The following is a 56,742-nucleotide window of genomic DNA, read 5'->3' on the forward strand; positions in this document are numbered from 1 at the left end:
GTGGAGAAGGCCTTCGGGCCGCTCGGTCTGCCGATGGGCCCCTTCCAGCTCATCGACCTCGTCGGCTGGAAGGTCGCCGCCCACGTGCAGGACACGATGGTGAGCGCCTTCCCCGAGCGGTTCTACGCGAACGAGAACTTCCATGCTCTGGCGGAGCTCGACCAGGTCGTGGAGAAGGACAAGGGCGGCCGTGTCACCGGGTGGACGAAGGCGGCCGAGAAGGCGCTCAAGGGCGCCGTCGGCAAGAGCCCGGCATCCGCCGAGACGATCCTGCGCCGTGTCCAGGACGGCCTCGCCCAGGAGATCCGGATCATGCTCGACGAGCATGTCGTCCCCGAAGTCGAGGACATCGACCTCTGCCTGATCCTCGGCGCCGGCTGGCCTTTCATCGACGGCGGGGCATCCCCGTACCTCGACCGCGAGGGGGCGAGCGAGCGCGTCTTCCAGGGCACGTTCCACACCCCGCCGATCCGCGGCATCGCGCACAGCTGAACGCACGGATGCGGGCCCGGTCGTCTGACCGGGCCCGCATCCGTGCGATCCGGGGAACGCAGGGCGAAATCACGGTGAACTCCTCGTACAGAAGACCCTTCGCGCACAGGTGAACGCCCGGTATCGGCCAGAGTGGGACGCATGGACACGTTCCTCTCGTTCTTCAGCGTTCCTGGTATGTCCGGCCTCCTGAAGACCGGCACGGCGATCCTCACCGTGCTGCTGGTCGTCCCTGCACTGCTGAAGCTCTTCCTCGTCACGATCGACGAGGGCTGGGCGGCGATCCGCACCCGCAACGGCAAGCCGATCATCCGGCGCCCACGGGGCGTGCCGGGCGCCGCAGGCGAGGTCGTCGTGCTCTCGCCAGGCACCCACGGCGCCTTCCCGATGTTCTACTGGTACAAGCTCATCGACGTCCGATGCCGTGCGACGGACCTGCCGGCCAGGCAGCTCACGGGCTCGGCGGGGCACCAGCACCTCGTGCACGCCTCGTTCGAATGGCGCCCCGTACCGACGGGGCGCGCCTTGCGCGTCTTCGAACTGGACGTCGTGAACGTGACCGAACGCGCCGCGAACATCGTCGGCTCCGCCATGCGCGATGTCGTCCGCGGCATCCCCGGCGAAACGCTTCCGGCCAACGCCGAGCTCGGCGTCCAGGTTCTCACCGCCTGCGCGGAGACGGCGCTGCGGGACTGCGGCGTCGAGATCGTGCGCGTGATGATCACCGGCGACGCGTTGACCGACGGCTATCTGCTCTCCGAGGCGCTGCGCGCGACCGACCGCGACCCCGCCGAGGCGGTCGCCGCCCTGCACGCGCTCAACTGACGCTCAGGCGTCTGCTCCTACCATGTCGGCATGAGCATGGAGCCTGCACCGTTCGCTTCCAGGGAGGACCGGCCCTCGCCCTCGCCGCGCACCGCGGCGGAGCCGATGGCGTTCACGCGCGATGAGCTCCTCAGCGGCGCGGTGCGCGCATGGGGGCTGTTCGTCGGGCTGTTCACCCTCGGCCTGCTCCTGCGGCTCCTGACGATCGGCGGATCGGACTTGGCCTCGGGGATGTGGTTCGTGGCGATCGTGAGCGGCTACGCCCTCATGATCGCCGCGGGCGTGTCCGCGTTCGCCACGGCGGCGATGGTGCCCCTTGTCTGGGTTCTCGGCCGTGCGCTGCGGAGCGTGCACCGTCTGGTCGTCCATCTCGTCGTGTACATGGCTCTCGGTGTGCTCATGGCGGTGGCGGCCTACGCGCTGGCGCAGGTCATCACCGACGGAATGCTCGACCTGGCCACGAGCACCGCCCTCGCCGCTGCGATCGCGATACCGCTCGGCTGGTGGCTCACCGCCAGGGCGGCGCTGCGCGAGGATCATGGTGGGGCTCGGAGGGCACGGGCAGCGCAGCACCCGGACGAAGCCTTCGAGGACTCCGCCGTGCAGTGAGGCAGCTCAGCGGTTCTCGTGCAGCGGAAGCTCGATGGCGCCGGTCTCGCCCGCGTTGCGGGCGATCGGGATCCGGGTGCCGAGGACCTGTGCGACGACGTCCTGGGCGATCTTGGATGCCGTGAGACCGGCATCAGCGAGGATCTGATCGCGAGAAGCGTGATCGATGAACTCATCGGGAAGCCCGAGCTCGTCGACAGCCGTGTCGATTCCCGCTTCCCGCAGCACCTGGCGTACACGCGTGCCGATCCCTCCGACGCGTATCCCGTCTTCGAGGGTGATGACGAGACGATGCCGTCCGGCCAGCTCGATGACGGACGGCTGCACGGGGATCGCCCACCGAGGATCGATGACCGTGGCGCCGATCCCCTGCGCGCGAAGCCGCTCGGCGACGTCGACCGCGAGGGCGGCGAACGGACCGATGCCGATGAGGAGCACGTCCTCCCCCTCACCGCGCGAGAGCACATCGACGCCGTCCGCCAAGCGCTCGACGGCAGGGAGATCTGCTGCCACCTCGCCCTTCGGGAACCGGATCACCGTCGGCGCATCATCCACCCGAACGGCCTCGTCCAGCGCTTCCTGCAGCCGCGTGCCGTCCCTGGGCGCGGCGATCCGGATGCTCGGGACGATCTGCAGCATCGCGAGGTCCCACATGCCGTGGTGACTCGGCCCATCAGGACCTGTGACACCGGAGCGGTCAAGCACGAAGGTCACGCCTGCCTTGTGCAGGGCGACGTCCATGAGCACCTGATCGAAGGCGCGGTTCATGAAGGTGGCGTACAGGGCCACAACCGGATGAAGACCGCCGTAGGCGAGCCCGGCCGCCGAGGCGACAGCGTGCTGCTCCGCGATCCCGACGTCGTAGACGCGCTCGGGGAAGCGCTCGGCGAACGGGGCGAGCCCGGTGGGACGCAGCATCGCGGCCGTGATCGCGATGATCTTCGGGTCCGCCTCGCCCGCGGACACCAGGGCGTCGGAGAACACGTCCGTCCATCCACGTCCGCTGCTGGACAGCGGCTCTCCTGTGGTCGGATCGATGCGGTTCACCGCATGGAACTGATCGGCCTCGTCGTCCCTGGCCGGCTGATAGCCTCGCCCCTTCTCCGTGATCGCGTGCACGATCACCGGCGCGCCGTACGACTTGGCGAGCTCGAGCGTCTCGATCAGTGCGTCGAGGTCGTGTCCGTCGACGGGGCCCAGATACTTGATGTCGAGATTGGAATACAGCGCCTCATTGTTCGTGAAACGCGAGAGGAACCCGTGCGTGCCGCCACGGACACCGCGGAACAGCGCACGACCCATCGGGCCGAACAGACGGAAGAAGCGATCCGAGCGGTGGTGCAGATCCTTGTACGCCGCGGCGGTGCGCACTCGGTTGAGGTAGCGGGACATGCCGCCGATCGTCGGAGCGTAGGAGCGTCCGTTGTCGTTGACGACGATGACGAGGTTGCGGTCGTTGTCGTCGGTGATGTTGTTGAGCGCCTCCCAGGTCATCCCGCCCGTGAGCGCGCCATCACCGACGACGGCGACGACGTGTCGGTCGCTGCGCCCCGTCGCAGAGAGCGCACGCGAGATCCCATCGGCCCAGCTCAGAGAGCTCGAGGCATGAGAGGACTCGACGACGTCGTGCGGGCTCTCCGAGCGCTGCGGATAACCGGCCAGCCCGCCGCGCACGCGCAGCGCCGAGAAGTCCTGACGCCCCGTGAGCAGCTTGTGCACGTACGACTGGTGCCCCGTGTCGAAGATGATCGGGTCATCGGGAGAGGAGAACACTCGGTGCAGAGCGATGGTGAGCTCGACCACGCCCAGGTTGGGGCCGAGATGCCCGCCGGTGCGCGAGACGTTCTCGACGAGGAACGCGCGGATCTCCGTGGCGAGCTCCGCCAACTGGTCCGAGCTGAGACCGTCGAGATCCCGCGGCCCTGCAATGCCGGGAAGAATAGGCATCCGCACCTCCTGAAGTCATCTTCGATCCTACTGTTCGAGACTGCGAAGGGCCCGGATGCCGAAGCATCCGGGCCCTCACGCGCGCGACCCGATCAGACGAGCGAGCGCAGCACGTACTGCAGGATCCCGCCGTTGCGGTAGTAGTCCGCCTCACCGGGGGTGTCGATACGGACGACCGCGTCGAACTCGATCGTCTGCTTGCCCTCTGCCGAGTGCTCGCTGGGGGCGGCAGTGACGCGCACGGTCTTGGGAGTCGTCCCGTTGTTGAGCTCTTCGAGGCCCGTGATCGAGACGATCTCGGTGCCGTCCAGGCCCAGCGACTCCCAGCTCTCACCGGCCGGGAACTGCAGAGGAACGACGCCCATCCCGATGAGGTTGGAGCGGTGGATGCGCTCGAAGCTCTCGGTGATGACGGCCTTCACGCCCAGCAGGCTCGTGCCCTTGGCCGCCCAGTCGCGGGACGATCCGGAGCCGTACTCCTTGCCGCCGAAGATCACCAGCGGGGTTCCCGCCGCCTGGTAGTTCTGGCTGGCGTCGTAGATGTACGACTGCGGCCCCTCGGGCTTCGTGAAGTCGCGGGTGTAGCCGCCCTCGACGACTGCGCCGTCGTTGACCGCGGAGACCAGGGCGTTCTTCAGGCGGATGTTCGCGAACGTGCCGCGGATCATGACCTCGTGGTTTCCGCGACGCGATCCGTACGAGTTGAAGTCGCGCTGTGCGACGCCGTGCTCGGTCAGGTACTGCGCGGCGGGCGTGCCGGCCTTGATGTTTCCGGCCGGGCTGATGTGGTCGGTGGTCACCGAGTCGCCCAGCGTCGCCATGACGCGCGCACCGGTGATGTCGGTGACCGGAGTCAGCTCCATCGTCATGCCGTCGAAGTACGGCGCCTTGCGGACGTAGGTGGAGTCCTCATTCCACTCGAAGACCGGGCCCGTCGGGGTGGGCAGGCTCGTCCAGCGCTCGTCGCCGTCGAAGACGGTGGCGTACTGCTTGATGAACTGCTCACGGGAGATCGACGAGTCGACGATCTCCTGGACCTCGTCCGGCGTGGGCCAGATGTCCTTCAGGAAGACGTCGTTGCCCTCGGTGTCGGTGCCCAGCGCATCGTTCTCGAAGTCGAAGTGCATCGAGCCTGCCAGCGCGTACGCGATCACGAGCGGCGGGGACGCCAGGTAGTTCATCTTCACGTCGGGGCTGATGCGGCCCTCGAAGTTGCGGTTGCCGGACAGCACTGCGGTGACGGCGAGGTCGTGGTCGTTGATCGCGGTGGAGACCTCCTCGATCAGCGGACCGGAGTTGCCGATGCAGATCGTGCAGCCGTAGCCGACGGTGTAGAAGCCGAGACCCTCGAGATCCTTGTCGAGACCGGACTTCTCGTAGTAGTCGGTGACGACCTTGGAGCCGGGCCCGAGGGTCGTCTTGACCCACGGCTTCTGCTTCAGACCCTTGGCCAGCGCCTTGCGGGCGACGAGACCGGCGGCGATCATCACCGAGGGGTTCGAGGTGTTCGTGCAGGACGTGATCGCGGCCAGCGTCACCGCGCCGTTGTCGATCACGTACGGCTCGCCCGCGGCCGGCTTGACCTTGACCGGCTTCGAGGCGCCCTTGACACCGCTGGAGATGTGCACCGGACGCGTGTTCGTGTCCTCTTCGCCAGGGACGATGCCGGGGTCGGATGCCGGGAAGGAGTGCTTCGACTCGAGATCCACGATGTCCTCGGAGGTCGAGGGCGTCGCATAGTTGAGGATGTCCTGCTCGAACTGGTTCTTCGCCTCGGAGAGGAGGATGCGGTCCTGCGGACGTTTCGGACCGGCGATCGAGGGGACGACCGTTCCGAGGTCGAGCTCCATGTACTCGCTGAAGACCGGCTCGTTGGCGGCGTCGTGCCACAGGTGCTGCTGCTTCGCGTACGCCTCGACGAGCGCGATGGTCTGCTCGTCGCGACCGGTCAGGCGCAGGTAGTCGGTCGTGACCTCGTCGATGGGGAACATCGCCGCCGTCGAGCCGAACTCGGGCGACATGTTGCCGATCGTGGCGCGGTTGGCCAGCGGGACGGATGCGACGCCCGCGCCGTAGAATTCCACGAACTTGCCGACGACACCGTGCTGGCGAAGCATGTCGGTGATCGTGAGGACGACGTCGGTGGCGGTGACGCCGGCGGGGATCTCACCGGTCAGCTTGAAGCCGACGACGCGCGGGATGAGCATCGAGACCGGCTGGCCGAGCATGGCCGCCTCCGCCTCGATGCCGCCGACGCCCCAGCCGAGCACGCCCAGACCGTTGACCATCGTGGTGTGCGAGTCGGTGCCGACACAGGTGTCGGGGTAGGCCTGCAGCACGCCGCCGTTGGTGCGGTCGTAGATGACCTTGGCGAGGTGCTCGATGTTCACCTGGTGAACGATGCCCGTTCCGGGCGGGACGACCTTGAAGTCCTGGAAGGCGGTCTGGCCCCAGCGCAGGAACTGGTAGCGCTCGCCGTTGCGCTCGTACTCGATCTCGACGTTGCGCTCGAGCGCGTTCTCCGAGCCGAACAGGTCGGCGATGACGGAGTGGTCGATGACCATCTCGGCCGGCGAGAGCGGGTTGATGCGGTTCGCGTCGCCGCCGAGGGCCGTGACGGCCTCGCGCATCGTGGCGAGGTCGACGATGCAGGGCACACCGGTGAAGTCCTGCATGACCACGCGCGCGGGCGTGAACTGGATCTCGGTGTTCGGCTCGGCCGCGGCATCCCACGATCCGAGCGCCTCGATCTGCGCCTTCGTGACGTTCGCGCCATCCTCGGTGCGGAGCAGGTTCTCCAGGAGCACCTTGAGGCTGAACGGGAGCTTCTCGTAACCGGGGACGGTGTCGATGCGGAAGATCTCGTAGTCGGTGCTGCCGACCGTCAGGGTGCTCTTGGCACCGAAGCTGTTCACCGTGGACACGATTCCGTCTCCTTCTACTCGGATGGAGGCAACAGTCGCCTCCATCTTGCTCGCCATCGAGCCCGGTCGGCTAGCAAGGCGGACCTAACCAGTCTGCTCCGTGCCGGCCGTGGGCGAAAGCCTGCAATTTATCTTGATGTCAAGATAAATCTACCATGCTCACGCGTCAGATTCGGACGGCGACTCGCGCGGGTAGAGGGCGCGCACGACGAGCCAGGTGACGGCGATCATCGGAGCGAAGAGAGGAAGACCCATGACGAGTTTCAGCGTGCCGAGAGCGGTCACATCCCCGGCGAAGTAGAGCGGGAGTTGAACGGCGAGACGCGCATAGAAGAGCGCGCCCCAGGCGATGCCGAGCCAGAGGAAGGCGCGACGCTTGCGGCGATCCTCGCGCCAGCGGGTTCCCTCGCCCATCAGGAATCCGGCGGCGAGGCCGATGAGGGACCAGCCGATGAGCGCCGCGACGATCATGGCGGTGCCGTAGACGGCGTTGGTGATGAATCCCGGGACGAAATTGTCCTCCCCCCGCCCCGTCCACAGCGCGAGCGCCGCAGCGGCGCCCGCTGCGACGAGCCCGCCGATCGCGGCGGCGGGCGGCGACTTCTGCGCGAGCCGCACGATCGTGAAGACGGCGGCAAGGCCGACCGACACGCCCAGAGCGAGGATGAGCGGCTCCGGCGACACCGTGAAGAGGATGACGAACGCAAGGCTCGGCAGCACCGATTCGAGGATGCCTCGCCACCCGCCCATGGCCGTCCAGACGACCTTCTGGGTGCTGGACGACTCGGCAGGGTCCAGGCCTGCTTTGCGCGCGGCGGAGCCGAGCGCGGCGCCGAGCACCTCAGACGCCGTCGGCTGCGGCGCCTCGTCAGGAACGGATGCCCCGTCCGCACCCTCGCCCTGGGCGTCGCCGCTCACGCCGAACCCGGCGTGGCCGGCATCTTCAGCGGGATGAGATCCCGCGGGGGCATCGGGGCGCCGCCGCGGACCACGACCAGCGAACGGAAGAGATCCTCCACCTTCGCCGCGGCATCCACGTCGCTCGTCGCCGCGCCGCCGATGACGCCGCGGAGGAACCATCGAGGCCCGTCGACGCCGACGAAGCGAGCGAGCCGGAGACCGGAGCCCTCCGCAGCCGTGGCGGGCACCTCGGCCAGGAGCTCCTTGCCCAGGGGACCATCGCGCTCCTCCACGCGTCCGCCCTGCGACCGCACCTGATCCTTCAGCTGCACGCGCGTCTCATCCCACAGACCGCCGGAACGCGGTGCCGCGAACGGCTGCACTTGCAAGGATGATTCGGCGTAGTCCAGGCCGACGGCGACGATGCGCTTGGTCTGCTCCTCGACCTCGAGTCGGAGGTTCAGCCCCTCGCGCGGCAGGATCTTGATCCCGCCGAGATCGATGTACGGACGGACCGGATTGACCTCGCTCTCATCGAACGGGCCGTCCTCGGCGCGTCCGACGGGTGCCGACTTCGTCGGCTGTTCGTTCTGCTCTGACATGACTACTCCCCTTCGGCGATGATTCCGCCGCCCGCCGACTGATAGCCGGTGGATCCGAAGCCGCCCTCTCCCCTGGCGCTCTCAGGGAGCTCGTCCACGGGGAGGAACACGGCGCGGGTCACCGGCATGATGATCAGCTGGGCGATGCGATCGCCGACGGCGACATCGTACGCGCTCTTGGTGTCGGTGTTGATCAGGCTGACCTTGATCTCCCCCCGATATCCGGCGTCGACAGTGCCGGGGGCGTTGACGATGGAGATGCCGTGCTTGGCGGCGAGGCCGCTGCGGGGGACGACGAAGGCGGCGTACCCCTCGGGGAGAGCGATGCGCACGCCCGTCGCGACGAGGGCGCGCTCGCCGGGCTCGAGATGCACGGCCTCCGCCGATACGAGATCCGCTCCCGCATCTCCGGGGTGGGCGTAGTGCGGCACCACAGGGGCGATAATGGGTAGGTCGATCGAATCGCTCACCCCACGAGGCTAATGCAGAACACCGTTCCCCCCGCACGCCCGCGCTATCGCGAGCGTCTCACGCCGAGCCTGTGGGTGCTCGCGTCCGCGGCCGTGATCGCGCCGATGATCTCGCTCACCCTCACCCCGGTCGGCTCCGCCTTCGCCCTGGCCATCGGGATCGCCGCGGCGGTCGCGGTGATCGCCCTGCTCGTCTTCGCCTGCCCGGTGGTCTCGCTCGAGGGCGACGTGCTGCGGGCCGGGCGCGCACACATCGATGCGCGCTGGCTGGGCGAGCCGGTCGCGCTCACAGGTGAGGATGCTCGGCAGGCACGAGGACCGGGACTCGCGGCGAGCGGCTGGCATCTCATCCGCGGCGGCATCGACGGGCTCGTCATCGTGCCCAACACCGACCCGGATGATCCGATCTCCTCGTGGACGATCTCCACACGGACGCCGGACCGGCTGGCCGCGGCGATCAGGGCAGCCAAGGCCTGAAGACCGCCCGTCAGCGGAGCGTGACGCGCTCCGGATCGGCGGAGCAGCAGCCGAAGACGACGACGCGCCCCGGACCTCTCGGGTCGGGGCGCGTGACGTACGCGAAGGCGCTCAGGCGGCGCACTCCTTGCAGATCGGGCCTTCCGGCCCCTCGTGGTCGAGCTGCGAACGGTGCTTCACGAGGAAGCAGCTCATGCAGGTGAATTCATCCTGCTGAGCCGGCAGCACGACGACGTCCAGTTCGAGATCGGAGAGGTCGGCACCAGGGAGGTCGAAGCTCGACGGGTTGTCGGAGTCCTCGTCCCCCGTGGAACCGGAGAGCTTGTCCGGCACACGCTCCTTCAGGGCTTCGATCGACTCGGAGTCGTCTTCGCTCTTTCGAGGTGCGTCGTAATCGGTTGCCATGCGGTGAATCTCCACTTTCATGGTGCTAGTGGGTGGTGGGCCGTCGGGTAAGCGGCGGCCATAGTTTGCACGACTCGACGGCATTTCGCAAATGCCGTTCGCCGCACCCCATCAAACTCACGGCACGCCAGTACTATTCCCGGCTTCCGCGCCCCTCGCGTGACACCATGGCAGAAACCCACCAGAGGGGCTTTCGCATGGAAAACGTCACGATCGTCGGCACCGAATCCGGTGTCCTCGTGCTCGCCACCGAATCCGGTGAGCGCTTCGCGCTGCCCATTGACGACCTGCTGCGCGCGGAGATCCGCCGGGCGGGGGCGCACAAGACCGAGTCCGCACCTCGGCTCGCAGCGAGCCCCAAGGAGATCCAGGCGCACATCAGATCCGGTCTCACCGCTGCAGAGGTCGCCGAACTGCTCGGCGTGGATCTCGCCGTCGTCACCCGGTTCGAGGGCCCCGTCCTCGCCGAACGGGAGCATGTCGTCGGGCAGGCTCTCGCCGTGCCCGTGCTGATCGGCAGCGAGGTCGAGCCGGATGCGCAGCCCACCTTCGGCACCGCCATCAGGGCGAAACTCGCGGAGGTCGCGGCCGTCGGCGAGCGTTGGGCCAGTTGGAAGGACGACTCCGGCTGGGTGGTCAAGCTCGAGTTCACCGCCAACGAGATCGACCACGACGCACGGTGGACGTTCGACCCGAGGCGCAGCACTCTCGCGCCGCTGAACTCCGATGCGACGCAGCTCTCCCGCCAGGGCTCGCTGCCCGACGGGCTCATCCCCCGCCTGCGCGCCGTCGAGGCGGACCGCCCGGCATCGCCGTACAAGGACGAGACGCGTTTCGACTCCGGCGCGTTCGGCCTGAGGCCCCTCGCCGACCCAGAAGCGGATCTCGAGGAGCCGCCGGTCGCGGATCGCGCACCGACGGCCGCCCAGCACGCGGCGATCAAGCGCGCACCCGAGGAGAGCACGACGAGCGCCGAGACCGCCGACCTCCTGGAGGCGCTCCGGAGGCGCCGCGGCCAGCGCGAAGCCGCTCCGCTCGACGAGGAAGAGCCGGAGCAGACCACCGCGAACAGTCCGATCGCGCTCTTCGACGCCCTCGAGCCCGGGTATGCCGAGAAGGACGAGGCCCCGGAGCCGGATCCGTCTTCGCCTGCCCCCTCGGAGCCGTCCGGACGCAAGCGTCGCCGCAACGCGATGCCCTCTTGGGATGAGATCGTCTTCGGAGCACGCTCGGACGAGTGAGCGGATCTCGTCCGCGAGGCTGTCCCCGCGCTCCGGGCCTCGTCAGCGCGCCAGCGCGCCGCGCATGATCAGCGGGACCAGCCTCTCCTCCGGCGTGAGCGAGCCGTGCTGGCCGATCATGCCCCTGCCGCGCTGATCCGCCGCTGTGCCGTCGTAGAGGGCTCTGTTGCCGCGCGCCGCCACGACCAGGTCCCCGACCCGTTCAGAGGCGGCGGATGTCGTTCGCGGACCGAACAGTCCGGAGGCCAGCGCCTCACTCCGCGTTGCCACATCGGCGATGCCCTCTGTGGCGCGCCGCCAGGAGGCGGCGGCGTGATCGGCGTCCACTCCGGGGTGCAGATACAGGTGCAGCATCCGCGGTTCTCCCCCGAAATGCCGCACCATCTCCCGCACGCCGTCCGTCTCGTCGAACACGATCTGACGGTGCGCCGGGACGTCCAGCATCCCGTGGTCGGCGGTGATCACGACACCGACGCCGTCCGGCACCGCGATCGAAAGTGCTGCGTCGATCTCCTCGAGCGCGGCGACCCACTCGCCGGAATCGATGCCGTAGCGGTGTCCTGCTTTGTCGACCTCGGGGAGATAGCAGTAGACGAAAGCGCCGTCGTTCTCGGCGGCCAGCGTGTAGGCGGCCCGCACCCGATCTGCGGCGGTCTGCTCTGCGACGAACGCGGCACCGCGCAGGGTCGCACGGGTGAACCCGCTCTGCGCGTAGGCGGCGACGCCGAGCGCGAACGCCGGATGTCCGTCCGCTGACGCGCGTTCGAAGACGGTCGGCCTCGGCTGCCACGTGAGCGGATCGATGCCCGCGCTCTCCCAGTCGGTGAGCTGGTTCACGAGGACGTCGCGGTCGCGGTCGAGAACCCGGTAGCCGACGAGGCCGTGCTCACCCGGCCAGGCGCCGGTGAGGATGCTTGTGAGCGCCGCCGCCGTCGTCGAAGGGAACACGGACACGGCGACATCGCGTCTGGACATCCCGGCGGTGAGCGATCGGGCGTGACCGGCGTGCGCGCGGAGCGGGATCGCCCCGAGACCGTCGACGAGCACGAGCACCCCGGAACGCAGCCGGCTGGGCCCCGCCCCGCGCACGGCGCCGAGCAGTTCGTCCGCCACCCCGACGATGCTCCGGGCCGTGGCGGACTCGGTCGGTAACATGAGAGGCATATCCGAGCCAGTCTTTCACAGGCTCCCGCACGCCCCCAGGAAGTCCATGCCGAAGACCCCGCCCCCGGAAGCCGTCGACGAACGCATCCAGGACATCGACCTGTCCAGCGAGATGCAGGGCTCCTACCTCGAGTACGCGTACTCCGTGATCTACTCGCGCGCGATCCCCGACGCGAGGGACGGCCTCAAGCCGGTGCAGCGCCGGATCCTGTTCCAGATGGCGGAGATGGGCCTGCGCCCCGACCGAGGGCACGTCAAGAGCGCCCGCGTGGTCGGCGAGGTCATGGGCAAGCTCCATCCGCACGGCGATTCAGCGATCTACGACGCCCTGGTCAGGCTCGCCCAGGAGTGGGCGCTGCGCCTTCCGCTCGTCGACGGGCACGGGAACTTCGGCTCCCTGGACGACGGTCCCGCTGCAGCCAGGTACACCGAAGCGCGCCTCGCCGGGGCGGCACTCGCCCTCACCGAGAGCCTCGACGAGGACGTCGTCGACTTCGTCCCGAACTACGACGGCCAGTTCCAGCAGCCGGCCGTCCTTCCCGCGGCCTTCCCCAATCTGCTGGTCAACGGCGCGACCGGCATCGCCGTGGGCATGGCGACGAACATGGCGCCGCACAACCTCATCGAGGTCATCGCGGCGGCGGGGCATCTCCTGGAGAACCCGACCGCCACGGTCGAGGAGCTCATGGAGTTCGTGCCGGGACCGGACTTCCCCTCGGGTGGCATCGTCATGGGACTCGACGGGATCAAGGACGCGTACGCGACAGGCCGGGGCGCGCTCAAGGTGCGCGGCAAGGTATCCGTCGAATCCCTCGGGCCACGACGTACGGGTCTCGTGATCACCGAGCTCCCCTACATGGTCGGCCCTGAGCGCCTGATCGAGAAGATCAGGGATGCCGTCCAGGCGAAGAAGCTGCAGGGCATCAGCGACGTGACGGACCTCACGGACCGCCATCACGGCCTGCGCGTCACGATCGGCATCAAGACCGGCTTCGACCCGAACGCTGTGCTGGAGCAGCTCTACCGCCTCACGCCGCTGGAAGACTCGTTCAGCATCAACAACGTGACGCTCGTGAACGGCCAGCCCCGTACGCTCGGCCTGAAGGAGCTGCTCGAGGTCTACATCGGGCATCGACTCGACGTCGTCACGCGGCGCAGCCGTTATCGTCTCGCGCGCCGCGAGGAGCGCTTGCACCTCGTCGAGGGTCTGCTCATCGCGATCCTCGACATCGACGAGGTCATCCAGGTCATCCGCTCCTCGGACGACAGCGAGCAGGCGCGCTCCAAGCTCCGGCAGGTGTTCGATCTGTCCGAGCCGCAGGCCGAGTACATCCTGGAGCTCCGGCTGCGCAGGCTCACCAAGTTCTCCCGCATCGAGTTGGAGACCGAGCGCGACGCGCTGCAGGCGGAGATCGCCTCCCTGCAGGAGCTGCTCGCCAGCCCCGTGCTGCTGCGCGGACAGGTCGCGAAGGAGCTCGATGCGGCAGCGGAGGCCTACGGCACGCCTCGACGCACACTGCTGATGAACGCGAAGCCGGCGGTCGCGCGCAAGGCCAAGGCGGGCGAGGTCGACCTCCAGATCGCGGATGCTCCGACGCTCATCGCGCTCTCGACGACCGGACGGGCGATCAGGGTCGATCTGCAGGACGGCCAGTCCATCACCCGCCCTGCCCGACGCAGCAAGCACGACGCGATCCTCTCCACGGTCGAGGCCACGGTGCGCGGTGAGGTCGGTGCGCTCACCTCGACGGGACGACTGCTGCGCTTCTCGCCCGTCGATCTCCCCTCGGTGCCGGCCACATCTGTCCAGCTGGCCGCCGGTACGCCGCTGCGCGACTATCTCGGCATCACGTCACGCACCGAGCGGGTCGTCGCCCTGATCGCCCTGGGCACGGACACCCCCTCCGCGATCGGCACCGCACAGGGGACGGTGAAGAGGATCGTGCCCTCGACGCTGCCGGTGCGCCCCGATCTCGAGGTGATCGCGCTCAAGCAGGGCGATGCCGTGGTCGGAGCGGCACCAGCCCCCGACGACGTCGAGCTCGTCTTCGTGACCTCGGATGCCCAGCTGCTGCACTTCCCCGCCTCCGCCGTGCGCCCCCAGGGTGCGCCGGCCGGCGGTATGGCAGGCATCAAGCTCTCCTCCGGCGCCACCGTCCTGCACTTCGGCGTCGTGACGGCGGATGAGGAGGCGGTCGTCGCGACGGTCTCGGGAGCCGAGGGCATGATCCCCGGTACCGACGCCGGAAGGGCGAAGGTGTCGTTCTTCTCCGAGTACCCCGGAAAGGGACGTGCGACCGGCGGCGTCAGAGCTCATGCCTTCTTGAAGGGCGAGGACCGGCTCACCGTCGCCTGGGTCGGAGACGAGCCCGCCTACGCCGTCGGATCCGATGGTGCGGTGCGCGCTCTGCCGAGCCCCGGCGCGAAGCGGGATGCCTCCGGCCAGCCCGTCGACGGGGTGATCGGCTCGATCGGCCGCCCCGTCGTCTGAGACCCCGGAGGCGGCAGTCGGCCGTCAACGGCTCGAACCGGGTCAGGCGTCGATGGACTCGCGGGAGAGCTGGTCGGCGGAGTCGATGATGAACTCGCGGCGCGGAGCGACCTCGTTGCCCATGAGCAGCTCGAAGACACGACCGGCCGCTTCGGCATCCTCCATGCGGACGCGACGCAGCAGTCGTCCCGACTTGTCCATCGTCGTGGAGGCGAGCTGTTCGGCATCCATCTCGCCGAGTCCCTTGTAGCGCTGGATGGGCTCGTGCCAGCGCTTGTTCTGCTTGCGCAGCTTCGCGAGCAGAGCGTGCAGCTCCTGTTCGCTGTACGTGTAGATCGTCTCGTTCGGCTTGGAGCCGGGGTTCATGACGATCACCCGATGCAGCGGTGGAACAGCGGCGAAGACCCTGCCCGCCTCGATGAGCGGCCGCATGTACCGGAAGAAGAGGGTCAGCAGGAGAGTGCGGATGTGCGCGCCGTCCACATCGGCGTCGCTCATCAGGATCACCTTGCCGTAGCGGGCGGCATCGATGTCGAAGGTGCGGCCGGAGCCCGCCCCGATGACCTGGATGATGGAGGCGCACTCGGCATTCGAGAGCATGTCCCCGATGGAGGCCTTCTGCACGTTGAGGATCTTCCCGCGGATCGGGAGCAGCGCCTGGAACTCGCTGTTGCGCGCGTTCTTCGCCGTGCCGAGCGCGGAGTCGCCCTCGACGATGAACAGCTCGCTGCGGTCGACCTCCTTCGTCCGGCAGTCGACGAGCTTGGCCGGCAGGGTCGACGACTCGAGCGCGTTCTTTCGGCGCTGCGTCTCCTTGTGGGCGCGCGCGGAGACCCGGGCCTTCATCTCCGCCACGATCTTGTCGAGCAGCTGCGAGGCCTGGTTCTTGTCGTCGCGCTTGGTGGAGGTGAAACGGGCGCCGAGTTCCCTGCGGACGACCTGGGCCACGATCTGCCGCACGGCCGGGGTGCCGAGCACCTCCTTGGTCTGACCCTCGAACTGAGGCTCTGGGACCTCCACGGTCAGCACGGCCGTGAGCCCGGCCAGGACGTCGTCCTTCTCGAGCTTGTCGTTGCCGACCTTCAGCCGGCGGGCGTTCTGCTCGACCTGAGAGCGCAACACCTTCAGGAGCTCCTGCTCGAAGCCCTGCTGATGCGTGCCGCCCTTGGGCGTGGCGATGATGTTCACGAAGGAGCGGCTGATCGTCTCATAGCCCGTGCCCCATCGCAGCGCGATGTCCACACGGCAGTCGCGCTGAACGTCCTGCGAGGCCATAGTTCCGTTGGCCTGGAGCACGGGGACGGTCTCGGTGAACGTCCCCTCCCCCTGGATGCGCCAGACGTCGGTGATCGGCGCATCGGTTGCGAGGAACTCGACGAACTCCGAGATCCCGCCCTCGTAGTGGTAGCGGGTCTCGTTGCGGCCGCCTTCGCGCTCGTCGCTGACCACGATCTCGAGCCCCGGCACGAGGAACGCGGTCTGCCGCGCCCTCGTCTCGAGGTCGTTGAGCTGGAAGGCGGCATCCTTGGTGAAGATCTGACGATCCGCCCAGTACCGGACCCTGGTGCCGGTGACGCCCTTGGCGACCTTGCCGACGACCCGCAGCTCGCTCTTGTCGGAGAACGGCGTGAACGGCGCATCGGGACGCGGAGCTCCGGAGTCCTGGAAGACGCCCGGCTCGCCGCGGTGGAAGCTCATCGCGTAGGTCTTGCCGTTGCGGTCGACCTCGACGTCCAGGCGCTCGGAGAGCGCGTTCACCACCGAGGCGCCGACGCCGTGGAGGCCTCCGGATGCCGCGTACGACCCGCCACCGAACTTCCCACCGGCGTGCAGCTTGGTGTAGACGACCTCGACACCCGTGAGGCCGGTACGAGGCTCGACGTCCACAGGGACGCCGCGACCGCGGTCGCGCACCTCGACGCTGCCGTCCTCGTACAGGACGACGTCGATGCTGCTCCCGTTGCCGGCGACGGCCTCGTCTACGGCGTTGTCGATGATCTCCCAGAGGCAGTGCATAAGGCCCGGGGATCCGTTGGACCCGATGTACATGCCCGGGCGCTTGCGAACCGCCTCGAGCCCTTCGAGCACCTGGAGATGATGGGCGGAATACTCGGCGGTCACAATCTCCGATTCTACGGCGGGCAGAGCGTGCAGCCCGGTCGACACTCCCCTGTCGGCACCGGTCGAGGTGCAGCGCGTACGCGCTGAGCGAAACACGCCGTGATCCGGGCATGCGCTCAGGCTGGGCGTGGTTGTATTGAGCACGCTCCTACAGCGAACCCGACAACCGAGGAGGCACTGAGATGAATGCAACAACCGAACGTGAGGCCTCCGCGGTCGAGTACCGGCTCACCGCCATGGACCGCTGCGACTCGTGCGGCGCTCAGGCGTACATCGCCGCCGAGGTGAACGGCTCCGAGCTGCTGTTCTGCGCACATCACGGCCGCAAGTACGAGGAGAAGCTGCGCAGCGTGGCCACCAGCTGGCACGACGAGACCGCTCGACTCATCGAGGCCTGACGACCTGTCCCGCCACCGGGTCGTGAAGCGACTCGGGCCGGTCAGTCGACGTACACGCGCGCGATCCGAGGAGACAGGCGGGTGAGGATCTCCTCCCCGACCGTGTCGATGCGTTCGGCGAGATCGGTCGCGCTCGGCTCTCCGCGCAATCCGGGCCCGAACAGCGTCACGGTATCCCCGATGGCCGCGCCATCCCAGCCGTCGAGCGTCATGCTCGTCAGGGCGATCTCACGAACGCTCGTCGCTCCCGCGGGGCTGCCCGCCGGCGCACCGACGAGCGATGACGGATAGCCGTCCAACGATCCGATCCCGATCCGCACCAGGTCGGCGGCGACCTCGGTCACCGGCGCCCGAAGGGAGGCGATCGGCGCGATCCCGTCCAGTTCAGGCCCGTCGGCTGAGCGGATGCCGTAGCAGAAGGCGCCGATACGCGAGAGGTTGCCGCGCAGCTCCGGACGCCACCATGCCGCGGCCGACGCCGTGAGATGGAGGTGCTCCGGCGTCGCGCCCGCCGCGCGCACCTCGTCGGCAGCACTCACGAACACGTCCTTGGAGGCGTCATCGTCCTCATCGCTGGCCTCGGAGATATGACTCCACACGCCGACGATGCGGATCAGCCCTGCCGTCTCCGCGGCCCGCGCGTCGGAGACCGCGTCGTTCCAGTCCTCCGGTCGGATGCCGTTGCGGTGCAGACCGGTGTCGATCTTCAGGTGCACGCGTGCGGGAGCGCCTGCACGCTCAGCTCCGGCGATGACCCGGGCGAGATACTCCCTCGTCCCGACCCCGAGGTCCACATCCGCCGCAATCGCCTGAGCGATCTCTTCATCCTCGGACGTCACCCAGGCGAAGATGCGCGGGTGCGGGCCGACCGTACCGCGGATCCGCAGCGCGGATTCGACGTCGTAGCTGCCGAACCACTCGACCCCCACGCCGGCCGCCGTCGCCGCTGCCCATTCGAGGCCGTGGCCGTAGGCGTCGTCCTTCATCGCGAACAGGAGCGCGGAGGGGCTGATCCGCTCGCGTACGGCGTCGATGTTCGCCCGCAGCCGCGCCGCCGAGATCTCCAGCACGGGACCCATCATGCCTCCCACTCCCTGCGAGCCCTCAGACCGGCCACAGCCACCAGCTCGGCCGACTGGAGACCGGTCGCGGTGCTCCAGCAGGAGAGAGCGTCCGCGGCAGGGCCGCGGCCACCGAAGTACGTCACCTCGGCTCCCTCCCTGACCGGTGCGTCACCGACGTCGACGACGCACACATCCATCGCCACACGCCCCACGATGCGATGCATGGAGCCGTCGATCTCGACGCGTGCGCGATTGCCGAGGGCGCGCACGATGCCCTGCGCGTATCCCCCTGTCACGAGCGCGAGCGTGGTGTCGGATGCAGCGCGGAAGGTGTAGCCGTACGAGACCGCCTCGCCGGTGCGCAGCGGCTTGAGCGAGAGCACCCGACCTGCCAGACGCATCACCGCAGCCGTGCGCAACCGGCTGCCGGCGTCCGGAAGCCCGTAGAGCAGCAGCGGGTCGATGTCCGCCGTCTCGTGGACGACGCCGCGTACGCCCTCCGCCGCCAGCAGCGATGCCTCCGCCGGAGTGTCGACCAGCACGGCTTCCGCCCCCGCCGCCATGACGGCTTGCCCCACCGGCAGCAGCCCATGTCCCCAGGCGTCGCGTCGCAGATCCGCGATCGAACCGCCCGCCTCCACCGCCGCCCTCGCCGACAGCGCGAGAGCTGCGCGGGAGCGGAAGGCGCGGACGATCGCGCTCTGCGGTGACCAGTTCACCACCGGATCACCTCCGTCACACCTTGATCGTCTTGAAGCCCTTGTCCCGGGTCGGCCTCAGGAGGATCTTCGTCCGAGCAGCCTCGGCGTACTCGTCGAGCTCGCTCACGGATGCGGGCCCGATCGCGAGTCCGCGCCGTTCCGCCACGGCATCGATGAGGACATCGGTCAGAGCCGGATTCAGCGGCAGGACGGGACCCTGCACATTGCTCGCGAACGCGTTGCCTCGGCGCACGAACTCGCCGCGGGCCTCGCCGCGGACGAAGCTGCCGTGCCCCTCGAGGACCGTGCCGTACGCCACGGACGGATCGGTCAGCGTCCACTCCGATGCGTGATCCTCGAACCCGACCACGCGTCCGTCCGGGGTCTCGACGATGATGTATCCGACTCTCCGATCGCCGACCCGCGCCACCCGGTACGGGAGCACTCCGATGCCCGAGACCGTCTCGCCTGCCGCGACATCGATCCCCTCGCCGAGGAGCTCGGCGGAACCGCCGACGGCCAGCAGCGTGCCGCCTTCGGCGACGTAGGCCTCGATCTGCTCCGCGCGTGCGGTCAGATCGGCATGGACGCCGCGGAGCGCGGAGAGCGGGCCGTTGCCGAGCACGAGGAGATCGACGGCATCCGGCAGGTCCTCGCCGGGGGCGACGAGCACCGTCGCGGTCTCGATGCCCCGCGCGGCGAACCGCCGCTCGATGGCGCGGACGTTGCCCCGGTCACCGGTGATGCCGAGTTCGAGCGGGTACAGCTGAGCGATCGTGACCGTGGTCATCGGCGCGCCACCTCCTGGTCGCCGTGTCCGAGGATGCGGCGACCGATCATCATGAGCTCGTAGTTGACGAACCAGATCTGACGCCGGGATGCACTCTCCGGGAAGCCCCGCATGATCTCCACGGCACGCTCGAGATCCGGCTCCACGGCGTCGATCTGCACGCCCGCGTACGCGAGGGCGAGCGCGAGCTGGTGGGCTTTCTCCCCTGTCACGACGTCGACGCGGGGCAGGGCCGAGAAGTCGACGTCGTACAGCCAGGAGACATCCGGCGTACCGTCGTCGATCGCCATCAGCACACGCTCCGGCGCGGCATCGAGGGCGTCGAGGTTCATCTGCAGGCTCGGCGCGTTCTTGAACATGACGAACTCGACCTGCTCACCGGCAGGATCCCGACGAAGCGGGATGACTTCGCCGCGTCCGTATGCGGGGGCCATCTGCGCGAACCCTTTCGCGGCGGATTCCGCCGAGAAACGATCGCCGAGCACACGTGCGGCGACGGTCAGCGCGGCGGCCGCGTCCGCCGCATAGTGCAGACCGCGAGCGGGGAGCGTGATCCGAGCATCCGCACCGTCGATCGATACGACGACATCTCGACCCGACACCTCGCGCACTTCGGCGAAGGCATCGTTCGCGATGATCCCCTCGGTGCCGCTTCGCGTGTCCCTGGCGTTCGCGAGGCCGTGCGCCGAGGCGGCGACGACCTCTTCCGAGACGCCGAAGAACGACAGCTCGCCCTTCAGACCCGAGGCGTCGATCTTGCTGAGATACGGGTCGTCTCGGTTCACCACGACGTGAGACGAGGCGCGCGTCGAAGCATCGAGCATCATGTCGGCGACCCGCTCCGTCTCGTAGAAGCGGAACAACTGGTCCACCTGCACGTTCAAGGAGAGGATCACCGAAGGCGAGAGCAGGTCCGCCAGCTCGGCGGCGTAGCCCTCGTCCACCTCGAGAACGGCGACGTCCGCGCGCACCCGTCCCGTGAGCGTGGCATCGGCGAGCAGCGCGCTCGTCACGCCCTGCGGCAGATTCGCTCCGGTGGGATTGGTGAAGACCGTGAGCCCGTGAGCCCGCAGGACCTCACTGACCATGTGCGTCGTGGTGGTCTTGCCGTTCGAGCCGAGCACGAAGATCACGCCATCGGGGAACTGCCCCGCGAGCGTCGGAAGCAGGGTCGGCGAGAGCCGGTTCGTGAGGTATCCGGGGAAGGCCGAGCCGCCGCCGCGCAGACGCGTGGCGAAGCGGGCGAGCTTCCCCGCGAGGACGGGGAAGACGTACCGGAGACCTGCCGAACGCGCCTGGGGAGCGCCCGCCATCATTCGAGGTAGTCCCGCAGCGACTGCGAGCGGGAAGGATGACGCAGCTTCGCCATCGTCTTCGACTCGATCTGGCGGATGCGCTCGCGCGTGACGCCGAAGGTGTCGCCGATCTGGTCCAGCGTCTTGGGCTGCCCGTCGCCGAGGCCGAATCGCATGCGGATCACGCCTGCCTCTCGCTCTGAGAGCGAGTCGAGGAGCTGCTCGAGCTGACGCTGGAGCATCGTGAATCCGACCGCGTCGGCCGGCACGACCGCCTCGGTGTCCTCAATGAGGTCACCGAACTCGCTGTCGCCGTCCTCACCGAGGGGGGTGTGCAGCGAGATCGGCTCACGGCCGTACTTCTGCACTTCGACGACCTTCTCCGGGGTCATGTCGAGTTCGCGGCTGAGCTCCTCAGGTGTGGGCTCGCGGCCCAGGTCCTGGAGCATCTGGCGCTGCACGCGGGCGAGCTTGTTGATGACCTCGACCATGTGCACGGGGATGCGGATGGTGCGCGCCTGATCGGCCATCGCCCGGGTGATCGCCTGACGGATCCACCACGTCGCGTACGTCGAGAACTTGAAGCCCTTGGTGTAGTCGAACTTCTCCACCGCGCGGATGAGGCCGAGGTTGCCCTCCTGGATGAGATCCAGGAACTGCATCCCGCGTCCGGTGTACCGCTTGGCGAGCGAGACGACCAGGCGGAGGTTGGCGCCGAGCAGATGACTCTTCGCCCGCTGGCCGTCGCGCGCGACCCACTGCAGGTCGAGACCGAGCTGGCTCGTCTTCTCCGCCGCGGACATCGCGGACAGCTTCTCCTCGGCGAACAGGCCAGCCTCGATGCGCATCGCGAGCTCGACCTCTTCGGCGGCGTTGAGCAGCGCCACCTTTCCGATCTGCTTCAGGTAGTCCTTGACCGGGTCGGCGGTGGCGCCGGTGATCTGGGTCGAGTAGACCGGCACGTCCTCGTCGTCGTTCGACGAGATGACGATCGCGCCCGTGGGAAGCGGCTCGGTGAAGGCCGGCTTCTTGCCGTCCTCGTCGTCCGTCTCGTCCTCCGACGCCTCGGTCGATGCAGCGGCGTCCTCGGTGGAGACCTCGTCCTCGACGACGTCCTCGTCCTCGTCCGACTTCTTCCGACGCTTGGCAGGAGCCTTCTTCGCGGGCGCCTTGGCCGGCTTGCTCGCACCCTTGGTCGCGGGAGCAGCGGTCTCTTCCGGCTCGACGACCTCAGCGTCGGCGTCGGCCTTCTTCGTCCGGGATGTCTTGGTCGCGGCAGGAGTCACGTTTCGCCTCTCACGAGCGGGAGAACCCGCCCGGAACTTTTCGGACACTAGTAAGACCCTTGTCAAGTCGTCGGCGTGAGCGCGGCGTATTGACAACGGGTCGGACTACCAGTATCGCACACGTGAGCCGGTTCGGGGTCATCTGCGCTGAGACGGCACGATCGGACGCGCCGAGAGGTCAGGCGCGACCGCGCTTGTCGTCTTCGCCCGGAGGCCTCGTGGCCAGGTAGCGCTCGAGTTCCGCCGCCAGTTCATCCGCGCTCGGCAGATCCCGTTCGCTGAAACCGGAGTCGAAGCGGTCGGCGTCCTCGAGCGCGTGGCCGGCCATGTAGGCGTCGTAGCGGTTCTCCAGGGTCTGCAGCATCTGGCGCAGCTCGTCGCTCGCCAGCACCTGGTCGTCCACCTTGGAGAAGTAGTCCTCGCGCAAGGCCTGGACGGCGTCCATGCCCAGCACGAGACCGGTCGAGCTCATCAGACGATCCGCCGCGGCGAGGACCGCATCGGGGTTCTCCGTCTCTGCAAGATAGTGCGGCACGAGCAGGACGAATCCTGCGACGCGATCGCCTCGCTCGGCGAAGCGGTACTCGAGCAGGTGCCCCGCCGTCGCCGGAACCTGTGTCCGCGGCCGCCAGATCGACTGCGCGGCGATGAGCTCGTCACGGTTTCCGCTGACGGTCGTGCCGATCGGCCGGGTGTGCGGAACGGGCATCGCGATGGCGTGCACCCAGTTGAGACCCGACACCCGGAACTCGTCGGCGAGCTCCAGCACGACCTTCGCGAAGGCGTTCCATGCGAAGTCCGGCTCGAACCCGGCGAGCAGCAGGAACGGCTGACCGAGAGCGTCGTGCGCGAGCGAGAGCTCGAGCCGAGCCGGCTTGAACAGCGTGAGGTGATCCTGCTCAAACACGATGATGGGCCGGCGAGCACGGTAGTCCAGCAACGCGTCGTTGTCGAAGACCGCGATCGGCTGCGGGTCAGCGGTGTCGCGCAGGTGCTCGATAAGCCCGGACACGGCGTTGCCCGCGTCCGTGAAGCCGGTCAGCAGCATCACGAGAGGAAGGCCGGGCGGCACGACGGGGGCGTTGGCCACGCGCTCGAAGAGGTCACCGGAAAGAGGCATGTCTCCATGCTACGAGCCGGTACGAGGACGAGGGTCTGTGTCGCTGTCAGCGAACACGCACGCACACCGACCGGTTCACCCTCGCGCGTGCTCCCTAGGATGGAGGCATGACGCTTCCCGTGCTCTCGCACACCACAGACGCATTCCCAGGAAGTGCTGCAGACGCCGCAGTGCTCGTCATCTCGGACACCTCCGCCGAGGCCCTCGCCCCATACCCTGGGCTAACCGAGGCCCTCGATGGAATCGGGTTCACAGGTTCGGCCGGCGCCTTCGCACGCATCCACCTCCCCGATCTCTCCGCCGTTCCGCTGGCGGTCGTCGGCGCCGGCTCCTCACCATCCGCCGTCGCCGTGAGGGATGCGGCAGGCACCGCCCTGCGCACGTTCACCGGCTTCTCCACCATCTCGCTCGCCCTCGCCCCCGACGTCGCACCGTTCGCTGCTGCCGCCGCGGAGGGCGCCGTCTTCGGCGGCTACCGCTTCGCCGACTACCGCGCGGATAGCGGCAAGCAGCGTGCGGATTCCGTGATCCTGCATTCCGACACGGTCTCCGAGGAGGACGTCCTCCGCGCCCAGACGCTCGGGGATGCGCTCGCGCTCGTCAAGGATCTCGTCAACGTGCCCGCGCAGTGGCAGAGCCCTGCAGAGCTCGCCCAGAGCGCGGTGGACAGCGTCGACGGCCTCGGTATCACCGTCGACGTGCTCGACGAGAAGGCGCTGGCCGAACAGGGCTTCGGCGGCATCCTCGGCGTCGCGCAGGGCTCGGAACGACCGCCCCGCCTCGTCCGCCTCGACTACTCCCCCGCCGGAGCGGTTCGCCACATCGCCCTCGTCGGCAAGGGCATCACCTTCGACACCGGCGGCCTGTCGCTGAAGCCTGCGGCGAGCATGGTCGGCATGAAGTTCGACATGGCCGGATCCGCGACGGTGCTCGCCTCGCTGCGCGCGATCGCGCAGCTCGCTCTTCCGGTCCGCGTCACGGCATGGATGTGCATCACCGACAACATGCCCTCCGGCGGCGCGACCCGCCCCGGCGACGTCCTCCGGATGCTGGACGGCACCACGGTCGAAGTGCTGAACACGGATGCCGAGGGCAGGCTCGTGCTCGGCGACGGGCTCGTCGCCGCGAGCCGCGAGCATCCGGATCTCATCATCGACGTCGCCACCCTCACGGGTGCGATCCTCGTCGCTCTCGGCCATCGCCACACCGGCGTCATGGGTTCGGACGAAGCCGTGGCGGAGTACCTCGCCGCGGCCGACGCAGCGGATGAACTCGCGTGGGCGCTGCCGCTGCCGGACTACATGGAGGACTCCCTGAAGTCTCCTATCGCCGACCTCGTCAATGCGAACATGGGCGACCGCGCGGGCGGCTCGATGTTCGCCGGGCTGTTCCTGCAGCGCTTCATCGGTCGTGTCGGCGACGACGAGGACGCTCCGCGCATCCCGTGGATTCACCTCGACGTCGCGGGATCCGCCGAGCACAACTCCGCGCCGTACGGCTTCGTCGACAAGGGACCGACGGGGGCGACCGTCCGCACGATCGTCGCGCTGGCTGAGGCGTCGGCGCACCGGGAGGAGATCGCATGACCACGCACGCGTTCGACGTCGTCGTCCTCGGCGGCGGCAGCGGCGGCTACGCGGCCGCTCTCCGCGCCGCCGAGCTCGGCAAGACCGTCGCATTGATCGAGAAGGACAAGGTCGGCGGAACCTGCTTGCATCGGGGTTGCATCCCCACCAAGGCCCTGCTGCACTCCGCCGAGGTCGCCGACCACGTGCGCGATGCCGCATCGGTCGGCGTCTCCGCCTCGCTCGAAGGCATCGACCCTGCTGGGGTCCGCGCCTACCGCGAGGGCATCGTCGCGAAGAAGTTCAAGGGGCTCGAGGGGCTCATCAAGGCACGCGGGATCACTGTGGTCCACGGCGCCGGTCGTCTCAACGCCGACCGCGGTGTGCAGGTCGGCGACGACGTGTACACCGCCCCGGACGTCGTCCTCGCCACAGGGTCGTACAGTCGATCGATCCCGGGTCTGGAGATCGGCGGCCGGGTGCTCACCAGCGAGCATGCGCTCGCGCTGGACGTCGTCCCCGAGCGCGTCCTCATCCTCGGCGGAGGAGTGATCGGGGTCGAGTTCGCCAGCGTATGGCGGTCGTTCGGCGCGGAGGTGACGATCATCGAGGGCCTGGAGCACCTCGTTCCCAATGAGGACATCGCCCTCAGCAAGGGCTTGGAGCGCGCATTCCGCCGCCGCGGCATCGCATACTCGCTCGGCAAGCGGTTCGAGTCGGCGACGCAGGACGAATCCTCCGTGACGGTCACCCTGGAGGACGGCACCGCGTTCACCGGCGACTACCTGCTGGTCGCGGTCGGTCGTGGCCCTGCGACGGACGGGCTCGGGTTCGCCGAGGCCGGGGTGACGCTGGAGCGCGGGTTCGTGACCGTCGATGAGCAGCTGCGCACCGGGGTTCCCGGGCTGTGGGCCGTCGGAGACATCGTGCCTGGTCTCCAGCTCGCGCATCGCGGCTTCCTGCAGGGCATCGCCGTGGCCGAGCGGATCGCGGGGCTCAACCCGCCGCCGGTTCCCGAGTCGCAGATCCCGAAGATCACGTACTCGAACCCCGAGGTCGCGTCCGTCGGGCTGACCGAGGCGGCCGCCGTCTCCGCGCACGGAGCGGACGCCATCGTCAGCTACGAGTACAACCTCGCGGGCAACGGCAAGAGCGAGATCATCGGAACGAGCGGGCTCGTCAAGGTCGTCCGGCAGAAGGACGGGCCCGTCCTCGGCGTCCACCTGCTCGGCGACCGGGTCGGCGAGCTCATCACCGAGGGGCAGCTGGCCGTCGCCTGGGAGGCGCATCCGGAGGACATCGCCCCTCTCGTGCACGCGCATCCGACGCAGAGCGAGGCGCTCGGCGAAGCCTTTCTCGCTCTGGCCGGAAAACCCCTGCACGCACTCTGAGCACCAATCGACACCGAGGTCACTAAGCTGGTGGCGTCACATAATTCTTGAAGGAGACTCTGTCATGAGCACATCCGTGGTCCTCCCCGCTCTCGGAGAGAGCGTCACCGAGGGTACGGTCACCCGCTGGCTCAAGCAGGTAGGAGACACGGTCCAGGCAGACGAGGGTCTGCTGGAGATCTCGACCGACAAGGTCGACACCGAGATCCCCTCCCCCGTCACGGGCGTTATCGAGGAGATCCTGGTCGCCGAGGACGAGACCGTCGAGGTCGGCGCTCTCCTCGCGCGGATCGGCGACGGTTCCGGCGCTGCACCTGTGGCGGATGCTCCCGCGGCAGCGCCGGCCGAGCCAGAGCCCGCTCCCGCCGCAGCAGCGCCGGCCCAGGCCGCACCCGCCGCCGAGGCTGCCGCTCCGGCCGCACCGGCCGAGGCGACGGCACCCGCCGCGAGCGGTGACAGCACTCCGGTGCTGCTTCCCGAACTCGGCGAGAGCGTGACCGAGGGCACCGTCACCCGCTGGCTGAAGCAGGTCGGCGATGACGTCGCCGTCGACGAGGCGCTGCTGGAGATCTCCACCGACAAGGTCGACACTGAGATTCCCTCTCCGGTCGCCGGAGTGCTTCAGGAGATCGTCGCCGCAGAGGACGAGACCGTCGCCGTGGGCGCCGTGCTCGCCCGGATCGGTTCCGGCGCCCCTGCTCCCGCCGCAGCGCCTGCTCCGGCTCCCGCTGCCGCGCCTGCGGCTCCCGCGCCCGCGGCCCCTGCCCCGGCTGCTGCTCCGGTCGCCGCGCCTGCTCCGACCACTCCCGCCGCCGCTCCGGCTCCGGCTGCCGCGCCTGCGGCTCCGGCTGCCGCGCCTGCGGCACCGGCCCCGGCCGCCGCGGAATCCGATTCCCTCTACGTGACGCCTCTCGTGCGTCGGCTCGCCGCCCAGCAGGGCGTCGACCTGGCCTCGGTGAAGGGCACGGGGGTCGGTGGACGCATCCGCAAGGAGGACGTGCTCAAGGCCGCCGAGAGCGCTCAGCCTGCTGCTGCCGCCGCGGCCGCCGCGCCTGCACCGGCCGCGCTGGAGGTCTCTCCGCTGCGCGGCACCACGCAGAAGATGTCCCGTCTGCGCAAGGTCGTCGCCGAGCGCGCCGTCGCCTCGATGCAGCAGACGGCTCAGCTCACCACCTTCGTCGAGGTGGATGTCACCGCGCTCGCGAACTACCGTGTCAGCGTCAAGGACGAGTTCCTCGCGAAGACGGGTGACAAGCTCTCGTTCCTGCCGTTCTTCACGCTCGCTGCGGCGGAGGCCCTGCGGGCCTTCCCGATCATCAACGCCACGGTCGACGGGGAGAACATCGTCTACCCCGCGACGGAGAACATCTCCATCGCGGTCGACACCGAGCGTGGTCTGCTGACCCCCGTGGTGCGCGATGCGGCGACGAAGAACCTCGCCGAGCTCGCGCACGAGATCGCCGATCTCGCTGCCCGGACGCGTGACAACAAGCTGAAGCCCGACGAGCTGGCCGGTGGCACCTTCACGGTGACCAACACCGGATCGCGCGGTGCTCTGTTCGACACGCCGCTCGTGTTCCTGCCCCAGTCGGCGATCCTCGGCACCGGCACGGTCTTCAAGCGTCCCGGCGTCGTCACCGTCGACGGCGTCGACGCCATCGCCGTGCGTTCCTACGTGTTCCTCGCGATCTCGTACGATCACCGCATCATCGATGGCGCGGACGCCGCCCGTTTCCTCGGCGCCATCAAGAATCGTCTCGAAAGCGCCCAGTTCCAGGCGAACCTGGGGATCTGAGCCGCAGAACGATCATGGCTGGTCCGCGACGTCATACACGTCGCGGACCAGCCATTCGTCGTCTATGCGGATGAGCACCATCATCTGCGCCCGTTCGTCCTGCGCCCCGATGCGGACGACGGCGAGATCACCGTAGTCGTCGACGAGCACTGGCGCGCCGGCGTCCTCGGCGCGGAGAACCTGTTCCGGCCGAACCGAAGACCCCTCGGCGATCGCGTCAGGGCACTCCGAGCCGCTTCCTTCCGCGCACGCATCCATGCTCTCGATCAATCCGATCACCGCCGCGACAGGCTCCGGGGTCTCACGCGCGGATGTGCTCGGAGTCGGCTGCGGCTCCGCGCCGACCTCCCCCGTCTCATCCGGAGCTGTACTGGCCACCGGCGAAGGCGTCTCCGTTCCTGCGGCATCCGGTGGCGATGGCGTCTCGGCTGCCGGCTCGAGCGCGGCGGCGACGGCACCGGAGCGCGGCTCCTCCGCGCTGGGCCAGAGGACTCCGATCGCGATGACCGCTGTCGCAGCGCTCGTCCCGACGAGCAGGAGGCGACGTCTGCCCGGCCCGGAGGACGAGCGTTCGGATGCCTTCGCGGCACGTGCATCGAGTTCGCCGCGTGCCTCCGTGCGAGGCCACCGTCGAGTGGCAGCCCCTCCGATCCGCGCGCGGACGTTCGCGCCGTCCCGTGCAGAGCCGTGCCCGGTCTGCCCGGCCGAGCGGAGCATCTCGACGGTTCCGGACCAGACCCCTCTGCGCTCCCTGAGCCTGGTCTGCGGCCCGACCGCACGATGCGTACTCACGCTGCCGGGTTCGTCGTCTTCCGGTCCCATCCGAACGTGCAGCGCACGCGGCGAGGCGAACTCGAAGAGGTCGCGCTCCCAGCGCTGGGCGCGCAGCGCACCGGGCGCGTCCGTACGGAGCGCATCCGCGATCTCGCCGAGCATCCGCCGCAACGAGCGATCCGTGCTGTCGTCTGCCAGGCGCCGGATCAGTTCCCCCGCACCTGTCAGGGCGGGATGCGAACCGCCTGGGACGCAGAGCGGACGACCGTCGTACCCGAGCCACCATTCACCGGGCAGGTCGTGATCCGCGCGCTCGACGATCTCACGCACGCCCCGCAGCATGCTCGCGGCGAGGTTCGTCGTCTCCCCCGGTTCCAGCGGTGCCCCGTCGCGGCGCTGCGCGAGGAAGACGTCCATGCGTGTCCGGCACCACGGCAGCAGGGCCGCATGCCCGTCGCGCCTACGGGCGATGTCCAACGGCGCGGCGACGTGCTCGGCACCCGCGAACCGCCAGTCGATGGGCGCGCCTTGCGGCTCCAGCTCGACGAGCACCGCACGGCGTTCGCCCGAGGAGACGAGCATTCCCGCATACGGTCCTTCGCCTGCCCGAATCGTCCGGATCTGTCTGTGCGCGCTCTCCCACGCGGTCTCGAAGTCGTCGTTCGCTGCCATGGATCAAGCAGAGCATCAGAGCCGCCTCCGGCTGCGATGGAAAGAACTGATGTGTTCAAGGCTCGAACTTCTCTGCTCGATGTGCAGGACGAGTGCGCCTGGCGCGAACGCAGCGATCGACGGCGCCCCGAATCGGTAGGCTGGTGCACATGGCAAAGCGTGCTCCCGAACCCGAGAAGCGTCCTGGGTTCTTCTCCCAGCTCAAGTCCCTGTTCCGGTTCACGCGGGACGTCTACGCCTGGCTGCCGTGGGCGCAGATCGCGATCCTCGTCGGCGGCGTGCTCATCGGCCTCGTGGTGGGTTATCTCATCCCGCCGTTCCAGATCTGGACGCTCATCCTCTGGGCCATCACCGGTCTCATGGTCGGCATCCTCGGGTCGATGATCCTCATGACGCGTCTGTCGACCAAGGCGATGTACCAGAAGATCGACGGAATGCCCGGCGCATCCGGCCACGTGCTCAGCACCAGCCTCGGACGCAGCTGGCAGGCCTCCGACACCCCGGTGGGCGTCAACCCCAAGACCCAGGAGGCCGTCTACCGCGCGATCGGCCGCGGCGGCATCGTCGTGGTCGGCGAGGGCGCACGAGGCCGCCTGACCCGTCTGGTGAACGAGGAGCGCACCAAGGCTCAGCGTGTGGCGCACGGCGTCCCGGTCACGGTCCTGTACGTCGGTCACGGCGACGACGAGGTGACCATCGCCGAGCTCTCCAAGACCATCAAGAAGCTTCCCAAGGCCATCGACAAGGCCACCATGGCCGCGGTCATCCGAAGGATCGACTCCGTCTCGCAGTCGGTGACCTCGCTGCCGATCCCCAAGGGCATCGACCCGCTGAAGGCACGAGCGCAGCGCCCGCGCTGAGCATCCTCCGCCATGAGACGGCGCCCCTCCCGATGCGGGAGGGGCGCCGTCTCATTCAGTTCAGGGGCTCCTTGGGGAGGCGGCGCACCTTGGCCCTGCGCCTGCGGCGCTCGGGGATCATGGAGCGCATCTCCTCGAGCTTGCCGAAGCAGAGGAGCCGATCCTCCGCCTCGAGCACCACATGCTTGCGCGGGTTCGGGATGACGTTCACGCCTCGATGAAGGGTCAGGACGGTGATGTCCCTGTCCCACAGGCCCAGCTCGCCGAGCGGCTTGCCGACCTGTTCCGCCCCCGCGTGCATGACGAGCTCGGCGACCCCGTACCCGGTGGACACGCTCAGGCGCTGACGGACGTCGATCTCGGGGAATGCGACCTGATTGGCGATGTAGTCGATGATGGCGCCGGCGACATCGAGCTTCGTCGCCTGCTCGATGCCCTGCAGCCCCGGCGAGGAGTTCACCTCCATGACCAGCGGCCCATCGTCGCCCTCGAGCATGTCGACGCCCGCGACGCGCAGTCCCATGATCTGAGCGGATCGGACCGCGGTCTGCTCGTAGACGGGGTCGAGCTCGACCGGCTCGACCGTTCCGCCGCGGTGCACGTTGGAGCGGAACTCGTCTCCCGCCGCCACACGGCGCATCGCCGCCACCACGCGATCGCCGACGACGAGCGCTCTGATGTCACGTCCACGGCTCTCCGCCACGAACTTCTGGATGAGCACGTTCTGCTTCGTCGAATGCAGCGTCTCGATGATGGCCTCGGCGACCTTGACCTGCGGCGCGAGGATGACTCCGATGCCCTGGGTGCCCTCGAGCAGCTTGATGACGACCGGGGCGCCCCCGACGCGCTCGATCGCAGGACGTACGTCGGCGCGATTGCGCACGAACGCCGTCGCCGGCATGGCGATGTTGTGCCGCGAGAGGATCTGGTTCGCACGCAGCTTGTCGCGTGCCTGCGAGATGCCGTTGGCGGTATTCGGCGTATAGACGTCCATCTGCTCGAATTGGCGGACCACCGCGGTTCCGAAGTAGGTGATCGAGCTGCCGATGCGCGGCAGGATCGCGTCGTAGTCGCTGAGCGGTCGTCCCCGATACTGCAGGTCGGGTTCGTCGGCGGTGAGGTCGATCGCGAAACGCAGAGTGTTGAGCACCCGCACGTCGTGACCGCGCTGCTGGGCGGCCGCGCGCAGGCGCTGCGTCGAGTACGCCTGCGGCGCACGGGAGAGGACGGCGATCTTCAAAGGGTTTTCCTGCCAGGATGTAGAACGTGACTCGTGACTCCCATTCAAACACCCTTACGGGGTGGCGTGAATGGGTGAGCCTGCCTGATGCCGGCGTCGACTGGATCAAGGCGAAGATCGACACGGGAGCCCGCACGTCATCGCTGCACGCGTTCGAGATCGAGGAGTTCGAGCGCGAGGGCGAGGCCTGGGTCCGTTTCCGCGTGAAGCCATGGCAGGAGAGCCCTGAAGACGCGACGGTGGTGGAGTGCCCCGTGCACGACCGTCGCATGGTGCGCAGCTCGTCCGGCCACGCGCAGCGACGTCTGGTGGTACTCCTCGCCATCCGTCTGGTCGACCGGCTGATCGTCTCAGAAGTCACCTTGAGCAATCGCGACGAGATGGGATTCCGGATGCTCATCGGCCGCCAGGCGCTCCGGCAGGGATTCGTCGTCGACCCCGCACGGTCATTCCTCGGAGGCCGCGCCCCCAAGGAGACCCGTCGCCGCAATCGAGGCAGAGTCTGAGATCAGGCCCTGAGCAGCAAGGTACCCGCCGCCTTGTCGTGCAGGCCGCGCTGGTCGGCGTCCCAGATCACCGCGGGGATCACGATCACGAGCAGCAGCGTCCGTACGATCGGACGCCACAGCCCCACCCAGCCGCCACGGGCGCTGACGACTCTGAGGCCGACGATGCGATGACCAGGGCTTCCGCCGAGCGTCGGGATGAACACAATCTGCAGCACGGCGAACACGATCATCGGGGTGAAGAGGGTGAATCCCGCCTCGGACGGCAGGGCGAACTGGTCGTAGCCGAGGAAGCCCGTGGCGATGATCGTCGCTGCGAGGTAGTCGATCGCAAGGGCGGCGATCCGTCGGCCGACGCGTCCCACACTGCCCGTTCCGGACTCCGGCAGACCAAGTCGCTCGCCGGGGTAGGCGTTCACAGCATCCGTCACACACCGATCCTAATCGAGCGCTGTAACATGCCGGAAACATTCAGGACATGGCAGAGTAACCCTGCCGCCCTAGCCTTCTCGAAGGCCGAAGGCCCCGATCCGCGTCATCCAGGAGTGATACATGTTCACCGATTCATCCGAGGTGCTGAGCTACATCAAGGAGAACGACGTCAAGTTCCTTGACATCCGTTTCACCGATCTGCCCGGCGTGCAGCAGCACTTCAACATCCCGGCGTCCACCGTCGACGAGGACTTCTTCACCGTCGGTCAGCTGTTCGACGGTTCGTCGATCCGCGGCTTCGCCAACATCCACGAGTCGGACATGCAGCTCATCCCTGATGTCACGACGGCCTACCTCGACCCGTTCCGCGAGGCGAAGACCCTTGTCATGGTCTTCGACATCTACAACCCGCGCACCGGCGAGATCTACTCGAAGGACCCGCGTCAGGTCGCCAAGAAGGCCGAGAAGTACCTCGCCTCCACCGGCATCGCCGACACGGCCTTCTTCGCTCCCGAGGCGGAGTTCTACATCTTCGACGACGTGCGCTACTCGGTCACGGCGGGCGAGAGCTTCTACAAGGTCGACTCCGAGGAAGCCGCGTGGAACACCGGCCGCGAGGAGGAGGGCGGGAACCTCGCCAACAAGACCCCGTACAAGGGCGGCTACTTCCCCGTCTCCCCCGTCGACAAGACGGCGGATCTGCGCGACGACATCACCCTTCGCCTGATCGACGCGGGCTTCATCCTCGAACGCTCGCACCACGAGGTCGGCACGGCCGGTCAGCAGGAGATCAACTACCGCTTCGACACCATGGTGCACGCGGCCGACGACATCCTGAAGTTCAAGTACATCGTCAAGAACACCGCCGAGGAGTGGGGCAAGGTCGCGACCTTCATGCCCAAGCCGCTGTTCGGTGACAACGGCTCCGGCATGCACACGCACCAGTCGCTGTGGAACGACGGCAAGCCGCTGTTCTACGACGAGGCGGGCTACGGCCAGCTCAGTGACATCGCGCGCTGGTACATCGGCGGCATCCTGGCGCACGCGCCGGCACTGCTGGCGTTCACGAACCCCACCCTGAACAGCTACCACCGCCTGGTCAAGGGCTTCGAGGCTCCGGTCAACCTGGTGTACTCGGCTGGCAACCGCTCGGCGGCGATCCGCATCCCGATCACGGGCTCGAACCCGAAGGCCAAGCGCATCGAGTTCCGCGCCCCCGACGCATCGGGCAACCCGTACCTCGCGTTCGCCGCGCAGCTCATGGCGGGCCTGGACGGCATCAAGAACCGCATCGAGCCGCACGAGCCGGTCGACAAGGACCTCTACGAGCTTCCGCCCGAGGAGGCCAAGAACATCCCGCAGGTTCCGAACTCGCTGCTGGACTCGCTGGATGCTCTCCGCGAAGACCACCAGTTCCTCCTCGAGGGCGGCGTGTTCACCGAGGAGCTCATCGAGACCTGGATCTCCTACAAGATGGAGAACGAGATCCTGCCGATGGCTCAGCGCCCGCACCCGTTCGAGTACGAGCTGTACTTCGGGGTGTAACCAGATCCCACGGGATTCCCGGGTTCAGCCCGGAGAACCTCAGAGTGAGCCCGCCTCAGCGTCTTGCTGGGGCGGGCTTGTTCGTGCATCCGGAGCGCAGACCTCACCCCCGCTATGGTGAGCAGCATGGCTGTTCCGCAGGATGCTCCCCCGCCGCTCCGCCGCGGCGAGCGAGTCGCTACCGGCTTCGGCGTGACAAGCATCGCGCTCGCTGCCCCTTGGGTGATCTTCGACGTGGCGACCGCGTTCATCGCCCTTCTGCCGATCGAAGATCAGAGCATCGGCTATGCCCTCTTCCCGCTGTACCTGATCAGCATCCCGCTCGCCGCGCTCGGCGTCGTCTTCGGGGCGGTCGGCCTCCTCCTCGGATTCCGACGACGTTCCTCAGCCATCCTCTGCGGCATCGGACTCGTCCTCTCCGTCGCATCCGTCCTTCGGATCATCGGCTTTCTCTCGTGATCGATGCGCCCGCGGGCGATGAGACGGTCCGTGCATCCCGAGTGCTCGGGCATCAACACGCGCCGCAGAGGAAGCAGGTCTCCCGCACCGCGCCGGGTACGGGTCCGACATCGTCAAGTGGATCGGTTGTGCATCGTCGTCGCTGGCGCGTGGGCGTGTTCGGATGCTGACGCCGACGCCGCGACACCCTTGGGTTCAGCGCACGCGCACCGCGCCGGGCTGCACCCGCACCGAGAAGGAGGTGACCTCGCCGAGCTCCTCGCCGTCGATCTCGAAGCCGAGCGGCGTGCCCAGCTCCACGTCGATGCGCTGCGCCGAGAGGTGGCTCGTCGACTGGGTGCTCACCGCGCCGGTTCCGGCGGCGAACAGTCGACGGATGCCGTTGTCCCAGACCACGGAGCGCACGGTGTCGAGCCATTGCAGGGCGCCCTCGGAGCTGACGAGCAGCATGTCCAACCGCCCGTCGTCCAGCACCGCATCCGGGAGCAGTCGGATCCCGCCCTGCACCATGCCGCAGTTCCCGATCAGCATGGTGTGGCCACGGAGCTCCTCCACCTCACCACCGTCGAGTCGGAGCTTCATCTCCGTCATCTCGGTACCGGCCAGCGCCCTGCCCATCGCCTCGACGTACGCGAGCCATCCGGCTCTGTCCTTGAGATCGTCGTCCGTCTCGACGAGCATCTGCGCGTCGATCCCGAATCCGACCATGACCGCGAAGGCACGTTCGCGTCCGTCCACGGTCACCCAGCCGAGGTCGATCGGGGCGGCCTGCGCCTCCCGGATGCGCCGCAACGCGGCGGGCATGTCGTTCAGCGGGATCTCCAGGTTCCTCGCGAGGAGATTCCCCGTCCCCTGGGGAACGATGCCCATCTCCGCCTCCGAGCCAGCCAGGGCTTCTGCGACCGCTCGCACCGTCCCATCGCCGCCGACCGCGATCACCGTCGAGCAGCCCGCAGCGACCGCCTCCTCGGCCATGCCGAAACCGGGGTCGTCGACGCTCGTCTCCCACCACGCGACGTCGTCTCCGAAGCACTCGCCTACCGCCGTCCGAAGCTCCTCCTCAGAGACCTTGGAGGGATTCCAGACGACACCGATCGACTTCACGCTCATACTCCTCAGCGTGGACGAGCCATCGCGATATGACAACTACCCGTAGAACAGCTGCTCGAAGACGCGGCGCGCCCGGCGGGTGACTCCGAGGTAGTCCTCCTCGACGGCGCTCGCCGATCGATCGGGATAGCCGAGGAGCCTGCCGATGCCGTCGAGCTGCCGCCGGTCGGACGGCAGCACGTCGCTGGTCTGACCTGTCAACAGCGTGATCGCCGACCGCAGGCGGCTCGCGAGTCGCCACGCTTCGCGGAGGAGCTCGGCCGCAGCCTCGGGCACGAGCTGAGCCTCGACCGCACCGTCCAGCGCGCTCAGCGTCGACGTCGTCCTCAGCGCAGGAACGACAGCGGCATGCTGAAGCTGGATAAGCTGGACGAGCCATTCGACGTCGCTGAGCGAACCGGGGCCGAGCTTCAGATGCCGCCGTGGATCGGCCCCCTGCGGGAGCCGTTCGCCCTCCACACGCGCCTTGATGCGCTTGATCTCCCTGAGGCCCTGCGGATCGGCATCCACCGGATATCGGATGCCGTCCGCGAGCTCGGTGAACCGCGCGATGAGCTTCATGCTCCCCGCGACGCCGCGCGCCCGCAGGAGCGCCTGCGCCTCCCACGACAGCGACCAGCGCCGGTAGTACTCCGCGTAGGCGTCGAACGAACGCACCACGGGACCGTTGCGGCCCTCCGGACGCAGGTCGGCGTCCAGGTCGAGAGGAACGCGCTGGTCGGCGAGATGATCGCGCAGCCCGTTGACGAGCCTCGTGGACAACGTCTGCGCGCGCTGCGGATCGATGCCGTTGGCGTCGTAGACGTAGAGGATGTCCGCATCCGAGCCGAAGCCCAGCTCCGCGCCCCCGAAGCGGCCCATGGCGATGATGGCGAAATCGAGGGCGTCGTCCTCGACGGGCACGATCTCGCGACGGACCACGCGAAGCCCCGCCTGGATCGTCGCCGAGGTGATCTCGCTGAGCGCTGTCGCGATCTCCTCGATCGTCAGCACATCGAGCACCGCTCCCATGGCGGTGCGGAGCAGCTCACGGCGCCGAAGGCCCCGGACCGCGCGCATCGCCTCGACCGTGCCATCGTGCCGGGTGCTGATCGCCCTGGCTTCCTCGTCGAGGGCCGCGGCCCCCCTGGGCCGGAGCGAGCCCGTGCTGTCCAGCCAGGCGACGGACTCGGGGATCCACTCCATCAGCTCTCCGACGTAGCGGGAGCTGGAGAGCAGTCTGGTGAGGCTCTCGGCCGCGCCGGACGAATCGCGCAGCATTCGCAGGAACCACGGTGTATCACCCAACCGCTCGCTGATGCGACGGAAGGCGATCAGACCGTAGTCGGGATCGGTGCCGTCGGCGAACCAGCGCACCATCACCGGCATGAGATGACGTTGGATCGTCGCCTTCCGGCTGATGCCGCCGGTCAACGCCCCGATGTGCCTGAGCGCCCCTGCCGGATCACGGAAGCCGATCGCGGCGAGGCGGTCATGCGCCTGCTCCGTGGAGAGGCTGCGCTCCTCCTCCGGAAGCGACGCCACCGCTGTCAGCAGCGGGCGGTAGAAGAGGCGGGTGTGGATGTCGCGCACCTCGCGTCTGATCCGCTCCCACAGCTCCCAGATCTCGTCTCCGGAGTCGGCGAGCCCGCTCGCACGCGCCAGCACACGGAGCCCCTCCGGCGTGCGCGGCATCAGGTGGGTGCGGGCGAGGTCCTTGAGCTGCAGGCGATGCTCCAGCAGCCGCAGCGTGCGATAGTCCGCGGCGAACGCCGCCGCATCCGCGCGACCGATGTAACCGCCGCCGACGAGGGCGTCCAGGCTCTCCAGGGTTCCCCGCGTGCGGATCGTCGGATCCGTGAGGCCGTGCACCAGCTGCAGGAGCTGCACCGTGAACTCCACGTCGCGCAGGCCCCCCTGGCCGAGCTTGATCTGGTACGGCACGTCAGCGGGGTCGATGTGCTCCATGACGCGCTCACGCATCCGCTGCACGCTGTCGACGAAGTTCTCCCTGGCGGCGCTGGACCACACCTTGGGCTGCACGGCGTCGATGTATGCCGCACCGAGGGCGGGGTCCCCAGCGAGCGGTCGAGCTTTCAGCAGCGCCTGGAACTCCCAGCTCTTCGCCCAGCGGTCGTAGTACGCCAGGTGCGAGCCGAGGGAACGGACCAGCGCCCCCTGCTTCCCCTCCGGCCTGAGATTGGCGTCAACCTCCCACAGCGGCGGCTCGGTCTCGATGCCCGACAGACCCCGCATCGTCTCACGGGCGAGCCGCGTCGCGATGTCGATGGCCTTCGCCTCATCGACGACATCCTCATCGGATGACCCTCCGACGAAGATGACGTCGACGTCGCTGACGTAGTTCAGCTCGCGAGCGCCCGCCTTGCCCATGCCGATGATCGCGAGTTGCGTTGCCGCGACCGCGTCGCGGGCGACGGCTCCGGCGACGCGGGTGCGCGCCACCGCGAGCGAGGCCTCCAAGGCTGCGCCCGCTGCATCGGCGAGGGCCGCGGATACGGCGGGGATCAGCGCGGCCGGTTCAGGGTCCCCCAGATCGGCCGCCGCGATCCTGGCCAGCTCGAGCCGGTACGCGATGCGCAGCCGCACCCAGGCCGACTCGTCGCCCAGTGCGGCGAAACCGTCCTCGGCGCCCACGGCCGCGAGCATCCGCTCCCGCAGTCGTGCGGCGCTCGGCACGACCGCGTTCGACTCGGCGAGCACGGCCAGCTCCTGCGGATGCCGGTAGAAGAAGTCCGCGAGCCCCGTCGACGCACCGAAGATCAGCCACGCCGAGGCGCGTGTGCGCGGCTGCCCGAGCAGCCTCGCGACCTCGCCGGCATCCTTGCGCGCGATGCGGACGAGTGCGTTCAGTGCCGCATCCGGATCGGCAGCGGCGGCGTCATCGACGAGCACCGCGCGGTCGACACCGGTGAGCTCGGACAGCTCATCCAGCGCCGCCGACGCAGGGCTCAGCTCCGTGAAGCCCAGTCGCGCGAGTGCCGAGAGAGAGACGGAGTCGTGCGGTCTGGCCATCGAGGATCAGAGCAGTTCGAGGTTGCTCTTCAACTCGAAGGGCGTGACCTGACCGCGGTACGCCTCCCACTCCTTGCGCTTGTTGCGCAGGACGTAGTTGAAGACCTGCTCGCCGAGCGTCTCCGCGACGAGTTCGGACGCCTCCATGTACTCCAGGGCGTGGTCGAGGCTCGCCGGCAGGGCGGCGTAGCCGAGGGCGCGGCGCTCGGCGTCGCTGAGCGCCCAGACGTTGTCCTCGGCCTCGGGCGGCAGCTCGTAGCCCTCCTCGATGCCCTTGAGGCCCGCCGCCAGCATCAACGCGTACGCCAGGTAAGGGTTGGCCGCCGAGTCGAGGCCGCGGTACTCGATCCGCGAGGAGCCGCCCTTGTTGGGCTTGTACATCGGAACGCGCACGAGCGCGGAGCGGTTCGCGTGGCCCCAGGTGACGAAGCTCGGGGCCTCGTCGCCGCCCCAGAGCCGCTTGTAGGAGTTCACGAACTGGTTCGTCACCGCTGCGATCTCGTTCGCGTGGCGCAGCAGGCCAGCGATGAACTGCCGACCCGTCCGGGAGAGCTGATACTTCGCCCCCTCCTCGTAGAAGGCGTTGCGCTCCCCCTCGAACAGCGACATGTGCGTGTGCATGCCGCTGCCGGGGTGCCCGCTGAGGGGCTTCGGCATGAACGTCGCGTAGACGCCCTGCTCGATCGCCACCTCCTTGATCACCGTGCGGAAGGTCATCACGTTGTCCGCCATGGTGAGGGCGTCCGCATAGCGCAGATCGATCTCGTTCTGGCCAGGTCCGCCCTCGTGGTGGCTGAACTCCACGGAGATGCCGAGGTCCTCCAGCATCCGCACCGACCGGCGCCGGAAGTCGTGCGCCGTGCCGCCCGGCACGTTGTCGAAGTAGCCGGCCGAGTCGACGGGCACCGGGCCTTCGGGCCCGTAAGAGGAGGACTTCAGCAGGTAGAACTCGATCTCCGGATGCGTGTAGAAGGTGAAGCCCGCATCAGCCGCCTTCGCGAGGGTCCGCTTCAGGACGTGCCGGGGGTCGGCGACGGCAGGCTGACCGTCCGGAGTGGTCAGATCGCAGAACATCCGCGCCGTCGGATCGATCTCTCCGCGCCAGGGCAGGATCTGGAACGTGGTCGGATCCGGCTGCGCGAGCAGATCCGACTCCGAGGTGCGGGTGAGGCCCTCGATCGCCGATCCGTCGAAGCCGATGCCCTCCGCGAACGCACCCTCGACCTCCGCCGGGGCGATCGCCACCGACTTGAGCGTTCCGATGACATCCGTGAACCAGAGCCGGACGAACTTGACGCCGCGCTCCTCGATCGTGCGCAGCACGAAGTCTCTCTGCTTGTCCATGCCTCAGTTTCCCCAGCCGTCTTCTGCTGCTTCTTCATCCGCCCATGCCGCCGAGCGCTTCTTGAGCAGCTCGGGGGCCGCGGCGGCCTCCGCCTCGGTGTCGAAGGGTCCGACCCGGTCCGGCGAAGGAGAGATCATCCCGAACTCCACCTCACCGCTCACCGAGTTGTACCAGTACTTGCGTTCGCTGTCCGGCATCGCGGATCCCTTCGTAAGCGTCTGTCACGATCCTACTGTCGCCTCAGGCTCTCGCTAGGCTATTGCCCATGGCAAAAGCGATCGGCGTCGACATCGGCGGCACAGGAATCAAAGCGGGAATCGTCGACCTCGAGCATGGGACGATGGCATCCGACAGGGTGCGCGTCCCCACCCCTGAGGGAGCCTCCCCGCAGGACGTCCTCGTTGCCGTGCAGACGGTGCTGAAGACCCTCGATGTGCACGAGTCCACCCTGCCGCTCGGCGTCGCCTTCCCCGCCATCGTCAAGCGCGGCAAGACCCTCTCCGCGGCGAACGTATCCAAGGAATGGATCGACTTCGACGCCGAGCAGTTCTTCCGCGACGGCCTCGGCCGCAACATCGTCTTCGTCAACGACGCGGATGCGGCGGGCGTCGCCGAGGCCCGCCACGGCGCGGCGCGGGACGTCATCGGGCTCACCCTCATGACGACGCTCGGCACCGGCATCGGCTCCGCGTTCCTCTACAACGGCATCCTCGTGCCGAACACCGAGCTCGGCCACCTCAACTTCGGCGCGTTCTCGTCCGTCGAGCAGTGGGCCGCCACGTCGGCGCGCGAGCGCGAAGGCCTCAGCTGGGGCGAATGGGCGGAGCGCCTGCAGGCGTTCTACTCCCACATCGAGTTCCTCTTCAGCCCCGACCTGTTCGTCGTCGGCGGCGGCGTGTCGAAGAACGCCAGCGACTTCCTGCCGCTGCTGGATCTGAAGACCCCGATCGTGCCCGCGATCCACCGCAACAACTCCGGCATCATCGGCGCGGCCTCGCTCGCCGGCGACTGAGCCGCCTCCACCAGACGAGTAAGGCCCCGGTCCGTGGACCGGGGCCTTACTCGTCTGGTGCGAAGGGGGCGACCTGTACGCCGGGTTCTGTTCCGGGGGCCCTCTCGGGCGTCCCTTCGACGGTCATCTCTCTCGGCGACACGTTGCCGTGCCGCTCCAGCGGCCTACCCGAGGACTCGGCGAGCCGCGTCGGCATCCTCTGTCTGGCCTTGCTCCGGGCGAGGTTTACCTGGCGAGCCGTGTCACCACGGCTCCCGGTGGTCTCTTACACCACCCTTTCACCCTTACCCCGATCCCTCGACGAGCGAGGGATGCTGCGGGGCGGTCTGCTCTCTGTGGCACTTTCTCGCGGATCACTCCGGGTGGGTGTTACCCACCGCCCTGCCCTGTGGAGCCCGGACGTTCCTCGGTGCGGTCTCCCGCCACGCGACCGTCCGGTCGGCCCGTTCGCCTGTCCAGTCTACTTCTCCGCGGTGCGGGCGATCTTCAGGTCCAAGGGCACATCGATCGCGAATCCTCCGAACATACGGCGCGTCGCGACGATCGCCGCCTCGCGCACCGCGTCAGCCGCTCGGTCGGCCAGCTCCTCCGGTACGTGCAGGATCACCTCGTCGTGCAGGAAGAAGGCGAGGTGTGCCTGCCGCGCGAAGACTCCGGATGCCGGTGCAGGACGATCCGCTTCGGGAAGGGCCCGAAGACGATGCCTGATCTCCGCGAGCCAGATCAGCGACCACTCCGCCGCCGTGCCCTGAACGATGAAGTTCCGTGTGAACCGGCCGCGTTCCCGCGCCCTGCGCTGCGATTCCTTGACCTGAGCGGCCGTGGCGTCAGCCCCGCTCGCTGCGGCTTGCTGCGTGCGCCAGCCGGCATCCGGCGGAGGGGAGCTGCGTCCGAGCCATGTCGAGACCACTCCGCCGTCCTCCCCCGTGCGCGCCGCTTCGTCGACGCGCTTCATCGCTCGCGGGTAGACCTTGCGCAGGCGGGGGACCAGCCGACCGCTGTCGCCCGTCGTCGCCCCGTACATCGCGCCGAGCACGGCGTACTTCGCCTCTTCTCTCGTGGAGACGGCACCGGAGGCGACCACTCCCTCGTAGAGGTCACGCCCTCTGGCGGCCTCGGCCATCGCCGTGTCGGATGCCATCGCGGCCAGCATCCGCGGCTCGAGCTGGGCCACATCCGCCACGACGAGCGTCCAGCCCGAGTCTGCGCGGACCGCTGGACGCAGCGCACGGGGAAGCTGAAGGGCCCCTCCTCCCGAGGACGCCCAGCGTCCGGTCACCACACCGCCCGTGATGTAGACGGGGCGGAAACGACCATCGTGCACCCATTCGGCGAGCCACGACCACCCGTTCGCGGTGAGCAGCCGCGCCAGCTTCTTGTACGCGAGAAGCGGCGGGATCGCCGGGTGCTCGGCATGCTCGGCCAGCTCCCAGCGGCTGGTGGACTCGACGTTCACGCCGACCCTGTGCAGCGCCCGCAGCAGCTTCTGCTGACTGTCCAGGTTCGCCTGCGGGTCGCCGAGGGCGCGGCGCACCTCCTCGGCGTGAGCGGCCATCCGCGAAGGCACCCCGCCCGCAGAGCGCTCACCGAGCGTGTCGACGAGGATGCCGTCGTGCACCGCTTCATCCCAGGGGAGCCCGGCGATGCGCATCTCCTCCGCGATCAGCCCGCCGGCGGACTCCGCGGCGCACAGCATGGCGAGCCGCCCGTCCGGCGCATCCGCGAGCACGCGCAGCTGGGCGCGGTACTGCGCCAGCATCTCCTCGACCGGATCGGCGGTGTCCTCGACGAGCGCATCGAGGAGCGTCGGGGCGGTCGGCTCGGCGGACGCCGCCCTCCAGAGATCGTCCGCCACCAGCGGCGCGTCCACGAGTGCCGTATCGCGCAGGATCGCGTGGCAGAGCACGAGATCGTGGGTGCGCGAGAGCATGGCGCCGTCTTCGAGAAGTCGCGGATACACCTGGCGGGCGCTGCGGAGGATCCATCGCGGCGCGGACGAGCCCTCGGTCTCGGCGATCCAGGCCGCGACGCGTTCGGCCGGCACTATCTGTCTGGACGCTTCAGAACCGTCCGCCCCGAGCTCGACGACGGTGTAGCCGGACGCGCCGGCGGAGACGAGCGCGATCCGCCGCTCAGCGGGCGATGCGGCCACGCGTGCCGTGCCTGCGGATCACAGGCCGGATTCCTCGGTGCGCACGAGGATGCAACCGCACTCGGGGCAGGACACGACCTGCTCGGCCGGTGCCTGTCGGATCGCCGTCAGATCCGTGCCGGAGAGCACCATCCGGCATCCCTCGCACGTGCCACGGCGCAGCAGCGCCGCACCCGTCGTCCTGGTCGCGCGCCTGTCGTACTCCGCGAGGAGGGCGGCGTCGATACCGCCCGCGACCGCCGTTCGATCACGGGCGAGCTGTTCGCCCTCCGCGGTGGCGGCGGCGATGCCGGCCTTGGCCTGCCCGGTCAGCTCCGTGCCCTCGGCCGTCGTGGCGTCGATCACGGCCTGCTGGGCCGTCACGGCGGCCTGCGCCTCCTCGAGCTTCGCCATCACCTCGAGTTCCTGGTCCTCCAGGTCGCCGGTGCGCTTGGCGAGGCTGGCGAGCTCTCGCTCCAGCGCCTGCGCGTCCTTGGCGTTCGTCGACGCTGCGAGCCGGTCGGCGTCCCGCGCACGACGCTGTTCGACGACGGCGACGTCGGCTTCCAGACGGCGAAGCTCGGCGGCGGCGTCGTCGCGGGAGCCGGTGAGCAGGGTCAGCTCGCGCAGCTGCTCCTGGCGCAGCGCCGAGAGCTCATTGATCCGCGCAGCGTGCGCCGGCTGGGTGCGTGCGCGCTCGGCCTGCTGGATGCGGCGATCGAGTTCGGCCACGTCGAGCAGCAGCCGCTGCTGTTGTTCAGTCGCATTCACGTCTCAAACCTAGTCGCAGTCGGGTTCACGATGATCGCCGTCTCAGAACGGCGTGCCGTCGACATAGAGCCATTCCCGCCCCTCGCGCACGAATCGACTGCGCTCTCGCATCGATGCACGGACCGCCCCCTCTCTGTAGAACGCCTCGAAGGCCACGACTCCGTCCCTGTCGAACGGTCCTCCTCCTACCGTCTCGACGACGTCGAGCCTGCGCCACGTGATGCCCTCATCGAGGCCCAGCGCTGAGGGACGGGTGGAAGGATGCCAGGTGCGAAGCAGGTGGGCCGCGTCGCCGAGTTCGAAGGCCGTGAACCGCGACCGCATCAGGCGCTCCGCCGTCGGGGCGGCGGCGCCATCGAGGATAGGACCGCAGCAGGCATCGAATGTGTCGCCGGATGAGCAGGGGCAGCGCATCGTCCCATTCTCGCGCGTAACCTGGTCGCGGTACGAAGACACCGCCTGGAGGAGAGTCATGACCGACCTGCCGCTGTTCACCGCCCACAACGGCTTCTCGCTGCCCGCGATCGGGCTGGGCACCTACGGTCTGCGAGGGCTCGAGGGCGCCGCGTCCGTGACGACCGCACTCGAATCCGGATACCGGCTCGTGGACTCGGCGTTCAACTACGAGAACGAGGGAGCCGTCGGTCGCGGCGTCGCGGACTCATCCGTCGATCGGGCCGACATCGTCGTCACCTCGAAGCTCCCTGGCCGCCACCACCCTGCCGACAAGGCGCGCTGGAGCATCGAGGAGAGCCGCGACCGCCTCGGGCTCGACGCGATCGACCTGCACCTGATCCACTGGCCCAATCCCGCCCAGGGCGAGTACGTGCAGGCATGGACAGCGCTCGTGGAGGCCCAGCAGCGCGGGATCGTACGCCAGATCGGCGTCTCCAACTTCCTGCCGGAGCACCTCGAGCGCATCGAGGCGGAGACCGGCGTTCGGCCTGTCGTCAACCAGATCGAGCTGCACCCGTACTTCCCGCAGACAGAGCAGCTCGCCTACCACCAGGAGCACGGCATCCTCACCGAGGCGTGGAGCCCGATCGGCCACGCCGACGCGCTGCTCGACGAGGCGGTCCTCACCGAGATCGCCGCAGCGCACGACGCGAGCACCGTGCAGGTGGTGCTGGCCTGGCACGTCGCGCGCGGCGTCGTCTCGATCCCGAAGGCCGCCTCCCTCGCACACCAACAGGCCAACCTCGCCGCAGCATCCATCGTGCTCGACGCCGGCGAGATCGACGCCATCACCGCGCTCGGCCGTGCAGACGGCCGTCTCTTCGACGCGGATCCGCGCACGCACGAGGAGGCGTAGCCCGCGGAGATCCCCCAGCGGTCGTGCCGCCCAGGACGCGGCGCGACCGCTGGGTATACTCGCCGCGTGCCTGAATCGCCTGAGACGAACGAGACCGCGCCCCGCACCAGGGCGGAGGCCGCAGCGACCAGGCGGGGCGGCGACATCCGCACTGCGCTGGAACGGCACAGCCGCCGGATCGGCTGGATGGATGTGCTCCGCGGGCTGTCGATCCTCCTGGTGATCCTGCACCACAGCACGCAGACCGTCGAGTACCGCATCGGCGACCTGCCGGAGTTCTTCGTCTTCCTCAGCGATTTCTTCGCGCCGTTCCGGATGCCGATGCTGATGTTCCTCTCCGGACTCCTCGTCGCCGGCTCGCTCAAGCGCCCGACCGGTGAGTACGTCTGGGGGAAGATCCGTCGTATCCTCTGGCCGATCCTCGTCTGGACCCTCATCTACGCGGCGATGGAGTTCGTCGTCGACGGCGCCTTCTCGCTCGACCTGTTCAACACCTACCTCTGGTTCATGCAGTTCGTGCTGGCGTACTACCTCATCGCACTCGTGATCCGCTGGATTCCGATCTGGCTGCTGATCGTCCTCCCTCTGGTCGGCGCGTTCGTGGTCACCGACCCCGATCTGCATCTGCTGCAGCGCTTCTTCTACCTCATGCCCTTCTTCTTCCTGGGCGCCTTCGTGGAGAAGTACTGGGACCGCTATGCCCGCGTGCTGAGCGCACCGACCGCGGCTGTGCTCACGATCGTGCCGCTCGCGATCGCCGTCTACTCGGGCGTCGACGGGCAGCTCGCCCTCGCCGCGGGGCGTGAGGGCGGAGGAGGCCTGTGGTACCAGCCGCTCGCCGCCATCCCCGCCATGATCGGCATCCTCATCCTCGTCCGCATCGCCGCGACGATCCCCGATGTGCGTTGGCTCGCACCGGTGCGATTCGTCGGCAGGTACTCGCTGATCTACTACACGTCGCACTATCCCGTGTTCGCCGCACTCGGTTGGCTCGCTGCCAAAGCGGGGCTCTCCAACCCGACAGTGGCGCTCATCGTCATCTTCGCCGCGACGGTCGCCGTGTCGACCGTCCTAGCCGTCCTCGGCAGGCGGATGCCGGTGAGCCTGCTGTTCGAGCTTCCGCGGCGGCTCTGGCCGGCGCGTGCCACCGGTGGAGACCGCGGATCAGGCGCTCCCTCACGCCCGGAAGGCGAGAGCGCCTGAGGCGCGGGGCTCCGCCCGCTCGGCTCCGAACGCACCGGACAGGATGACGAGCCCCGCCACGACCAAGGCGCACGCCTGGAAGTAGCCCGTGCCGGGAGGCACGTCCCAGTGCCCGCCGGCGAGCATCAGCCAGAGCGCGTACTCCACCATGGCGTTCATGGTCAGGATCAGCAGCAGGGCCACCACGGCCGAGCCACGCGCCCTCCCCGACTCGGCCGAGACGACCGCGAGCAGGGCGAGGATCACGCCGACCACCCAGACCGCACCCATCGTCGCGAGATGCGGAGGTCTGTCCATGAGCGCAAGACAGACAGCACTCCCCTGATCTTCCGCGCACGGCATCCAGGTGAGCACGTTCAGCACGATGCCGAATCCCCCACCGCCGACGAGCCCTACCGCGCTCAACGTCACCGACCACGTCCGCAGAGTAGACATCGCGGATACCCCGATTCCCCAGACGCCGCCCCACACGGCGTTTGAGCAGACGGTAGCGCAGCGGCACGCCGGGCGCCAGGGGCTGTGCCGACGACCGGCTAGACTCGAGGGCACCAGGGCCTTTAGCTCAGATGGTAGAGCGCCACGTTTACACCGTGGATGTCGTCGGTTCGATCCCGGCAGGGCCCACCGAAGAGGGAATGCGACGGCGGCGCGATGTGCACCCGGGTCGTGGAAGAGGGCTAGGCTGAATCCGGCGCGCGTTGTGCCGAGCCGACAAGGCTCCCCGTGTCGCTTCCCGTTTCCTTGGCAAGACCTGCCAGCTTGACGAAAGGCTCCCCGTGACCGTCCACGACCAGGATCCGTACTCCCAGGGCCCCCTCGACAGCGATCCGGAAGAGACCGGTGAATGGCAGCAGTCGCTCGACGAGCTCGTCGACGCGAAGGGCCATGGCCGCGGCCGCGAGATCATGCTGAGCCTGCTCAAGCGCTCCAAGGATCTCCACCTCGGCGTCCCGATGGTCCCGACCACGGACTACATCAACACCATCGCGCCGGAGAACGAGCCGGAGTTCCCCGGCGACGAGGAGCTCGAGCGCCGCTACCGCCACTGGATCCGCTGGAACGCCGCGATCACCGTGCACCGCGCGCAGCGTCCTGGCATCGGCGTCGGCGGTCACATCTCGACCTACGCCTCGGCGGCGTCGCTCTACGAGGTCGGCCACAACCACTTCTTCCGCGGTCAGGAGCACGCCTCCGGCGGAGACCAGATCTTCTACCAGGGACACGCCTCCCCCGGCATGTACGCCCGTGCGTTCCTCGAGGGTCGCCTCACCGAGGCGCAGCTGGACGCGTTCCGCCAGGAGAAGTCCGGTGCCCCGAACGGGCTGCCCTCCTACCCGCATCCGCGGATGATGTCGGACTTCTGGCAGTTCCCGACCGTGTCGATGGGCCTCGGCCCCATCAACGCGATCTACCAGGCGATGACGAACAAGTACCTCGCCAACCGCGGCATCAAGGATGTCGCCGACTCGCACGTCTGGGCCTTCCTCGGCGACGGCGAGATGGATGAGGTGGAGTCGCGCGGTCAGCTCCAGGTCGCCGCGAACGAAGGCCTGGACAACCTCACCTTCGTGATCAATGCGAATCTCCAGCGCCTGGACGGACCGGTCCGCGGCAACGGCAAGATCGTCCAGGAGCTCGAGTCGTTCTTCCGCGGCGCGGGCTGGAACGTCATCAAGGTGGTCTGGGGTCGTGAGTGGGACGACCTGCTCGCCCGCGACACCGACGGCGCCCTGCTCAACCTCATGAACGTCACCCCCGACGGCGATTTCCAGACCTTCAAGGCCGAGAGCGGCGCCTATGTGCGCGAGAACTTCTTCGGCCGCGACGAGCGCGCCCTGGCGCTCGTGAAGGACTACTCCGACGACGACATCTGGCACCTCCGCCGCGGCGGCCACGACTACCGCAAGGTGTACGCGGCCTACAAGGCGGCCATGGAGCACAAGGGCCAGCCGACGGTCATCATCGCCAAGACGGTCAAGGGCTACGGCCTCGGTCCGCACTTCGAGGGACGCAACGCGACCCACCAGATGAAGAAGATGACGCTGGACGACCTGAAGCTGTTCCGCGACACCATGCACATCCCGATCTCGGACGCGCAGCTCGAGGCGGACCCGTACCGTCCGCCGTACTTCCACCCCGGCGCGAACGACGAGACGATCCAGTACATGCTGGAGCGCCGGCGCACGCTCGGCGGGTTCCTGCCCGAGCGTCGCAGCACGCACGTCGACTTCGCCCTCCCCGAGGACAAGGACTACGCGCTGCTGAAGAAGGGCTCCGGCAACCAGGAGGTCGCCACCACGATGGCGTTCGTCCGAATGCTGAAGGACCTGATGCGCGTGAACGGCTTCGGCCAGCGCGTCGTCCCGATCATCCCGGACGAGGCGCGCACCTTCGGCATGGACGCGTACTTCCCGACGGCGAAGATCTACAACCCGAACGGCCAGAACTACACCTCGGTCGACCGCGAGCTGCTCCTGGCGTACAAGGAGAGCCCGCAGGGCCAGATCATGCACGTCGGCATCAACGAGGCGGGCGCGACCGCCGCGTTCACCGCGACGGGGACGTCGTACTCGACGCACGGCGAGCCGCTGATCCCGATCTACATCTTCTACTCGATGTTCGGCTACCAGCGCACCGGCGACGCCTTCTGGGCGGCCGGTGACCAGATGGCACGCGGCTTCGTGATCGGCGCCACCGCCGGACGCACCACGCTGACCGGTGAGGGCACCCAGCATGCAGACGGCCACTCGCCGCTGCTCGCATCGACCAACCCGGCCACGGTGTCCTATGACCCGGCCTTCGGGTACGAGGTCGCCCACATCGTGCAGTCCGGCCTGGAGCGCATGTACGGCGGCTCGCACCCCGACCCGGACGTCATGTACTACCTCACGGTGTACAACGAGCCGATGAAGCAGCCGGCGGAGCCCGCCGATGTCGACGTCGAGGGAATCGTCAAGGGCCTGCACCGCATCTCGGTCGGCGAGGGCGACGGTCCCCGCGTCCAGCTGCTCGCATCCGGTGTCGGTGTCCCGTGGGCGCTGGAGGCGCAGCAACTGCTGGCCGAGGACTGGGGTGTGGTCGCCGATGTATGGTCGGTCACCAGCTGGACGGAGCTCCGCCGCGACGGCCTCGCCGCGGATGAGCACAACTTCCTGAACCCGGCGGCAGAGCCGAAGGTTCCGTACGTGACGCAGAAGCTGTCGTCTGCAGAAGGACCGTTCATCGCGACCAGCGACTTCATGCACGCCGTGCAGGACCAGATCCGCCAGTGGGTGCCCGGCGATTACTACACGTTGGGTGCGGACGGCTTCGGCTTCGCGGACACCCGCGCCGCCGCACGCCGCTTCTTCAAGATCGATGGACCGTCCATGGTCGTCCGCGCCCTGCAGGGCCTGGCCGACAAGGGCACGCTGGACCGTTCCGTCATCGCCCAGGCGATCGAGAAGTACGACCTGCACAACGTCAACGCCGGCACGAGCGGGAACGCCGGCGGCGAGAGCTGAGTCCGCGGTGACAGGATCGTCTCCCGCATCGATGGACAAGGTGTCGACGCTCGCCTGGCTGCGCCGGATCTCCGGCGATCTGGCCACGGCGACGATCAAGCGCCTGGAGGACACCCTCCCCTGGTACGCCGACATGCCACCAGCCCGCCGCTCCGCGGTCGGGCTGGTGGCCCAGGCTGGTATCACCTCGTTCATCCAGTGGTACGACGACCCGACCTCGACCCCGTGGATCGCGGCGGACATCTTCGCCGCCGCCCCGCGAGAGCTGCTGCGCAGCGTCAGCCTCACCCAGACCCTCCAGCTCATCCGTGTGACCGTCGAGGTCACCGAGGAGCGCGTCGCCGGTAAGGGCGAGTATCTCCGCGAGGCGATCCTGCTGTATTCGCGCGATGTCGCCTTCGCCGCCGCAGATGTCTATGCCCGCGCCGCAGAGGCCCGGGGGCTGTGGGACGCCCGGCTGGAGGCGCTCGTCGTCGACTCCATCCTCACGGGCGAGGCCGATGAGGAGCTGCCGAGCAGGATCGCGGCCCTCGGGTGGCACGGACACGGCGAGGTCTGCGTCATCGTGGGCACGACACCCGCCCAGTTCGACGTCGACCAGGTTCGCCGCACCGCTCGCAAGCTCGCCGTCGACGTGCTCGTCGGCGTGCAGGGCTCGCGGCTCGTGCTCGTCGTCGGGCGAGCCAACGCGCAACCACAGGAGACAGACGACGACGAGCTCGCCTTCGACGAGATCGCCGCGCGGCTCGAGCCGTCCTTCGGGCCCGGGTACGTCGTCGTCGGCCCTGCCGTCGCCGCGCTCGTCGACGCCGGGCAGAGCGCCCGCGCGGCGCTGGCCGGCTTCGCGGTCGCCAGGGCATGGCGCGGCGCTCCACGGCCCGTGGAGGCCGACGATCTCCTCCCCGAGCGCGCACTCGCTGGGGACCCTCTCGCCAAGCAGACGCTCATCGAACGCATCCATCGCCCGCTCCAGGCGCACTCCACCGACCTGGTCACGACGCTGTGGAGCTATCTCGACAACGGGCGCTCCCTGGAAGCGACCGCGCGGGAGCTGTTCGTGCATCCGAACACGGTGCGCTATCGCCTGAAAAGGGTGAGCGAGGTCATCGGCTGGGACGCCACAGGACCGCGCGAGGCGCTGATCCTGCAGACCGCTCTGATCCTCGGCTCGATCGGCACGGCGGACCCTGCGCGCCGACGCACGAACCCGCGTCGCGTCCGCTGAGGGCTGTACGCCACACACAAGGGAACTCGGCAATCTTGTAAGAGATCATCCACCGTCTGCGGCTGATCGTTGGCAGACTGGTCTGGTGATTGTCGTCGCATGCCCTGGACAGGGCTCCCAGACCCCCGGTTTCCTCTCCCCCTGGCTCGAGCTGGACGGCGTCGCCGAACGGCTCGCCGCGTTCTCCGCCGCCGCAGACGTCGACCTCATCGCGCACGGGACGACCTCCGACGCGGACACGATCCGCGACACGCGCATCGCCCAGCCGCTCATCGTCGCCGCATCGATCATCGCCGGAGACCTGCTCACCGAACGCGCCGGTCGCCGTGCGGACGGCATCGCCGGTCATTCCGTCGGCGAGATCGCCGCCCTCGTCGGCAGCGACGTCATCAGCGCCGAGGACGGCATGCGGATCGTCGGCGTCCGTGGCCGCGCCATGGCGGATGCCGCAGCCCAGACGCCGACCGGCATGAGCGCGATCCTCGGTGGAGACGAAGACGTCGTCCTCGCCAAGGTCGCCGAGCTCGACCTTTCGCCGGCGAACTACAACGGCGGAGGCCAGCTCGTCGTCGCCGGGGCGCTGCCCGCGCTGGAGGCGCTCGCCGCCGAGCCGGTCAAGGGAACCAGGGTCATCCCGCTGCAGGTCGCCGGCGCGTTCCACACGGGATACATGTCGTCGGCCGTCGAGACGCTCAGGGCCGCGGTCGACGAGATCTCCCCGGCCGACCCGACGGTGACGCTGTGGACCAACCGCGACGGCTCCATCGTCCGCGACGGCGCGACGGCGATCGATCTGCTCGTCGGTCAGGTCGCCTCCCCGGTCCGCTGGGACCTGTGCATGGGCTCCTTCGCGGAGCACGGCGTCTCCGGCCTCATCGAGCTCGCCCCCGCCGGTGCACTGACCGGGCTCGCCAAGCGAGGCCTCCGCGGAGTGCCCACCGTCGCCGTCAAGACCCCCGATGACCTCGATGCAGCCGTGGAGCTGCTGAACGGAGCAGCCGCGTGAGCATCGCCCTGAACCAGGCTTCCGGCCCCGCCTACACCCGCATCTACGCCTACGGCGCAGCGCGTGGGGAGCACGCGGTCCCCAACGAGGACCTCATCGGGCCCATCGACTCCAGCGATGAGTGGATCCGCCAGCGCACCGGCATCGTCACACGCGCCCGCGCGGTCGCCGACACCGATGCGATCGATCTCGCCACGGACGCCGCGGGCGAGGCCATCGCCGCCAGCGGTATCGATGCGGCGCAGATCGACCTCGTGATCGTCGCAACCATCAGCAACCCGAAGCAGACCCCGTCGGTCTCGGCGATCGTCGCGGACCGCGTCGGCGCCAACCCCGCTGCCGCATACGACATCAACGCGGCCTGCGCCGGCTACGCCTATGCGGTGACGCAGGCGGACGCGCTGATCCGCGCCGGCGCGGCGAACTACGCGCTCGTCATCGGCACCGAGAAGCTCTCGGACATCGTGGACCCCACCGACCGGAGCATCTCGTTCCTCCTCGGCGACGGGGCCGGTGCCGCCCTGATCGGCCCGAGCGAGACGCCGGGCATCGCGCCGGCGGTCTGGGGCTCCGACGGCTCCAAGGCGGATGCGGTGGGCATGAACCACACGTTGACGGAGTTCCGCGATGGCACGGCACCCTGGCCGACGCTCCGCCAGGAGGGCCAGACGGTGTTCCGCTGGGCCGTCTGGGAGATGGCGAAGGTCGCGCGGCAGGCGCTGGACGTCGCCGGAGTCGATGCGGCCGATCTCGCCGCGTTCATCCCGCACCAGGCGAACATGCGCATCGTCGACGAGTTCGCCAAGCAGCTGAAGCTCCCCGAGACGACCGTGATCGCGCGCGATATCGAGACGACGGGCAACACGTCCGCGGCGTCCATCCCGCTAGCGAGCCACCGGCTGATGACCGAGCACCCAGAGCTCTCCGGCGGTCTCGCCCTGCAGATCGGCTTCGGCGCCGGTCTCGTCTTCGCGGCGCAGGTCGTCGTCCTCCCCTGATCCGCGTCCGCGGTTGCCTAGACTGTTCCACGGTTCCGAATACAACCCGCAAGAAAGAGGAAAACCCCATGGCTTTCACCAACGATGAGGTCCTCGCCGGCCTCGCCGAGCTCATCACCGACGAGACCGGCATCAACGCCTCCGAGGTCGCGCTCGAGAAGTCCTTCACCGACGACCTCGACATCGACTCGATCTCGATGATGACCATCGTCGTCAACGCCGAGGAGAAGTTCGGCGTCACGATCCCCGACGACGAGGTGAAGAACCTGAAGACCGTCGGCGACGCCGTCAGCTTCATCGTCGCCGGCCAGGAGTAAGACCTGACGGATGCCACCCCCGCGTCCGCGGGGCGTGGCATCCGACGCCTCCTGCTGATCATTCGCTCGACCCTCCCGCTCGACAAGGAACCGCACCCCATGACCAAGCGCATCGTCGTCACCGGCATCGGCGCCACCTCCGCCATCGGAGGAACGGCCCCGGAGAACTGGACCAACCTTCTCGCCGGCGCGTCCGGAGGACGCGCCCTCGAACACGAGTGGGTCGCAGAGCTCGAGCTTCCCGTGACCTTCGCCGCGGAGGCGATCGTGCGCCCCGAGGAAGTCCTCGCCCGCCCGGTGGCGAAGCGTCTCGACCCCTCCTCCCAGTTCGCCCTCATCGCGGCGATGGAGGCCTGGGAGGATGCCGGCTCCCCCGATGTCGACCCCGAGCGCCTCGGCGTCGACTTCGCGACCGGGATCGGCGGCGTGTGGACCCTGCTGGACGCCTGGGACACGCTGCGCGAGAAGGGCCCTCGCCGCGTCATGCCGATGACCGTGCCCATGCTCATGCCCAACTCCGCGGCAGGCAACCTCTCGCTGCACTTCACGGCACGGGCCTTCGCCCGCACCGTCGCCTCCGCCTGCGCATCCAGCACGGAATCGCTCGTGAACGCCTACGAGCACCTGCAGTCGGGCCTCGCTGACGTCGTCATCGCCGGCGGCACGGAGTCCGCCATCCACCCGATCACGATCGCCTCGTTCGCCTCCATGCAGGCGCTGTCGCGTCGCAATGACGACCCTGCCACCGCATCCCGCCCCTACTCCGTCGACCGCGACGGGTTCGTCATGGGCGAGGGTGCGGCCGTGCTCATCCTCGAGACCGAGGAGCACGCGAAGGCGCGCGGCGCGAAGATCTACGCGGAGCTCGTCGGCGGCGGCGTGACGGCCGACGCTTACCACATCACGGCCAACGCCCCGGAGGGCGCGACCCGCGCCGTGAAGCTCGCGCTCGAGGCCGCGGGGCGCACGCCCGACGAGATCACGCACGTCAACGCGCACGCCACCTCGACCCCGGTGGGAGACCCGAACGAGTACACCGCCCTCAAGAACGTCATGGGCGACCGCGTCCACGACGTCCCCGTCTCCGCGACGAAGGCCTCCACCGGGCACCTGCTCGGCGGCACAGGGGCGCTGGAGGCGATCTTCGCCGTGCTCGCCATCCAGAACCGCATCGCGCCGCCGACGATCAACCTGACCACCCAGGACCCGGAGATCCCGCTGCGCGTGTCCGGAGACCCGCAGGACCTCGGCGAGGGACCGCAGCTCGTGATCAGCAACTCCTTCGGCTTCGGCGGGCACAACGCGGTCGTCGCGTTCGCGGACTACGCCGGCTGACCCGCCTGATGTGAAGAAGGTCCCGCTCCCGGTTCGACCGGGGCGGGACCTTCTTCGTGCGAGGCGGGGAACGGGTTCTCAGAGTCCGGGATCCATCACCGGCATCCGGTACTTCCGCCTCCTCCGTCTCGAGCTTCTGGGCGCTCAGCCGACCTTGTGCAGCCAGACCACGCGTGCGTCGTCGCTCGCGTGTCGGAACGGCTCCAGCTCCTCGTCCCAGGCCGAGCCGAGGGCGACGTCGAGCTCGCGCTGCAGCTCGATCGCATCGCCCGCCGCGATCTCCATCGCGTATCGGATGCGATCCTCGCCGATGACGATGTTGCCCGAGGCGTCCGTCTGCGCGTAGTGGATGCCGAGATCGGGAGTGTGCAGCCACCGGCCGCCGTCGCTGCCGGGCGTTGGGTCCTCCGTGACCTCGAAGCGTAGATGCTCCCAGCCTCGGATCGCGGTCGCCAGTGCAGCGCCCGTACCGACCGGACCGTCCCAATAGAACTCGGCACGACGCGCCCCTTCGAGGACGGGCTGCTCGGACCAGTCGAAAATGACCGCACGACCGATAGCGCGTCCCACTGCCCATTCGAGGTGCGGGCAGAGCGCGCGAGGCGCAGAGTGGATGAACACCACTCCGCGTGCGTAAGCCGTCGCCATGATCTCTCCGTTTCATCAGGTGCGTCTTCCCCAACGACCTGGACCAACGAAGTGGCGAGAATATGCGGTTGTAGGGCCATTCTCACCCATGAACAGGAAAATCACAAGGATGTGATTCGACGGCGAAGGCCCCGACCGGAACCGGTCGGGGCCTTCGTGGAGAACGGGCTCACGCCTCGCTCATGGCCTGCTTCACCTGCTGGCCCTTCGCGGCGTAGTACGCCGCGCGAGCGGCGTCCTTGCGGGCCTGCTCGCGGTAGCCCTCCTCGAGCTCGTCCTGCGGAACAGCGACGTTCTCGACCTGATCGGTGCCGTGGTACTTCTCGATGTAGGCATCCAGCTCAGGACCGGACGTCCACGAGGTGATGAGGTTGTACCGGGGCTCGGTGCCGACATGGGTCGCGGCGTGCCAGAGGCGCTGCGTGTCGATGATCAGCTGTGCGCCGGCCGGCAGCGCGATGCGCACCTCACCGGCGGGATCCGTGCGGTTCTCGCGAAGGACGAAGAAGCTGTCCTTGTCGTCCGTCAGGTTGAAGAACCCGCGGACGACCCAGCCCGTCCCGTCAGGGTTGAGGCGGTTGTTGTCATCCTGGTGAAGGTTGTAGAGGCAGTCGCCGTAGGTGTTCGGCTGCAGCTCGATGATGCGGCAGCGGCCCACGTTCGCGCCGGGCTCCTGCGCGCGACGGGTGAGGATCGGCGCCTTCTCCGTCTGCGCGGGGATCCAGACGCCGTCCTTGTCGGTGCGCGGCGGCTTGTGGTTCCAGAAGCCGTTGCACTCGATCTCGCCCTTCGCACTGGCGAGCGGTGCGAAACGGGTGTCGCCGGAGGACTTCCAGTCCACGTACTCGACGTCCAGCCACTCCTTGGGGTCGAGAGCCTGGTTGTAGCTGTCGAGAACGACGAATCCGCGCTCTTCGAGGTACTTCGACTTGATGTATCCCATGATCGAGTCATGTTCCTTTCATCGGGGGCCAGCACGTTTTAACAGGCCCTGATAAGGCAAGCCTAACAGTGCGATCCTGACGCGCCGTGGAGCTCGGCCGTGGAAAACGACCCCGGGCTAGACTCGATGACGGCGGGGCACGCGTTTGCGCCGTGGTGAGGAGCAAGAGCAAGAACATGGCACAGGCCACCAACGTCGAAGCGACCGCGACCAGCACCATCGAGTGGCTCTCCTCCCCCGGTACAGCGATCGTCGTGCCCGTGTATCAGCGGCAGTACCGCTGGGACATCGGCGCCTGCGAGCGGCTGCT

The 56,742-nt window shown here is 68.5% G+C and carries 51 protein-coding genes, 1 tRNA gene and 1 other RNA gene (2 of these 53 only partly in view); 25 read left to right on the forward strand and 28 right to left on the reverse strand.

Annotated elements, in window-relative coordinates:
* The 3 genes from ACWGJP_RS11845 to ACWGJP_RS11855 form a co-directional block, all read left to right on the forward strand.
* Window positions 1-492: the 3' portion of a 3-hydroxyacyl-CoA dehydrogenase NAD-binding domain-containing protein gene (locus tag ACWGJP_RS11845; protein WP_452330377.1), read on the forward strand. The gene continues 1,656 nt to the left of window position 1, outside the view; 492 of the gene's 2,148 nt are visible here — the last part of the coding sequence; the start codon falls outside the window, past its left edge; it ends in the stop codon at window positions 490-492.
* Window positions 493-633: 141 nt separating this feature from the next.
* Window positions 634-1,317 (forward strand): SPFH domain-containing protein, encoded by a 684-nt coding sequence (locus ACWGJP_RS11850; protein ID WP_452329984.1) that lies wholly within the window; start codon window positions 634-636, stop codon window positions 1,315-1,317.
* Window positions 1,318-1,347: 30 nt separating this feature from the next.
* Window positions 1,348-1,926 carry a hypothetical protein gene (locus tag ACWGJP_RS11855; RefSeq protein WP_452329985.1) on the forward strand — a complete coding sequence of 193 codons (579 nt, stop codon included), beginning with the start codon at window positions 1,348-1,350 and terminating at the stop codon, window positions 1,924-1,926.
* 6 nt (window positions 1,927-1,932) lie between these two features.
* On the opposite strand, the gene dxs is transcribed toward ACWGJP_RS11855, so the two are convergent.
* The 5 genes from dxs to dut form a co-directional block, all read right to left on the reverse strand.
* Window positions 1,933-3,873 (reverse strand): 1-deoxy-D-xylulose-5-phosphate synthase, encoded by a 1,941-nt coding sequence (gene dxs / locus ACWGJP_RS11860; RefSeq protein ID WP_452329986.1) that lies wholly within the window; start codon window positions 3,871-3,873, stop codon window positions 1,933-1,935.
* A gap of 92 nt (window positions 3,874-3,965) precedes the next feature.
* On the reverse strand, window positions 3,966-6,842 hold the full coding sequence (acnA, locus tag ACWGJP_RS11865) for an aconitate hydratase AcnA (RefSeq protein ID WP_452329987.1): 2,877 nt from the start codon (window positions 6,840-6,842) through the stop codon (window positions 3,966-3,968).
* A 114-nt stretch (window positions 6,843-6,956) separates the two neighbouring features.
* Window positions 6,957-7,715, reverse strand: coding sequence for a DUF3159 domain-containing protein (locus ACWGJP_RS11870; protein ID WP_452329988.1), 759 nt, complete (start codon window positions 7,713-7,715; stop codon window positions 6,957-6,959).
* Window positions 7,712-8,299, reverse strand: coding sequence for a DUF3710 domain-containing protein (locus ACWGJP_RS11875; RefSeq protein ID WP_452329989.1), 588 nt, complete (start codon window positions 8,297-8,299; stop codon window positions 7,712-7,714). Before ACWGJP_RS11875 ends, ACWGJP_RS11870 begins: the two co-directional genes overlap by 4 nt.
* Window positions 8,300-8,301: 2 nt before the next feature.
* Window positions 8,302-8,769, reverse strand: a complete 468-nt coding sequence (gene dut / locus ACWGJP_RS11880; RefSeq protein ID WP_452329990.1) for a dUTP diphosphatase — start codon at window positions 8,767-8,769, stop codon at window positions 8,302-8,304.
* 12 nt (window positions 8,770-8,781) lie between these two features.
* On the opposite strand from dut, the gene ACWGJP_RS11885 reads away from it, so the two are divergent.
* Window positions 8,782-9,246, forward strand: a complete 465-nt coding sequence (locus ACWGJP_RS11885) for a DUF3093 family protein (protein WP_452329991.1) — start codon at window positions 8,782-8,784, stop codon at window positions 9,244-9,246.
* 111 nt (window positions 9,247-9,357) lie between these two features.
* Here the strand turns inward: ACWGJP_RS11885 and ACWGJP_RS11890 are convergent, their stop codons facing one another.
* Window positions 9,358-9,651, reverse strand: coding sequence for a DUF4193 domain-containing protein (locus ACWGJP_RS11890; RefSeq protein ID WP_429460727.1), 294 nt, complete (start codon window positions 9,649-9,651; stop codon window positions 9,358-9,360).
* Between the two features lie 197 nt (window positions 9,652-9,848).
* On the opposite strand from ACWGJP_RS11890, the gene sepH reads away from it, so the two are divergent.
* Complete coding sequence (gene sepH / locus ACWGJP_RS11895; protein ID WP_452329992.1) at window positions 9,849-10,892, forward strand: septation protein SepH; 1,044 nt, start codon at window positions 9,849-9,851, stop codon at window positions 10,890-10,892.
* A gap of 42 nt (window positions 10,893-10,934) precedes the next feature.
* On the opposite strand, the gene ACWGJP_RS11900 is transcribed toward sepH, so the two are convergent.
* On the reverse strand, window positions 10,935-12,056 hold the full coding sequence (locus ACWGJP_RS11900) for an alkaline phosphatase family protein (protein ID WP_452329993.1): 1,122 nt from the start codon (window positions 12,054-12,056) through the stop codon (window positions 10,935-10,937).
* A gap of 46 nt (window positions 12,057-12,102) precedes the next feature.
* Between ACWGJP_RS11900 and ACWGJP_RS11905 the strand changes: the two genes are divergently transcribed.
* Window positions 12,103-14,547: a DNA gyrase/topoisomerase IV subunit A gene (locus ACWGJP_RS11905; protein WP_452329994.1), complete on the forward strand. Its 2,445-nt coding sequence runs from the start codon at window positions 12,103-12,105 to the stop codon at window positions 14,545-14,547.
* A 42-nt stretch (window positions 14,548-14,589) separates the two neighbouring features.
* On the opposite strand, the gene ACWGJP_RS11910 is transcribed toward ACWGJP_RS11905, so the two are convergent.
* Window positions 14,590-16,668: a DNA gyrase/topoisomerase IV subunit B gene (locus ACWGJP_RS11910; RefSeq protein WP_452329995.1), complete on the reverse strand. Its 2,079-nt coding sequence runs from the start codon at window positions 16,666-16,668 to the stop codon at window positions 14,590-14,592.
* 182 nt (window positions 16,669-16,850) lie between these two features.
* On the opposite strand from ACWGJP_RS11910, the gene ACWGJP_RS11915 reads away from it, so the two are divergent.
* Window positions 16,851-17,066: a DUF7455 domain-containing protein gene (locus ACWGJP_RS11915; protein ID WP_452329996.1), complete on the forward strand. Its 216-nt coding sequence runs from the start codon at window positions 16,851-16,853 to the stop codon at window positions 17,064-17,066.
* A gap of 41 nt (window positions 17,067-17,107) precedes the next feature.
* Here ACWGJP_RS11915 and ACWGJP_RS11920 read toward each other — a convergent pair whose 3' ends face one another.
* From ACWGJP_RS11920 to ACWGJP_RS11945, 6 genes are all read right to left on the reverse strand, one after another.
* The gene (locus tag ACWGJP_RS11920) at window positions 17,108-18,148 is read right to left on the reverse strand and encodes an alanine racemase (RefSeq protein WP_452329997.1); all 1,041 of its coding nucleotides are present in this window, start codon (window positions 18,146-18,148) and stop codon (window positions 17,108-17,110) included.
* Window positions 18,145-18,852: an alanine racemase gene (locus ACWGJP_RS11925; protein ID WP_452329998.1), complete on the reverse strand. Its 708-nt coding sequence runs from the start codon at window positions 18,850-18,852 to the stop codon at window positions 18,145-18,147. The genes ACWGJP_RS11920 and ACWGJP_RS11925 overlap by 4 nt, the downstream gene beginning before the upstream one ends.
* Window positions 18,853-18,865: 13 nt before the next feature.
* Window positions 18,866-19,621, reverse strand: a complete 756-nt coding sequence (locus tag ACWGJP_RS11930) for a type 1 glutamine amidotransferase (protein ID WP_452329999.1) — start codon at window positions 19,619-19,621, stop codon at window positions 18,866-18,868.
* Window positions 19,618-20,934, reverse strand: a complete 1,317-nt coding sequence (locus ACWGJP_RS11935; RefSeq protein ID WP_452330000.1) for a MurT ligase domain-containing protein — start codon at window positions 20,932-20,934, stop codon at window positions 19,618-19,620. Before ACWGJP_RS11935 ends, ACWGJP_RS11930 begins: the two co-directional genes overlap by 4 nt.
* Complete coding sequence (locus tag ACWGJP_RS11940) at window positions 20,934-22,202, reverse strand: RNA polymerase sigma factor (RefSeq protein WP_452330001.1); 1,269 nt, start codon at window positions 22,200-22,202, stop codon at window positions 20,934-20,936. Before ACWGJP_RS11940 ends, ACWGJP_RS11935 begins: the two co-directional genes overlap by 1 nt.
* 178 nt (window positions 22,203-22,380) lie before the next feature.
* Entirely contained in the window at window positions 22,381-23,322 is a 942-nt protein-coding gene (locus ACWGJP_RS11945) for a proteasome assembly chaperone family protein (protein WP_452330002.1), read from the reverse strand.
* A 107-nt stretch (window positions 23,323-23,429) separates the two neighbouring features.
* Between ACWGJP_RS11945 and ACWGJP_RS11950 the strand changes: the two genes are divergently transcribed.
* From ACWGJP_RS11950 to sucB, 3 genes are all read left to right on the forward strand, one after another.
* Complete coding sequence (locus ACWGJP_RS11950; RefSeq protein ID WP_452330003.1) at window positions 23,430-24,908, forward strand: leucyl aminopeptidase; 1,479 nt, start codon at window positions 23,430-23,432, stop codon at window positions 24,906-24,908.
* Window positions 24,905-26,278 (forward strand): dihydrolipoyl dehydrogenase, encoded by a 1,374-nt coding sequence (lpdA, locus tag ACWGJP_RS11955; RefSeq protein ID WP_452330004.1) that lies wholly within the window; start codon window positions 24,905-24,907, stop codon window positions 26,276-26,278. Before ACWGJP_RS11950 ends, lpdA begins: the two co-directional genes overlap by 4 nt.
* A gap of 64 nt (window positions 26,279-26,342) precedes the next feature.
* Window positions 26,343-28,073 (forward strand): 2-oxoglutarate dehydrogenase, E2 component, dihydrolipoamide succinyltransferase, encoded by a 1,731-nt coding sequence (gene sucB, locus ACWGJP_RS11960; RefSeq protein ID WP_452330005.1) that lies wholly within the window; start codon window positions 26,343-26,345, stop codon window positions 28,071-28,073.
* Between the two features lie 12 nt (window positions 28,074-28,085).
* Here sucB and ACWGJP_RS11965 read toward each other — a convergent pair whose 3' ends face one another.
* Window positions 28,086-29,519 (reverse strand): hypothetical protein, encoded by a 1,434-nt coding sequence (locus ACWGJP_RS11965; RefSeq protein WP_452330006.1) that lies wholly within the window; start codon window positions 29,517-29,519, stop codon window positions 28,086-28,088.
* A 149-nt stretch (window positions 29,520-29,668) separates the two neighbouring features.
* Here ACWGJP_RS11965 and ACWGJP_RS11970 point away from each other — a divergent pair, with 149 nt between their 5' ends.
* Window positions 29,669-30,379, forward strand: coding sequence for a DUF4191 domain-containing protein (locus ACWGJP_RS11970; protein WP_452330007.1), 711 nt, complete (start codon window positions 29,669-29,671; stop codon window positions 30,377-30,379).
* A gap of 55 nt (window positions 30,380-30,434) precedes the next feature.
* Here ACWGJP_RS11970 and ACWGJP_RS11975 read toward each other — a convergent pair whose 3' ends face one another.
* Window positions 30,435-31,619 carry a RimK family alpha-L-glutamate ligase gene (locus tag ACWGJP_RS11975; RefSeq protein WP_452330008.1) on the reverse strand — a complete coding sequence of 395 codons (1,185 nt, stop codon included), beginning with the start codon at window positions 31,617-31,619 and terminating at the stop codon, window positions 30,435-30,437.
* Window positions 31,620-31,645: 26 nt separating this feature from the next.
* On the opposite strand from ACWGJP_RS11975, the gene ACWGJP_RS11980 reads away from it, so the two are divergent.
* Entirely contained in the window at window positions 31,646-32,125 is a 480-nt protein-coding gene (locus ACWGJP_RS11980) for an ATP-dependent zinc protease family protein (RefSeq protein WP_452330009.1), read from the forward strand.
* A 2-nt stretch (window positions 32,126-32,127) separates the two neighbouring features.
* Here the strand turns inward: ACWGJP_RS11980 and ACWGJP_RS11985 are convergent, their stop codons facing one another.
* Window positions 32,128-32,556 (reverse strand): RDD family protein, encoded by a 429-nt coding sequence (locus ACWGJP_RS11985; protein ID WP_452330010.1) that lies wholly within the window; start codon window positions 32,554-32,556, stop codon window positions 32,128-32,130.
* 121 nt (window positions 32,557-32,677) lie between these two features.
* Here ACWGJP_RS11985 and glnA point away from each other — a divergent pair, with 121 nt between their 5' ends.
* Both glnA and ACWGJP_RS11995 read left to right on the forward strand, forming a co-directional pair.
* On the forward strand, window positions 32,678-34,102 hold the full coding sequence (glnA, locus tag ACWGJP_RS11990; protein ID WP_452330011.1) for a type I glutamate--ammonia ligase: 1,425 nt from the start codon (window positions 32,678-32,680) through the stop codon (window positions 34,100-34,102).
* A 126-nt stretch (window positions 34,103-34,228) separates the two neighbouring features.
* Window positions 34,229-34,561 (forward strand): hypothetical protein, encoded by a 333-nt coding sequence (locus ACWGJP_RS11995; protein ID WP_452330012.1) that lies wholly within the window; start codon window positions 34,229-34,231, stop codon window positions 34,559-34,561.
* Between the two features lie 195 nt (window positions 34,562-34,756).
* On the opposite strand, the gene ACWGJP_RS12000 is transcribed toward ACWGJP_RS11995, so the two are convergent.
* From ACWGJP_RS12000 to ACWGJP_RS12015, 4 genes are read right to left on the reverse strand one after another with little or no spacing between them, the layout of a single operon-like run.
* On the reverse strand, window positions 34,757-35,671 hold the full coding sequence (locus ACWGJP_RS12000) for a diacylglycerol/lipid kinase family protein (RefSeq protein ID WP_452330013.1): 915 nt from the start codon (window positions 35,669-35,671) through the stop codon (window positions 34,757-34,759).
* Between the two features lie 36 nt (window positions 35,672-35,707).
* Complete coding sequence (locus ACWGJP_RS12005) at window positions 35,708-38,683, reverse strand: bifunctional [glutamine synthetase] adenylyltransferase/[glutamine synthetase]-adenylyl-L-tyrosine phosphorylase (protein ID WP_452330014.1); 2,976 nt, start codon at window positions 38,681-38,683, stop codon at window positions 35,708-35,710.
* Between the two features lie 6 nt (window positions 38,684-38,689).
* Window positions 38,690-40,027, reverse strand: a complete 1,338-nt coding sequence (locus ACWGJP_RS12010; protein ID WP_452330015.1) for a glutamine synthetase family protein — start codon at window positions 40,025-40,027, stop codon at window positions 38,690-38,692.
* A gap of 3 nt (window positions 40,028-40,030) precedes the next feature.
* The gene (locus tag ACWGJP_RS12015) at window positions 40,031-40,225 is read right to left on the reverse strand and encodes an SPOR domain-containing protein (RefSeq protein ID WP_452330016.1); all 195 of its coding nucleotides are present in this window, start codon (window positions 40,223-40,225) and stop codon (window positions 40,031-40,033) included.
* Window positions 40,226-40,293: 68 nt separating this feature from the next.
* Here ACWGJP_RS12015 and ppgK point away from each other — a divergent pair, with 68 nt between their 5' ends.
* Window positions 40,294-41,040, forward strand: coding sequence for a polyphosphate--glucose phosphotransferase (gene ppgK, locus ACWGJP_RS12020; RefSeq protein ID WP_452330017.1), 747 nt, complete (start codon window positions 40,294-40,296; stop codon window positions 41,038-41,040).
* Window positions 41,041-41,100: 60 nt separating this feature from the next.
* Here the strand turns inward: ppgK and rnpB are convergent.
* From rnpB to ACWGJP_RS12040, 4 genes are all read right to left on the reverse strand, one after another.
* An RNA gene (gene rnpB, locus ACWGJP_RS12025) (RNase P RNA component class A) lies at window positions 41,101-41,486 on the reverse strand.
* 14 nt (window positions 41,487-41,500) lie between these two features.
* A complete protein-coding gene (locus tag ACWGJP_RS12030; protein WP_452330018.1) occupies window positions 41,501-43,192 on the reverse strand; it encodes a bifunctional 3'-5' exonuclease/DNA polymerase in 1,692 nt (563 codons plus the stop codon).
* 18 nt (window positions 43,193-43,210) lie between these two features.
* Complete coding sequence (locus ACWGJP_RS12035) at window positions 43,211-43,942, reverse strand: zinc ribbon domain-containing protein (RefSeq protein ID WP_452330019.1); 732 nt, start codon at window positions 43,940-43,942, stop codon at window positions 43,211-43,213.
* A gap of 42 nt (window positions 43,943-43,984) precedes the next feature.
* Window positions 43,985-44,416, reverse strand: coding sequence for a YchJ family protein (locus ACWGJP_RS12040; protein ID WP_452330020.1), 432 nt, complete (start codon window positions 44,414-44,416; stop codon window positions 43,985-43,987).
* Here ACWGJP_RS12040 and ACWGJP_RS12045 point away from each other — a divergent pair.
* Both ACWGJP_RS12045 and ACWGJP_RS12050 read left to right on the forward strand, forming a co-directional pair.
* Complete coding sequence (locus ACWGJP_RS12045) at window positions 44,415-45,254, forward strand: aldo/keto reductase (protein ID WP_452330021.1); 840 nt, start codon at window positions 44,415-44,417, stop codon at window positions 45,252-45,254. The genes ACWGJP_RS12040 and ACWGJP_RS12045 overlap by 2 nt on opposite strands.
* A 66-nt stretch (window positions 45,255-45,320) precedes the next feature.
* Window positions 45,321-46,457: an acyltransferase family protein gene (locus tag ACWGJP_RS12050; RefSeq protein WP_452330022.1), complete on the forward strand. Its 1,137-nt coding sequence runs from the start codon at window positions 45,321-45,323 to the stop codon at window positions 46,455-46,457.
* Here ACWGJP_RS12050 and ACWGJP_RS12055 read toward each other — a convergent pair.
* A complete protein-coding gene (locus tag ACWGJP_RS12055; protein ID WP_452330023.1) occupies window positions 46,431-46,892 on the reverse strand; it encodes a hypothetical protein in 462 nt (153 codons plus the stop codon). The genes ACWGJP_RS12050 and ACWGJP_RS12055 overlap by 27 nt on opposite strands.
* A gap of 116 nt (window positions 46,893-47,008) precedes the next feature.
* Here ACWGJP_RS12055 and ACWGJP_RS12060 point away from each other — a divergent pair.
* The 7 genes from ACWGJP_RS12060 (at window position 47,009) to ACWGJP_RS12090 (ending at window position 54,841) form a co-directional block, all read left to right on the forward strand.
* A tRNA-Val gene (locus tag ACWGJP_RS12060) sits at window positions 47,009-47,081 on the forward strand.
* A 152-nt stretch (window positions 47,082-47,233) separates the two neighbouring features.
* On the forward strand, window positions 47,234-49,960 hold the full coding sequence (gene aceE, locus ACWGJP_RS12065; protein WP_452330024.1) for a pyruvate dehydrogenase (acetyl-transferring), homodimeric type: 2,727 nt from the start codon (window positions 47,234-47,236) through the stop codon (window positions 49,958-49,960).
* A gap of 31 nt (window positions 49,961-49,991) precedes the next feature.
* Window positions 49,992-51,185, forward strand: a complete 1,194-nt coding sequence (locus tag ACWGJP_RS12070) for a PucR family transcriptional regulator (protein ID WP_452330025.1) — start codon at window positions 49,992-49,994, stop codon at window positions 51,183-51,185.
* 85 nt (window positions 51,186-51,270) lie between these two features.
* A complete protein-coding gene (locus ACWGJP_RS12075) occupies window positions 51,271-52,191 on the forward strand; it encodes an ACP S-malonyltransferase (protein ID WP_452330026.1) in 921 nt (306 codons plus the stop codon).
* Window positions 52,188-53,189 (forward strand): beta-ketoacyl-ACP synthase III, encoded by a 1,002-nt coding sequence (locus ACWGJP_RS12080; RefSeq protein ID WP_452330027.1) that lies wholly within the window; start codon window positions 52,188-52,190, stop codon window positions 53,187-53,189. The genes ACWGJP_RS12075 and ACWGJP_RS12080 overlap by 4 nt, the downstream gene beginning before the upstream one ends.
* Before the next feature lie 68 nt (window positions 53,190-53,257).
* Complete coding sequence (locus tag ACWGJP_RS12085; protein ID WP_017830435.1) at window positions 53,258-53,506, forward strand: acyl carrier protein; 249 nt, start codon at window positions 53,258-53,260, stop codon at window positions 53,504-53,506.
* Between the two features lie 99 nt (window positions 53,507-53,605).
* Window positions 53,606-54,841 carry a beta-ketoacyl-[acyl-carrier-protein] synthase family protein gene (locus ACWGJP_RS12090; RefSeq protein WP_452330028.1) on the forward strand — a complete coding sequence of 412 codons (1,236 nt, stop codon included), beginning with the start codon at window positions 53,606-53,608 and terminating at the stop codon, window positions 54,839-54,841.
* Window positions 54,842-54,985: 144 nt separating this feature from the next.
* Here ACWGJP_RS12090 and ACWGJP_RS12095 read toward each other — a convergent pair whose 3' ends face one another.
* Both ACWGJP_RS12095 and ACWGJP_RS12100 read right to left on the reverse strand, forming a co-directional pair.
* Window positions 54,986-55,489, reverse strand: coding sequence for a DUF3145 domain-containing protein (locus ACWGJP_RS12095; protein ID WP_452330029.1), 504 nt, complete (start codon window positions 55,487-55,489; stop codon window positions 54,986-54,988).
* A gap of 169 nt (window positions 55,490-55,658) precedes the next feature.
* Entirely contained in the window at window positions 55,659-56,432 is a 774-nt protein-coding gene (locus ACWGJP_RS12100; RefSeq protein WP_452330030.1) for a hypothetical protein, read from the reverse strand.
* A gap of 176 nt (window positions 56,433-56,608) precedes the next feature.
* Here ACWGJP_RS12100 and ACWGJP_RS12105 point away from each other — a divergent pair, with 176 nt between their 5' ends.
* Window positions 56,609-56,742, forward strand: partial view of a DUF262 domain-containing protein gene (locus tag ACWGJP_RS12105; RefSeq protein ID WP_452330031.1) — the 5' end (the start) only. It continues 1,861 nt past the right edge of the window; only the first 134 of its 1,995 coding nucleotides appear in the window; its start codon is at window positions 56,609-56,611; the stop codon falls past the right edge of the window.

Source organism: Microbacterium sp. NPDC055903, assembly GCF_053615555.1.

Excerpts from the sequence above, each read along its gene's own strand:
- ACWGJP_RS12000 (WP_452330013.1), bottom strand. The coding sequence starts at position 35,671 with ATGAGCGTGAAGTCGATCGGTGTCGTCTGGAATCCCTCCAAGGTCTCT.
- ppgK (WP_452330017.1), top strand. The coding sequence starts at position 40,294 with ATGGCAAAAGCGATCGGCGTCGACATCGGCGGCACAGGAATCAAAGCG.
- ACWGJP_RS12070 (WP_452330025.1), top strand. The coding sequence starts at position 49,992 with ATGGACAAGGTGTCGACGCTCGCCTGGCTGCGCCGGATCTCCGGCGAT.
- ACWGJP_RS12100 (WP_452330030.1), bottom strand. The coding sequence starts at position 56,432 with ATGGGATACATCAAGTCGAAGTACCTCGAAGAGCGCGGATTCGTCGTT.
- ACWGJP_RS11905 (WP_452329994.1), top strand. The coding sequence starts at position 12,103 with ATGCCGAAGACCCCGCCCCCGGAAGCCGTCGACGAACGCATCCAGGAC.
- acnA (WP_452329987.1), bottom strand. The coding sequence starts at position 6,842 with ATGGAGGCGACTGTTGCCTCCATCCGAGTAGAAGGAGACGGAATCGTG.
- glnA (WP_452330011.1), top strand. The coding sequence starts at position 32,678 with ATGTTCACCGATTCATCCGAGGTGCTGAGCTACATCAAGGAGAACGAC.
- ACWGJP_RS12095 (WP_452330029.1), bottom strand. The coding sequence starts at position 55,489 with ATGGCGACGGCTTACGCACGCGGAGTGGTGTTCATCCACTCTGCGCCT.
- ACWGJP_RS11900 (WP_452329993.1), bottom strand. The coding sequence starts at position 12,056 with ATGCCTCTCATGTTACCGACCGAGTCCGCCACGGCCCGGAGCATCGTC.
- ACWGJP_RS11850 (WP_452329984.1), top strand. The coding sequence starts at position 634 with ATGGACACGTTCCTCTCGTTCTTCAGCGTTCCTGGTATGTCCGGCCTC.
- ACWGJP_RS11970 (WP_452330007.1), top strand. The coding sequence starts at position 29,669 with ATGGCAAAGCGTGCTCCCGAACCCGAGAAGCGTCCTGGGTTCTTCTCC.
- ACWGJP_RS12005 (WP_452330014.1), bottom strand. The coding sequence starts at position 38,683 with ATGGCCAGACCGCACGACTCCGTCTCTCTCTCGGCACTCGCGCGACTG.
- sepH (WP_452329992.1), top strand. The coding sequence starts at position 9,849 with ATGGAAAACGTCACGATCGTCGGCACCGAATCCGGTGTCCTCGTGCTC.
- lpdA (WP_452330004.1), top strand. The coding sequence starts at position 24,905 with ATGACCACGCACGCGTTCGACGTCGTCGTCCTCGGCGGCGGCAGCGGC.
- ACWGJP_RS11875 (WP_452329989.1), bottom strand. The coding sequence starts at position 8,299 with ATGTCAGAGCAGAACGAACAGCCGACGAAGTCGGCACCCGTCGGACGC.
- ACWGJP_RS12040 (WP_452330020.1), bottom strand. The coding sequence starts at position 44,416 with ATGACTCTCCTCCAGGCGGTGTCTTCGTACCGCGACCAGGTTACGCGC.
- ACWGJP_RS11915 (WP_452329996.1), top strand. The coding sequence starts at position 16,851 with ATGAATGCAACAACCGAACGTGAGGCCTCCGCGGTCGAGTACCGGCTC.
- ACWGJP_RS11855 (WP_452329985.1), top strand. The coding sequence starts at position 1,348 with ATGAGCATGGAGCCTGCACCGTTCGCTTCCAGGGAGGACCGGCCCTCG.
- ACWGJP_RS11935 (WP_452330000.1), bottom strand. The coding sequence starts at position 20,934 with ATGGCGGGCGCTCCCCAGGCGCGTTCGGCAGGTCTCCGGTACGTCTTC.
- ACWGJP_RS11930 (WP_452329999.1), bottom strand. The coding sequence starts at position 19,621 with ATGACCACGGTCACGATCGCTCAGCTGTACCCGCTCGAACTCGGCATC.
- sucB (WP_452330005.1), top strand. The coding sequence starts at position 26,343 with ATGAGCACATCCGTGGTCCTCCCCGCTCTCGGAGAGAGCGTCACCGAG.
- ACWGJP_RS11920 (WP_452329997.1), bottom strand. The coding sequence starts at position 18,148 with ATGATGGGTCCCGTGCTGGAGATCTCGGCGGCGCGGCTGCGGGCGAAC.
- ACWGJP_RS12045 (WP_452330021.1), top strand. The coding sequence starts at position 44,415 with ATGACCGACCTGCCGCTGTTCACCGCCCACAACGGCTTCTCGCTGCCC.
- ACWGJP_RS11995 (WP_452330012.1), top strand. The coding sequence starts at position 34,229 with ATGGCTGTTCCGCAGGATGCTCCCCCGCCGCTCCGCCGCGGCGAGCGA.
- ACWGJP_RS12015 (WP_452330016.1), bottom strand. The coding sequence starts at position 40,225 with ATGCCGGACAGCGAACGCAAGTACTGGTACAACTCGGTGAGCGGTGAG.
- ACWGJP_RS11945 (WP_452330002.1), bottom strand. The coding sequence starts at position 23,322 with ATGCCTCTTTCCGGTGACCTCTTCGAGCGCGTGGCCAACGCCCCCGTC.
- ACWGJP_RS12055 (WP_452330023.1), bottom strand. The coding sequence starts at position 46,892 with ATGTCTACTCTGCGGACGTGGTCGGTGACGTTGAGCGCGGTAGGGCTC.
- ACWGJP_RS12010 (WP_452330015.1), bottom strand. The coding sequence starts at position 40,027 with ATGGACAAGCAGAGAGACTTCGTGCTGCGCACGATCGAGGAGCGCGGC.
- dxs (WP_452329986.1), bottom strand. The coding sequence starts at position 3,873 with ATGCCTATTCTTCCCGGCATTGCAGGGCCGCGGGATCTCGACGGTCTC.
- ACWGJP_RS11965 (WP_452330006.1), bottom strand. The coding sequence starts at position 29,519 with ATGGCAGCGAACGACGACTTCGAGACCGCGTGGGAGAGCGCGCACAGA.
- ACWGJP_RS11885 (WP_452329991.1), top strand. The coding sequence starts at position 8,782 with ATGCAGAACACCGTTCCCCCCGCACGCCCGCGCTATCGCGAGCGTCTC.
- ACWGJP_RS11950 (WP_452330003.1), top strand. The coding sequence starts at position 23,430 with ATGACGCTTCCCGTGCTCTCGCACACCACAGACGCATTCCCAGGAAGT.
- ACWGJP_RS12090 (WP_452330028.1), top strand. The coding sequence starts at position 53,606 with ATGACCAAGCGCATCGTCGTCACCGGCATCGGCGCCACCTCCGCCATC.
- ACWGJP_RS11890 (WP_429460727.1), bottom strand. The coding sequence starts at position 9,651 with ATGGCAACCGATTACGACGCACCTCGAAAGAGCGAAGACGACTCCGAG.
- ACWGJP_RS12085 (WP_017830435.1), top strand. The coding sequence starts at position 53,258 with ATGGCTTTCACCAACGATGAGGTCCTCGCCGGCCTCGCCGAGCTCATC.